General features: G+C 59.9%; 53 protein-coding genes and 1 pseudogene (1 of these 54 cut by a window edge). 29 read left to right on the plus strand and 25 right to left on the minus strand.

Annotated features, from left to right (window positions below; all coding sequences use genetic code 11):
- Positions 1-275 precede the first annotated feature (275 nt).
- Genes CLV74_RS15495 through CLV74_RS15510 form a run of 4 tightly spaced genes read right to left on the minus strand, consistent with a single transcriptional unit; the run spans position 276 to position 4,179 of the window.
- Positions 276-1,208 (minus strand): metal ABC transporter permease, encoded by a 933-nt coding sequence (locus CLV74_RS15495; RefSeq protein ID WP_106266540.1) that lies wholly within the window; start codon positions 1,206-1,208, stop codon positions 276-278.
- Complete coding sequence (locus tag CLV74_RS15500; RefSeq protein WP_106266542.1) at positions 1,205-2,410, minus strand: metal ABC transporter permease; 1,206 nt, start codon at positions 2,408-2,410, stop codon at positions 1,205-1,207. The genes CLV74_RS15495 and CLV74_RS15500 overlap by 4 nt, the downstream gene beginning before the upstream one ends.
- Positions 2,411-2,413: 3 nt before the next feature.
- Positions 2,414-3,211: a metal ABC transporter ATP-binding protein gene (locus tag CLV74_RS15505; protein ID WP_211299064.1), complete on the minus strand. Its 798-nt coding sequence runs from the start codon at positions 3,209-3,211 to the stop codon at positions 2,414-2,416.
- Between the two features lie 2 nt (positions 3,212-3,213).
- Complete coding sequence (locus CLV74_RS15510) at positions 3,214-4,179, minus strand: metal ABC transporter solute-binding protein, Zn/Mn family (protein ID WP_106266546.1); 966 nt, start codon at positions 4,177-4,179, stop codon at positions 3,214-3,216.
- A gap of 156 nt (positions 4,180-4,335) precedes the next feature.
- Here CLV74_RS15510 and CLV74_RS15515 point away from each other — a divergent pair, with 156 nt between their 5' ends.
- The 3 genes from CLV74_RS15515 (at position 4,336) to CLV74_RS15525 (ending at position 8,949) form a co-directional block, all read left to right on the plus strand.
- Positions 4,336-5,433, plus strand: a complete 1,098-nt coding sequence (locus CLV74_RS15515; protein WP_106266548.1) for a hypothetical protein — start codon at positions 4,336-4,338, stop codon at positions 5,431-5,433.
- A gap of 189 nt (positions 5,434-5,622) precedes the next feature.
- Positions 5,623-6,600 carry a deoxyribose-phosphate aldolase gene (gene deoC, locus CLV74_RS15520; protein WP_106266824.1) on the plus strand — a complete coding sequence of 326 codons (978 nt, stop codon included), beginning with the start codon at positions 5,623-5,625 and terminating at the stop codon, positions 6,598-6,600.
- Between the two features lie 3 nt (positions 6,601-6,603).
- Positions 6,604-8,949, plus strand: coding sequence for an aldehyde dehydrogenase family protein (locus tag CLV74_RS15525; protein WP_106266550.1), 2,346 nt, complete (start codon positions 6,604-6,606; stop codon positions 8,947-8,949).
- A gap of 125 nt (positions 8,950-9,074) precedes the next feature.
- Here the strand turns inward: CLV74_RS15525 and CLV74_RS15530 are convergent, their stop codons facing one another.
- Positions 9,075-9,893 (minus strand): sulfotransferase family protein, encoded by an 819-nt coding sequence (locus CLV74_RS15530; protein ID WP_106266552.1) that lies wholly within the window; start codon positions 9,891-9,893, stop codon positions 9,075-9,077.
- A 125-nt stretch (positions 9,894-10,018) separates the two neighbouring features.
- On the opposite strand from CLV74_RS15530, the gene CLV74_RS15535 reads away from it, so the two are divergent.
- The 3 genes from CLV74_RS15535 to CLV74_RS15545 all read left to right on the plus strand — a co-directional run bounded on the left by CLV74_RS15535 (position 10,019) and on the right by CLV74_RS15545 (position 12,763).
- Positions 10,019-11,596 (plus strand): DUF5928 domain-containing protein, encoded by a 1,578-nt coding sequence (locus CLV74_RS15535; RefSeq protein ID WP_106266554.1) that lies wholly within the window; start codon positions 10,019-10,021, stop codon positions 11,594-11,596.
- Positions 11,597-11,604: 8 nt separating this feature from the next.
- Positions 11,605-11,976 (plus strand): histidine triad nucleotide-binding protein, encoded by a 372-nt coding sequence (locus CLV74_RS15540; protein ID WP_106266556.1) that lies wholly within the window; start codon positions 11,605-11,607, stop codon positions 11,974-11,976.
- Positions 11,977-12,046: 70 nt separating this feature from the next.
- Complete coding sequence (locus CLV74_RS15545; RefSeq protein ID WP_106266558.1) at positions 12,047-12,763, plus strand: hypothetical protein; 717 nt, start codon at positions 12,047-12,049, stop codon at positions 12,761-12,763.
- Between the two features lie 6 nt (positions 12,764-12,769).
- Here the strand turns inward: CLV74_RS15545 and CLV74_RS15550 are convergent, their stop codons facing one another.
- Positions 12,770-13,717, minus strand: a complete 948-nt coding sequence (locus CLV74_RS15550; RefSeq protein WP_245888568.1) for an ABC transporter ATP-binding protein — start codon at positions 13,715-13,717, stop codon at positions 12,770-12,772.
- 78 nt (positions 13,718-13,795) lie between these two features.
- Between CLV74_RS15550 and CLV74_RS15555 the strand changes: the two genes are divergently transcribed.
- Together CLV74_RS15555 and CLV74_RS15560 are read left to right on the plus strand one after the other, a co-directional pair.
- Positions 13,796-13,981 carry a zinc-finger domain-containing protein gene (locus CLV74_RS15555; protein WP_106266828.1) on the plus strand — a complete coding sequence of 62 codons (186 nt, stop codon included), beginning with the start codon at positions 13,796-13,798 and terminating at the stop codon, positions 13,979-13,981.
- A gap of 169 nt (positions 13,982-14,150) precedes the next feature.
- Positions 14,151-14,834 (plus strand): DUF4336 domain-containing protein, encoded by a 684-nt coding sequence (locus tag CLV74_RS15560; RefSeq protein ID WP_106266560.1) that lies wholly within the window; start codon positions 14,151-14,153, stop codon positions 14,832-14,834.
- Positions 14,835-14,842: 8 nt separating this feature from the next.
- Here the strand turns inward: CLV74_RS15560 and CLV74_RS15565 are convergent, their stop codons facing one another.
- Positions 14,843-15,490, minus strand: coding sequence for a DUF1523 family protein (locus CLV74_RS15565; RefSeq protein WP_106266562.1), 648 nt, complete (start codon positions 15,488-15,490; stop codon positions 14,843-14,845).
- Between the two features lie 64 nt (positions 15,491-15,554).
- Positions 15,555-16,757, minus strand: a complete 1,203-nt coding sequence (locus CLV74_RS15570) for a M24 family metallopeptidase (protein WP_106266564.1) — start codon at positions 16,755-16,757, stop codon at positions 15,555-15,557.
- Between the two features lie 168 nt (positions 16,758-16,925).
- Between CLV74_RS15570 and CLV74_RS15575 the strand changes: the two genes are divergently transcribed.
- Positions 16,926-17,909, plus strand: coding sequence for a P1 family peptidase (locus tag CLV74_RS15575; RefSeq protein ID WP_106266566.1), 984 nt, complete (start codon positions 16,926-16,928; stop codon positions 17,907-17,909).
- 99 nt (positions 17,910-18,008) lie between these two features.
- On the opposite strand, the gene CLV74_RS15580 is transcribed toward CLV74_RS15575, so the two are convergent.
- Positions 18,009-19,052 (minus strand): NAD(P)/FAD-dependent oxidoreductase, encoded by a 1,044-nt coding sequence (locus CLV74_RS15580; protein ID WP_106266568.1) that lies wholly within the window; start codon positions 19,050-19,052, stop codon positions 18,009-18,011.
- Between the two features lie 55 nt (positions 19,053-19,107).
- Between CLV74_RS15580 and mnmC2 the strand changes: the two genes are divergently transcribed.
- Both mnmC2 and CLV74_RS15590 read left to right on the plus strand, forming a co-directional pair.
- Positions 19,108-19,785 (plus strand): tRNA (5-methylaminomethyl-2-thiouridine)(34)-methyltransferase MnmC2, encoded by a 678-nt coding sequence (gene mnmC2 / locus CLV74_RS15585; protein WP_106266570.1) that lies wholly within the window; start codon positions 19,108-19,110, stop codon positions 19,783-19,785.
- Positions 19,782-20,666 (plus strand): DMT family transporter, encoded by an 885-nt coding sequence (locus CLV74_RS15590; protein ID WP_106266572.1) that lies wholly within the window; start codon positions 19,782-19,784, stop codon positions 20,664-20,666. Before mnmC2 ends, CLV74_RS15590 begins: the two co-directional genes overlap by 4 nt.
- 79 nt (positions 20,667-20,745) lie before the next feature.
- Here CLV74_RS15590 and CLV74_RS15595 read toward each other — a convergent pair whose 3' ends face one another.
- Entirely contained in the window at positions 20,746-22,707 is a 1,962-nt protein-coding gene (locus CLV74_RS15595) for a lytic transglycosylase domain-containing protein (protein WP_106266574.1), read from the minus strand.
- Positions 22,708-22,855: 148 nt separating this feature from the next.
- Between CLV74_RS15595 and dapA the strand changes: the two genes are divergently transcribed.
- Entirely contained in the window at positions 22,856-23,728 is an 873-nt protein-coding gene (dapA, locus tag CLV74_RS15600; protein WP_106266577.1) for a 4-hydroxy-tetrahydrodipicolinate synthase, read from the plus strand.
- Here dapA and CLV74_RS15605 read toward each other — a convergent pair.
- Positions 23,725-24,288, minus strand: a complete 564-nt coding sequence (locus CLV74_RS15605) for a pseudouridine synthase (protein WP_106266579.1) — start codon at positions 24,286-24,288, stop codon at positions 23,725-23,727. The genes dapA and CLV74_RS15605 overlap by 4 nt on opposite strands.
- Positions 24,289-24,413: 125 nt before the next feature.
- Between CLV74_RS15605 and smpB the strand changes: the two genes are divergently transcribed.
- The 4 genes from smpB (at position 24,414) to CLV74_RS15625 (ending at position 27,664) form a co-directional block, all read left to right on the plus strand.
- Positions 24,414-24,893 (plus strand): SsrA-binding protein SmpB, encoded by a 480-nt coding sequence (smpB, locus tag CLV74_RS15610; protein WP_106266581.1) that lies wholly within the window; start codon positions 24,414-24,416, stop codon positions 24,891-24,893.
- Positions 24,894-25,068: 175 nt separating this feature from the next.
- The gene (gene sseA, locus CLV74_RS15615; protein WP_106266583.1) at positions 25,069-25,920 is read left to right on the plus strand and encodes a 3-mercaptopyruvate sulfurtransferase; all 852 of its coding nucleotides are present in this window, start codon (positions 25,069-25,071) and stop codon (positions 25,918-25,920) included.
- Positions 25,920-27,104, plus strand: a complete 1,185-nt coding sequence (locus tag CLV74_RS15620; RefSeq protein WP_106266585.1) for an amino acid aminotransferase — start codon at positions 25,920-25,922, stop codon at positions 27,102-27,104. Before sseA ends, CLV74_RS15620 begins: the two co-directional genes overlap by 1 nt.
- Positions 27,105-27,289: 185 nt before the next feature.
- Positions 27,290-27,664, plus strand: a complete 375-nt coding sequence (locus tag CLV74_RS15625; protein ID WP_106266588.1) for a rhodanese-like domain-containing protein — start codon at positions 27,290-27,292, stop codon at positions 27,662-27,664.
- 67 nt (positions 27,665-27,731) lie between these two features.
- Here the strand turns inward: CLV74_RS15625 and CLV74_RS15630 are convergent, their stop codons facing one another.
- Entirely contained in the window at positions 27,732-29,066 is a 1,335-nt protein-coding gene (locus CLV74_RS15630) for an ammonium transporter (protein WP_106266590.1), read from the minus strand.
- A 30-nt stretch (positions 29,067-29,096) separates the two neighbouring features.
- A complete protein-coding gene (locus CLV74_RS15635) occupies positions 29,097-29,435 on the minus strand; it encodes a P-II family nitrogen regulator (protein ID WP_106266592.1) in 339 nt (112 codons plus the stop codon).
- A gap of 250 nt (positions 29,436-29,685) precedes the next feature.
- Between CLV74_RS15635 and CLV74_RS15640 the strand changes: the two genes are divergently transcribed.
- Positions 29,686-31,845: a transglycosylase domain-containing protein gene (locus CLV74_RS15640; protein WP_106266594.1), complete on the plus strand. Its 2,160-nt coding sequence runs from the start codon at positions 29,686-29,688 to the stop codon at positions 31,843-31,845.
- Positions 31,846-31,886: 41 nt separating this feature from the next.
- Here the strand turns inward: CLV74_RS15640 and CLV74_RS23015 are convergent, their stop codons facing one another.
- The 3 genes from CLV74_RS23015 to CLV74_RS15655 are packed head-to-tail and all read right to left on the minus strand — an operon-like array spanning position 31,887 to position 33,825.
- Positions 31,887-32,429 (minus strand): hypothetical protein, encoded by a 543-nt coding sequence (locus CLV74_RS23015; protein WP_211299061.1) that lies wholly within the window; start codon positions 32,427-32,429, stop codon positions 31,887-31,889.
- The gene (locus tag CLV74_RS15650; protein WP_245888569.1) at positions 32,429-33,031 is read right to left on the minus strand and encodes an MlaC/ttg2D family ABC transporter substrate-binding protein; all 603 of its coding nucleotides are present in this window, start codon (positions 33,029-33,031) and stop codon (positions 32,429-32,431) included. Before CLV74_RS15650 ends, CLV74_RS23015 begins: the two co-directional genes overlap by 1 nt.
- Positions 33,032-33,039: 8 nt before the next feature.
- Positions 33,040-33,825 carry an MlaA family lipoprotein gene (locus CLV74_RS15655; protein WP_106266596.1) on the minus strand — a complete coding sequence of 262 codons (786 nt, stop codon included), beginning with the start codon at positions 33,823-33,825 and terminating at the stop codon, positions 33,040-33,042.
- A 187-nt stretch (positions 33,826-34,012) separates the two neighbouring features.
- Between CLV74_RS15655 and CLV74_RS15660 the strand changes: the two genes are divergently transcribed.
- The 6 genes from CLV74_RS15660 to CLV74_RS15685 all read left to right on the plus strand — a co-directional run bounded on the left by CLV74_RS15660 (position 34,013) and on the right by CLV74_RS15685 (position 39,839).
- On the plus strand, positions 34,013-35,746 hold the full coding sequence (locus tag CLV74_RS15660) for a type I secretion system permease/ATPase (RefSeq protein WP_106266598.1): 1,734 nt from the start codon (positions 34,013-34,015) through the stop codon (positions 35,744-35,746).
- The gene (locus CLV74_RS15665; RefSeq protein ID WP_106266600.1) at positions 35,743-37,044 is read left to right on the plus strand and encodes an HlyD family type I secretion periplasmic adaptor subunit; all 1,302 of its coding nucleotides are present in this window, start codon (positions 35,743-35,745) and stop codon (positions 37,042-37,044) included. The genes CLV74_RS15660 and CLV74_RS15665 overlap by 4 nt, the downstream gene beginning before the upstream one ends.
- 66 nt (positions 37,045-37,110) lie before the next feature.
- The gene (locus CLV74_RS15670; protein ID WP_106266602.1) at positions 37,111-37,575 is read left to right on the plus strand and encodes a RidA family protein; all 465 of its coding nucleotides are present in this window, start codon (positions 37,111-37,113) and stop codon (positions 37,573-37,575) included.
- Positions 37,572-38,324: a glycerophosphodiester phosphodiesterase family protein gene (locus CLV74_RS15675; protein ID WP_106266604.1), complete on the plus strand. Its 753-nt coding sequence runs from the start codon at positions 37,572-37,574 to the stop codon at positions 38,322-38,324. The genes CLV74_RS15670 and CLV74_RS15675 overlap by 4 nt, the downstream gene beginning before the upstream one ends.
- A gap of 43 nt (positions 38,325-38,367) precedes the next feature.
- Positions 38,368-39,552 (plus strand): GNAT family N-acetyltransferase, encoded by a 1,185-nt coding sequence (locus tag CLV74_RS15680; protein ID WP_106266606.1) that lies wholly within the window; start codon positions 38,368-38,370, stop codon positions 39,550-39,552.
- On the plus strand, positions 39,549-39,839 hold the full coding sequence (locus CLV74_RS15685) for a 4a-hydroxytetrahydrobiopterin dehydratase (RefSeq protein WP_106266608.1): 291 nt from the start codon (positions 39,549-39,551) through the stop codon (positions 39,837-39,839). The genes CLV74_RS15680 and CLV74_RS15685 overlap by 4 nt, the downstream gene beginning before the upstream one ends.
- On the opposite strand, the gene CLV74_RS15690 is transcribed toward CLV74_RS15685, so the two are convergent.
- From CLV74_RS15690 to CLV74_RS15715, 6 genes are all read right to left on the minus strand, one after another.
- Positions 39,836-40,627, minus strand: coding sequence for an alpha/beta fold hydrolase (locus CLV74_RS15690; RefSeq protein WP_106266610.1), 792 nt, complete (start codon positions 40,625-40,627; stop codon positions 39,836-39,838). The two genes, CLV74_RS15685 and CLV74_RS15690, sit on opposite strands and share 4 nt — an antisense overlap.
- Before the next feature lie 104 nt (positions 40,628-40,731).
- On the minus strand, positions 40,732-42,036 hold the full coding sequence (locus CLV74_RS15695; protein ID WP_106266612.1) for an NAD(P)/FAD-dependent oxidoreductase: 1,305 nt from the start codon (positions 42,034-42,036) through the stop codon (positions 40,732-40,734).
- Positions 42,036-42,851 (minus strand): ABC transporter permease, encoded by an 816-nt coding sequence (locus CLV74_RS15700; RefSeq protein WP_106266615.1) that lies wholly within the window; start codon positions 42,849-42,851, stop codon positions 42,036-42,038. Before CLV74_RS15700 ends, CLV74_RS15695 begins: the two co-directional genes overlap by 1 nt.
- Positions 42,848-43,738, minus strand: a complete 891-nt coding sequence (locus CLV74_RS15705) for an ABC transporter permease subunit (protein ID WP_106266617.1) — start codon at positions 43,736-43,738, stop codon at positions 42,848-42,850. Before CLV74_RS15705 ends, CLV74_RS15700 begins: the two co-directional genes overlap by 4 nt.
- Positions 43,739-43,741: 3 nt before the next feature.
- Positions 43,742-44,878: an ABC transporter ATP-binding protein gene (locus CLV74_RS15710; protein ID WP_106266619.1), complete on the minus strand. Its 1,137-nt coding sequence runs from the start codon at positions 44,876-44,878 to the stop codon at positions 43,742-43,744.
- A gap of 81 nt (positions 44,879-44,959) precedes the next feature.
- Positions 44,960-46,045, minus strand: coding sequence for a polyamine ABC transporter substrate-binding protein (locus tag CLV74_RS15715; RefSeq protein ID WP_106266621.1), 1,086 nt, complete (start codon positions 46,043-46,045; stop codon positions 44,960-44,962).
- A 193-nt stretch (positions 46,046-46,238) separates the two neighbouring features.
- Here CLV74_RS15715 and CLV74_RS15720 point away from each other — a divergent pair, with 193 nt between their 5' ends.
- A complete protein-coding gene (locus CLV74_RS15720; RefSeq protein ID WP_106266623.1) occupies positions 46,239-46,898 on the plus strand; it encodes a GntR family transcriptional regulator in 660 nt (219 codons plus the stop codon).
- Positions 46,899-46,972: 74 nt separating this feature from the next.
- On the plus strand, positions 46,973-48,364 hold the full coding sequence (locus CLV74_RS15725) for an aspartate aminotransferase family protein (RefSeq protein ID WP_106266625.1): 1,392 nt from the start codon (positions 46,973-46,975) through the stop codon (positions 48,362-48,364).
- A gap of 73 nt (positions 48,365-48,437) precedes the next feature.
- On the opposite strand, the gene argE is transcribed toward CLV74_RS15725, so the two are convergent.
- Positions 48,438-49,598, minus strand: a complete 1,161-nt coding sequence (gene argE / locus CLV74_RS15730) for an acetylornithine deacetylase (protein WP_106266627.1) — start codon at positions 49,596-49,598, stop codon at positions 48,438-48,440.
- Positions 49,486-50,781 (minus strand): M24 family metallopeptidase, encoded by a 1,296-nt coding sequence (locus CLV74_RS15735; RefSeq protein ID WP_106266629.1) that lies wholly within the window; start codon positions 50,779-50,781, stop codon positions 49,486-49,488. Before CLV74_RS15735 ends, argE begins: the two co-directional genes overlap by 113 nt.
- A 386-nt stretch (positions 50,782-51,167) precedes the next feature.
- On the opposite strand from CLV74_RS15735, the gene CLV74_RS15740 reads away from it, so the two are divergent.
- The 4 genes and pseudogenes from CLV74_RS15740 to CLV74_RS15755 all read left to right on the plus strand — a co-directional run.
- Positions 51,168-52,268: an ABC transporter ATP-binding protein gene (locus CLV74_RS15740; protein ID WP_106266631.1), complete on the plus strand. Its 1,101-nt coding sequence runs from the start codon at positions 51,168-51,170 to the stop codon at positions 52,266-52,268.
- 149 nt (positions 52,269-52,417) lie between these two features.
- The gene (locus tag CLV74_RS15745) at positions 52,418-53,518 is read left to right on the plus strand and encodes an extracellular solute-binding protein (RefSeq protein WP_106266633.1); all 1,101 of its coding nucleotides are present in this window, start codon (positions 52,418-52,420) and stop codon (positions 53,516-53,518) included.
- A gap of 154 nt (positions 53,519-53,672) precedes the next feature.
- Positions 53,673-54,947 carry an ABC transporter permease gene (locus tag CLV74_RS15750; protein ID WP_106266635.1) on the plus strand — a complete coding sequence of 425 codons (1,275 nt, stop codon included), beginning with the start codon at positions 53,673-53,675 and terminating at the stop codon, positions 54,945-54,947.
- An 18-nt stretch (positions 54,948-54,965) separates the two neighbouring features.
- Positions 54,966-55,820 (plus strand): annotated as a pseudogene (locus CLV74_RS15755) (ABC transporter permease); the annotation flags it as partial.
- 76 nt (positions 55,821-55,896) lie between these two features.
- Here CLV74_RS15755 and CLV74_RS15760 read toward each other — a convergent pair.
- Positions 55,897-56,257, minus strand: the final stretch of a protein-coding gene (locus CLV74_RS15760; RefSeq protein WP_245888570.1) for a delta-class carbonic anhydrase. Its footprint extends 503 nt past the window's final position; 361 of the gene's 864 nt are visible here — the last part of the coding sequence; its start codon lies off the right edge, out of view — the gene reads right to left on this strand; its stop codon occupies positions 55,897-55,899.

A 56,257-nucleotide genomic window follows, 5' to 3' on the forward strand; every position in this document is an offset into this window, starting at 1 on the left:
GAACCAAACAGCCTTGCGACCGTCCCGTCCGCCCCAACCGCGCCTCAGCGCCGCCGGTGAGGGGTCTTCTACGGATAGGCGAGAAGAGTCGCAAGACCTAAATCAAAGAAAATACACCGCAAACGCAGAAAAATCGTAAGTAACTGATTTTAAATGTTAAAATGGCTCAGGCAGGCGAAAACGGGTAGATTTGACCTCCAGAATGCTGCGCTGCGCCACACAAAACAGCCCATTTCACCTAAGGCGCTAACGGAAAATCGCAACAGTGAGTGCCCTTACTGGGCCGCAGCCTCGGCACCCGCGCGATGACGGCACGGGCCCCACACTGCGGCCGCAAACAGGATCAGACCCGAAACCGTCGCCACCATGCCTGCGGCGCTCACGGAATCCCGTGCGCCAAGCCAGATCGGGCCATAGCCCGCCAGGACATATCCAATGTTGGCCGACAGCACAGCGAAGAAGACAGACCACATGACCTGACGCTCAAGACGGTTGGTCATCAGACGGGCTGCCGCTGGCGGGCAGATGAACATCGCAATCACGATGATCGAGCCGACCGCATCAAAAGCCGCTACCGCAGCCATCGCAGCCACAACCACCAAGCCAAGCCCCAGCCATCCGGTCCGGACCCCAAGCACCTGTGCATAACCGGGATCGAAGGTCGCGATCCGCAGGGGACGCCAGAAGAGGCCAATGAAGGCAACAACAACTGCCAAGGTCACAGCCAAACGCCCCAGTTCGGGGGGCAGATAGGCCAACGCCTCGGGGTCAAACAGCGATCCCCACCCTGTCGCGTCCAGCCAGATGAGGGATTCAAGATTGCCCATCATCGCGTGTTCAACATCAAGATGGACGCCAGAGGTATCAGAGCGTTCAAGCAGCAGCACACCACCCGCGAACATAGAGGTAAAGACGACACCCATTGCCGCGCCGGGCTCAATGCCACCGATCCTCTTGATCAGCTCGATCAAGGCGACGGCGATCAGGGCAGCGATGCCCGCCCCCAGCATCATGGCCCACGCGCCGATGCTGCCCGTCAGGACAAAGGCCAAGACGATCCCCGGCAGGACCACATGGCTGATGGCATCCCCTACCAACGCCTGACGGCGCAGCAGCAGAAAGTTCCCCGGCAAGGCGCAGGCCACGGCGGCCAGCGTGCCAATCACCATAGGGGGCAGCGACAGAGGGACGAACTCAGCGCCAATCATAGGGTGGCCTCGCGCGGGCCGCCGATCTGGCGGTCGATCTCTGCCAGTTGGTCTTGGGTCAGCACCCGTTCAATCGGGCCGAGGCCGTCATATTGGGTCAGCGCCACCTCATATTCCGAGCGGTGACGGATGTGCTGCCAGCGTGCCTCGTCCAGCACGGCGCGGGCGGCAGCGGCGCGGCCTTTGTCAGTCAGCACGCCATCAGGACGGATCAAGTTGTTGCGCTTAAGAATGCGCAGGGTCAGGGGCTCGAACACCGGCTGTCCATTGGCCAATGCCAGAATGCCCTGCCGCAAATGCACCGCATCGCGGAATTTCATATGGGACAGCATCGCCGCCAGCACGCCCCGACGGGGCGACAGCAGGATCGAGATCACAAACAGGCCCGCAGCAACCAGCACAATCAGCGCACCAGTGGGCAAACCGGGATAGGCGGCGGACAGAGCCGCGCCCAGATACCCCGAAATCGCCCCAAAGACAGAGGCCAGCAACACCACGCGATGGCTTTGCTCGGACCAGAAGCGGGCAGTCACGGGCGGGATGATCAGCAGGGCGACGATCAGGATCAGGCCCACGACCTTCAGGCCGATCACCGTCACCGCCATCACCAGCGCCATCGCCGCCAGATCCATATGGCGGACGTTGATACCAAGCGAGGTCGCGAATTCCTCATCAAAGGCCACTAACGTCAGGGGTCGCCGCAGAATCAACAACGCCAATAGCGCCAGACCGCCGCCGATGGCGATCAAAAGGGCCTCGGACTGAAGCATCCCAGCGGTCGCGCCAAGCAAAAAGCCCTCAAGCCCTGCTTGCCCCGTGGCGGACATGGACTGGATGACCGTCAACAGCACAACACCTGCGCCGAAGAACACCGAAAGGACCGCGCCGATGGCGGCGTCCTCGGACAAGCGCGTGCGGTTGGTCAGCCATTGCACACACAATAGCCCCGCCAACGCCGACAGGGCCGAGCCCGCCAGCAGCACCGGCAGGCTGCGTCCGTCAAATCCCAGCAGAGAGGCGGCGATAAAGGCCAGCGCAACACCGGGCAGGGTGGCATGGCTGATCGCATCACTGACCAGCGCCCGTTTGCGCAGGGTCAGAAAGGTGCCGCAACCGCCCGCAGCCCCACCAAGCAAGGCCGCGCCAATAGTGACAAGTGTTGCGTTATAGCCAAGGCCAAGCCCGAGTGCCTGCCACAACATGGCTTAGACTCCGCCCGCGACCGCGCCCAGATGGCTGGTTCCCAGACGCCCGCCGTAGGCGGTTTGCAGGTTCTCTTCGGTAAAGGCCTGCGCGAGAGGGCCTTCGGCAACGCGGTGGGTGTTAATGATAAAGACACGGTCGAAATACTCGGACACCGTGCTCAGGTCATGGTGAACGGCGATCACCGTCTTGCCCCGTGCCTGAAGGTCTTTGAGAACGGTGATGATCGCCCGCTCGGTCGCCGCATCAACGCCCGCGAATGGCTCGTCCAGCAGATACAGATCTGCGTCCTGCGCCAAGGCGCGGGCTAGAAACACCCGTTGCTGCTGGCCGCCGGACAACTGACCAATCTGGCGGTCGGCAAAAGCCTCCATCCCCACGCGGCGCAAACAGTCTTCGGCAGCGGCACGGTGGCGGGCAGTTGTCCGCCCCAGAAGACCCACCTGACGGTACATGCCCATCAGCACCACATCGATGACACGGGTTGGGAAGTCCCAATCCACGCTGGCACGCTGGGGCACATAGGCCACCTTGCGGCGCACCTCATTCAAGGGTTTGCCAAACAGGGCCACCTGCCCCGACAGGGGGCGGATCACCCCGAGGATGGCCTTCAACGTGGTGGACTTACCCGCGCCGTTCGGACCGATGATCGCCATCATCGCCCCTTTCGGCACCGACATATCCACCGAGAACACCACCGGCTTGCCCCCGTAAGACACCGTCAGCCCGCGCACGGTCAGTGCGTCATCGCTGGTGTCAGGCAGCACACGGCGCCCTTCTTTACTGATCAGAGACAACATGCTCATGCGTTCGAGCCTTCCTGTTGCAATTTTCCGCGATATCCGCGGTCCGGCGCAGAGCCACCCAAAGCGCGTGCGATCTGCGTCACATTATAATCGATCATGCCCAGATAGGTTCCTTCATAGGTCCCCGCAGGCCCCATAGCGTCGGAAAACAGCTGTCCGCCGATGCGAACCTCATGTCCGCGGGCCGCAGCGCCTTCGATCAAGGCACGAACGTTCCGTTCCGAGACCGAGCTTTCGATGAACACCGCGCCCACTTGTCGCTGAACCAGCACATCAACCAACTGGCCGATGCGGTTCAAGCCAGCCTCGGATTCGGTCGAGATGCCCTGAACCCCCAGCACCTCATAGCCGAACGCCCGCCCGAAATAGCGGAACGCGTCGTGGGCCGAGACCAGAACCCGCGCCTCTTGCGGCACGGTCGACAGAACATCGTCGGCGTAGGCGCGCAGGGCAGTCAGTTCAGTGACATAATCCTCTGCCCTCTGCTGCAAGGCCTGCGCATGTTCGGGAACCAGATCACCCATCGTGCGGCCGATCTCTCGGGCCACATAGGTCCACAGGCTTGGGTCCATCCAGACATGGGGGTCAAAACGGTTCTGGTAATCCTCATGGGCCAGACGCAGCGCCACCGGCACGGCCTCGGCCACGGGGGTTACGGCCCGCTTGCGATCCAGCGCGGCAAAGAACTCTTCCATCTGGGCTTCCAGATAAAGGCCATGCCACAGGGTCAGATCGGCGCGAACCATATCCACAATATCGCTGCGGGTTTGGCGGTAGGAGTGGGGATCAATACCCGATCCCATCATGCCCGCCACCTGCACCAGATCACCGCCAATCACCTTGGCCGTGTCCGCGATCATCCCCGTCGTCGCCACCACTTGCAGAGACGCCTGCGCCCGCAGCGGTGTTCCCGCTACGGCAAATGCGCTGGCTGCGCCAAGAAACTGGCGGCGGTTGATCATCGGTCCTCCGGTGCTCGTTGCATTAGATATGAGAACGGCTCGCAACTAAGTCAACTAAATGCGAATAATTCGCATTAACATTTTTGAGATTTGACAGTTGCACGCCTAAAAGACAGACAGACCCCAAGAAAACTGACCCCAAATCCAAGGCAGACCATGCCCCAAGACGCCCTGAGCCACCTGTCGCTGCCCGCCAACGCCCCCCGCCGCGAGTCGCGGCTAAAGCCGAAGTACCAGCTTCAGGGCTACGCCGAGGGCTTTGACGATGACACGCTATGGTATGATGCGATCTGGCGGGATGGCCGCGTGCATCTGGTCTGCCCCAAGCTGAACAACCTGAAGGCCCATGTGCAAAAGGGGCAGTTCGCACTGGACGGGACGCCGGTGAAAATCGCCCGCCTGTGTCAGTATTATCGTCACGACATTATTGAGCTGAAGGCTAGCACCGCGCCTAAGCAGGTCTCGCTATCTGCCTTCGGCACGACGGTCAGTTCAGAGGTCAACGCCGCCGCGCCCCAGATGTTCGCGGGTCTGAACACCGCTCTGTGCCTGAGCAAAGACAATGATCTGCGCTGGATCGTGGACTTTGCCCGGTATCACCAGACCATGCACGGGCTTGAGGCGCTGATCCTGATGGACAACGGGTCAGAGACCTACGGCCTTCAAGACATTCGCGATGCCTTGTCGCTGACGGACCTGAAACAAGTGCTGGTGCTGTCAGTGCCGTGGAAATACGGCCCGCGCGGCAAGGCCCCCTTTGCCCGCACAGAGAAGTACCTGCAAACGGCCCTGTTCAACGTCCTGCGCCTGCGCTGGCTGGGGCAAGCCCGCGCCGTTCTAAGCTGTGACATTGACGAGTTGATCTACACCCCCGGCACCACGGTTTTCGATCTGGCGCAGCAGAGCATGGGCAAATACGTCCGCTTGCCCGGCACGTGGCGCTACCCCGACCCCGATGCGTCCGAGCCTGCCCTGCACCAGTCCCACACCTACCGCGCTACAGACGGCAAACGCTGCCCGACCAAATGGTGCATCGTGCCATCGGGGCCTTTGGGCGGATTTCAATGGGACACACACCTGCTGGAAAAGCTGCCGCTGCCGTCGCTTTTCACTTCAAAGAGGGGCGAGTTCTGGCACTGTCACGCGATCTCGACCGGTTGGAAAGCGGGCCGCTGGAACAAGGAAGAGAAGAACAAGCTGCCCGATCCAGAGGCCGCAGCTGTGCTGGCCGAGGTCTTTGGCCCACCCGCCTGACCCCATACGCAACGTCACATCTGATCCATGACAGGGCCCACACGGCGGATATACCTGTAATTTCTCTTGGAAATTACCCGCCCTTGCCCCCATTCTGCCCGTGAGGAACGGGTCAGCGCCGCGCTTGCTCCTGCTGAATGTGCGTGGCATTTTGACCAAAAAGTCAACTTTCCAGAAAAGGGTGCCTTTGTGACATCCACTTATGATTTGGCCGCTGACGCCAGCTTTGCCCGCAATCCAGGGGTTCCCCTGGATGTGGAATGGGTGGGCGCGGCCCGCGCCAACACCCCCGCGATCGAGCGCCGCTGCGCCACGCTGCCCGGACGGCGCAGCGTGAAAAAGGACTATCAGGCCGCATGGCTGTGCCGTGCGATCAGCTGTATCGACCTGACCACATTGTCCGGCGATGACACAGCGGGCCGCGTGGCCCGCCTGACCGCCAAAGCCCGCCAGCCCGTCCGCGCCGACATTCTGGAAGCGCTTGGGATGACCGGCCTGACCGTGGGCGCAGTCTGCGTTTACCATGACATGATCGCTCCGGCAGTTCAGGGGCTGAAGGGCACTGCGATCCCCGTTGCCGCGGTCTCGACCGGTTTTCCCGCGGGCCTGTCGCCCCTGCATCTACGCATCGCCGAGATCGAGGAATCCGTCAAAGCCGGCGCCCATGAGATCGACATCGTCATCTCGCGCCGCCATGTGCTGACCGGCAACTGGCAGGCGCTCTATGATGAGATGCGCGCCTTCCGCGATGCTTGCGGTCACGCCCATGTCAAAGCGATCCTTGCAACGGGCGAACTTGGCCCGCTGTCCAACGTCGCCAAGGCCAGCCTTGTGTGCATGATGGCCGGTGCGGATTTCATCAAGACCTCGACCGGGAAAGAGCCTGTGAACGCCACGCTTCCCGTCACCTTGGTCATGCTGCGGGCGATCCGCGACTATTATGCCAAGACCGGCCATGTGGTGGGCTACAAACCCGCAGGTGGCATCAGCAAGGCGAAAGACGCGATCAACTATCTGGCTCTGATCAAGGAAGAGCTTGGCGATCGTTGGCTGCGCCCCGACCTCTTCCGCTTTGGCGCCTCGTCCCTCTTGGGCGACATTGAGCGCCAGTTGGATCATCGCATCACCGGTGCATACAGCGCCGCCCACCGTCACCCGATGGGGTAAACCATGTCCGTCAAAGAGATCTTCGAGACCATGAGCTATGGCCCCGCCCCCGAATCCGCTGCTGAAGCGCTGGCATGGCTGGAAAGCCGTGGCAACGCCTTTGGTCATTTCATCGATGGCGCTTTCACCAAGCCCGGCAAGGCCAGCTTTGAAACCAGCAACCCTGCCACTGGCGCAACTCTGGCAACGCTGACCCAAGCCAGCCAGAAAGATGTGGACACCGCTGTCAAAGCCGCCCGCATTGCGCAGCCCAAATGGGCCGCCTTGGGTGGCGCAGGCCGCGCCCGCCACATGTACGCCCTAGCCCGCGCCCTGCAAAAACATGGCCGGATGCTGGCGGTGCTTGAGACGCTGGACAACGGTAAACCCATCCGCGAATCCCGCGATATCGATATCCCGCTGGTCCAGCGCCACTTTTACCACCACGCGGGCTATGCCCAATTGATGGAGAAAGAGATTGAAGGCCGCGTACCCTTGGGCGTCTGCGGTCAGGTGATCCCGTGGAACTTCCCCCTACTGATGCTGGCGTGGAAGGTCGCGCCTGCGCTGGCGATGGGCAACACCGTGGTTCTGAAACCGGCGGAATACACCAGCCTGACCGCGCTGTATTTCGCAGAGATTTGCGCGCAGATCAGACTGCCCGAAGGGGTGGTGAACATCGTCACCGGCGATGGCGCAGTGGGCGAAATGGTGGTGAACGCCAAGGTCGACAAGGTGGCCTTCACCGGCAGCACCGCCGTAGGCCGCCGCATCCGCGAAGCGACCGCAGGTTCGGGCAAGGCCCTGACGCTAGAGCTTGGCGGCAAGTCCCCCTACATCGTCTTTGAAGACGCCGATCTGGACAGCGCCGTCGAAGGCTTGGTCGATGCGATCTGGTTCAACCAAGGCCAAGTCTGCTGCGCAGGTAGCCGCCTTTTGGTGCAGGAAGGCATCGCCGAGGATTTCTACAGCCGCCTGAAAGCCCGCATGAACCAACTGCGCGTGGGCGATCCCTTGGACAAATGCATCGACGTGGGTGCCATCGTGGACCCCGTGCAGGTCGAAACCATCACCAAATTGGTGGACAGTTGCACGACCGGAGACATCTTTCGCGCCGATATCCCGATGCCCGCATCGGGCTGCTATTACCCGCCAACACTGATCACCGGCCTCTCGCCCGCTGATACGTTGATGCAAGAGGAGATCTTTGGCCCCGTTCTGGCGGCCACGACTTTCCGCTTGCCTTCGGAAGCAGCGCAGATCGCCAACAACACCCGCTATGGTCTGGCCGCAACCGTCTGGACCGAGAACATCAACCGCGCCCTGAACCTTGCCCCCCAGCTTGAGGCGGGCGTGGTCTGGATCAACGGCACCAACATGTTCGACGCGGCTGCCGGTTTCGGTGGCGTGCGGGAAAGCGGCTTTGGCCGAGAAGGCGGATGGGAGGGCCTTGCTGCCTACACCAAGTCCGACCGCGATCCCCAGCCCCTGAAGCCCGTGACCGCTAAGACCGGTGAGGGGAAACCCGCAGACGCGATCGACCGGACCGCCAAGCTCTATATCGGCGGCAAGCAAGCGCGCCCTGATGGCGGCTATTCGGCGCCTGTCTGGCAGGCCGACGGCGCAATGGCGGGCATGGTCAGCCTGGCCAACCGCAAAGACCTGCGCAACGCCGTCGAGGCCGCCCACGCTGCAAAAGGCTGGAGCAAATCCACCGGCCACCTGCGAGCCCAGATCCTTTACTATATGGCCGAAAACCTCTCGGCTCGCGCCTTCGAGTTCGCCGAGCGGATTGACGCCATCACCGGCAAAGGCGGCGGCACCGCCGAGGTCAAAGGTGCCATCGACCGCCTGTTCACCTATGCGGCATGGGCCGACAAATACGATGGCCGCGTCCATGGGGTGCCGATCAAAGGCGTCGCCATGGCGATGAACGAACCCGTTGGCGTTGTCGGTGCTTTCTGCCCCGATGAGACGCCGCTGCTGGGTCTGATCTCTGTGATGGCGCCGCTGATGGCGATGGGGAACACCTGCGTTCTGGTCGCATCCGAGGCGATGCCCCTGTCGGCCACCGATTTCATTCAGGTGCTGGAAACCTCTGACGTGCCTTCAGGCGTGGTAAACCTTCTGACCGGGTCGCACACTGAACTTGCAAAACCCATGGCACAGCATATGGATGTGGCCTCTGTCTGGTCTTTCAGCAGCAGCGATATTTCGGCGCAAATCGAGACCGCCTCTTCGACCAACCTCAAACGCACATGGGTCAACAACGGCCTCTCGCGCGATTGGAACGGGACTGAAGGCGAAGGAGCCGAGTTCCTGCGTGAAGCGACCCGCGTCAAGAACATCTGGGTGCCTTACGGCGAATAAAGCAAAGCCGCCGCTCTTCTGCGAAGAGCGGCGGCCAAAAAAGAATTTTCTGCGAAAATTCTTCACCAACGGCGAATGTGATCTTCGCAGAAGATCATCAGGATAAAATCCTTCGTCGAAGGATTTTACTCGCCCAGTTTGGCGTGAACCTCATCAAGATCAATCTCGCCGATCGGCATTTTGTTCCCCGGATTTTCGAAGTCGTATTTGAACAGATCGAAGTCCTTGTGGAAGATCTCGTAGACCAGATGCATGGACAGATCGTCGAAGTAATCTTCAACAGGATGGGCACGTTTGGGGCCGTGGCCTTCGGATTCATTGAAACGCGGGATGTTGGCCAGATCGACGCTGTGCGGCGTTTCAATCGCGTCCAGCACCTGCTGCATGCCGTCGTTGAACTGCTCGGTCCAGAAAATCTTATCGTAATGCCCGCCGTTCACAATGAAGGTGCTGACGTGACCGGACATGGCTGACCAGTGGATGTCAGGCTCCATCGGACGCCGCCAACGGATGGTGTCACGAGCGAATAGCAAAAAGCGGCGGAAGGACTGGATCTGGTCAAACTCCTGCTTGCCGTCTTCGCCGCCGACTTCGATCCCGTATTTCTGGATCAAAAGCGGCACCAGATTGCCGCGATAGCGGCGACCGTTGCGCTGTATGCCGCAGATCTTGTCGAAGAATGACGACAGGATGCGCGTGTAGGGGTTGCGCACGCAGGTGAAGGCGTAGCTCTTGTGGGCCTTCACATTCGCCTCGATCAACGGCTGGCTAACGTCCTGGGACCACTTGTGCAGACCACTGGTCGAGTCGTGGATGTCTCCATCGAAGAAACGACCATGGTCCGAATAAAACATGATCTGACCGATGGTCGAGCACGCACACTTGGGTACGACACGATAGACCACGCTTTCGCTTTCGGTCATCCAGGTTCCGGGAAAGCCCATGCAAATCTCCTACGCAAACCGCTCTTCACTCAATTTAGCTATAGAAAGCAAAGATTGACGGTTTATTCAATTCTGCTTCTCTTCTAACTAAGGATAGAACCTTAGATTTTTGGATAGTCGGATACATGTCGCGCATCGCCTTCATCCTTTTATGCCACAAGGACCCCGAAGCGATCATCGCACAGGCACAACGCCTTACGGCTGTGGGCGACTACATGGCGATCCACTTTGACGCGAGAGCGAAGCCCGAGCATTACGCGGCCATCCGAGAAGCCTTGGCCGACAATCCGAACGTCGCTTTCGCCAAAAAGCGGATCAAATGCGGCTGGGGTGAATGGAGCCTCGTCGAGGCATCGCTCTATGCAGTTGAGGCGGCGTTGGACGCCTTTCCTCGTGCAACCCATTTTTACATGTTGTCGGGCGATTGCATGTCGGTGAAATCCGCTGAATACGCCCATGACTATCTGGACCGGAACGACGCTGACTTTATTGAAAGTTTCGATTTCTTCGAGAGCGACTGGATCAAAACCGGCATCAAGGAAGAGCGTCTGATCTACCGCCATTGGTTCAATGAGCGAAACAATAAGTGGTTGTTCTACAAGTCCCTTGAAGTGCAGCAGCGCCTTGGTCTGACCCGCCCCATTCCCCATGATATACAGGTGATGATCGGGTCCCAGTGGTGGTGTCTGCGCCGCCAGACCATTGAGGCAATCGTGGCCTTCACCAAGGCCCGCAAGGACGTGATGAAGTTCTTCCGGACCTCTTGGATTCCCGATGAGACCTTCTTTCAGACCCTTGTCCGGCACTTGGTCCCCGAAGTGGAAATCCGCACCCGCACGCTGACGTTCCTGATGTTCTCGGACTACGGGATGCCAGTGAATTTCTATAACGACCACTATGATATGCTGCTCAGTCAGGACTTCCTGTTTGCCCGCAAGATCAGCCCCGAAGCGAAGGAACTGCGGGCCCGTTTGGGCGACCTGTGGGCCAGCGAAGGGGTCGAGTTCAAGATCTCGGGCGAAGGGCGGAACCTCTATCGGTTCCTAGCGGGCCGTGGCCGGATCGGGCGCCGTTTCGCCCCCCGCTTCTGGGAGGCGGAAAGCACGCTTGGCCGTCACCGCGCGCTGCTGGTGCTGGTCTGCAAGAAGTGGCACGTGGCCAAACGGGTGACGGAACAGATTCGCAACCACACCGACATTCCCGGTCCCGACTACATTTTTGACGAAGAAGGCGGCGATCTTCCCGATCTGGGCGGCATCGAAAGCTCAAAAAACAAGCGCGCACGGCATCGTCGCGCCTTGGTGCGGATGCTGTTCGACTACTATGATTCGGACAAAATGATGATGTGCATGGACCCCAGTAATCTGGACCTGCTGCTGGACTTTGTCTCGGACCGCTCATCTACCCGCATTCTGGAGATCGATTGCGAGTTCACCGACGAATACCTAATCGGTCACGCGAAACGCACAGGGCTAGCAGGGGATCACACCACGCAAGAGCAGCTGGAACGACTGGTGCCCACCCTGCGCAACGACCTGCACTTTGAGGTGGACCGCATCCGCGATGAATCTCTGGATCACTACTACACCATCAAGGAGACCGCCTCGACTGAGGAAAACGGCAACGCGCTTCTACAATTCCTTGAGGTGGACATCGACACGGCGCTAGAGATAGCCGAAACCGAACACCTGTTTGCTGATTGAGGCCCGTCATGAGCTATACCTACGACGACCAGAACATTTTCGCGAAAATCCTGCGCGGCGAGATTCCCAACAAAACCGTGCTTGAGACCGAGCATGCGCTGGCCTTTCACGACATCGCGCCCCAAGCGCCAATCCATGTGCTGGTGATCCCCAAGGGCCCCTATGTCTGCTATGACCACTTTGCTCAGGATGCCTCGGACGCCGAAATCATCGGCTTTACCCGCGCTGTGGGCGAAGTGTGCAAGATGATGGGCGTGGAAGAGAACGGCTTTCGTCTGATCGCCAACGCGGGCGAGAATGGCGTGCAAGAGGTGCCCCACCTGCATGTGCATATTCTGGGCGGTCGCAATCTGGGCCGGATGTTGTCCCGCGCGGACTAAGCGCGCTGGATTTACCGGCTGTTTACCGATCAATTTCAGGCTCTTTGCCAGCTGGCAGAGGGCCTTTTTCATGGATATCGCACGGACACTTGATGCACTGGACGGCCCTCAGGCCAAGGCGCTGCTGGATCAATTTCTGACGGCCTACTGCGCCCCCGCCTTCGGCACCCTGCCGAAACGAGAGGTCGATCTGCTGGTGTACGGGATGTTGCAAGACTGCGGCGCACTGGGGGCCGCGCCATCGCTATATGATCTGATGACCGACCTGCGGATCAGCCGGACCCGCGCACGGGCATTGCTGTTTGATCTGCAAATCCGGCAGGTCGAAAGCCACGCGCGCCTGCAAGAGCAGGTCAAAACCGTGATGCTGAACGACAGCTATTTCCGCGATCACAACTGGTTCGTCCTAGAAGTCGAAAACCCTCTGGTCCAAGCCCACCTGCGCGAAATTTGCCGCCGCGCCCATGTGGTGACCGACGCCAGCTTTAGCGCCAGTATCGTGCGGCTGCCGGTCTCTGGTCTGGCCCATGTTCTGGCCGCCATGTTGTCCGAGGACCAACAAGACGCGGTAAAGCGCGGCCTCTACCGGACAGGCAAGCTGCGGGACAAATCCCTGCCGGGTCTGTTGCGGTCAGCCCTTGGGGATCTGGCCCGCAAATTCGTGGGCAAAGCCGCCGGAGAGCTGACCGACGGCGCGGTTGGCGTGATCGGAGACTTCTTGCAGCCCCTCTTTGACGGGGATGAAGAGGCCGTCGTCGATCTATGGTCGCAGATCTATCCGGCCTAGCCCGTCTTAACCCCGCGCGTGGGCGCGGCCCGTGTTGGTCAACTCAAGGAACACGTCCTCAAGGTCTGCCTCTTCGGTCTTTACGTCGCGAATCGTGATTCCCGCCTCACGTACCGCGCCAAGGACACGATCCGCCGTGGTCGTGTTACTGCGATAGCGGATCACCAAGGCACCGTCGTCGCGGCGCGAGACATCCAGCCCCTCGCCCTGCGGCATCGTGGTCACGTCGTGATCGGGGACAATGACCATCGCTTTGGCATCCAGACGCCCCAGCATATTCGCGGTGGTATCCTGCGCGATCTTTTCGCCTTGGTTGATGATGGCGATCTGGTCGCACATCTCTTCGGCTTCTTCCAGATAATGGGTGGTCAGAATGATGGTCTTGCCTTCTTCCTGATTCAAACGGCGGACATTGTCCCACAGCATCTGACGCAGGCCGATGTCCACACCGGCGGTGGGCTCGTCCAGCACTAGAATATGGGGGTTATGAACCAGCGCCTTTCCCAGCAGCAACCGGCGGCGCATCCCGCCCGAGAGGGTCCGCGCATAGGCGTGGGCCTTATCCGCAAGTCCCAGCATTTCAAGCAGTTCATCGCTGCGGCGCTGCGCACGGGGCACGCCATAAAGACCGGCCTGCACCTCTAGCGCGGCGCGGGGCGTGAAGAACGGGTCAAGGTTCAGTTCCTGCGGCATTACCCCGATCGAGGCGCGGCTCTGGCGCGGGTTTACGTCCTGATCCCAGCCCCAGATTTTCACGCTGCCTTCGGTCTTCACCACCAGACCGGCCAAAATGTTGATCAACGTGGACTTACCCGCACCGTTCGGCCCAAGCAAACCGAAGACAGATCCACGGGGAATTGACAGATCGATACCCTTCAGCGCCTCTTTCGGGGCGGCTTTGCCAGACCCTGCGTAGGTTTTCTTCAGACCTTTGATCTCGATTGCGTCGCTCACAAGTCTTGCCCCTTGCCAATGTGTGGATAGTATCGCACCTAACGTGCAAACCGCGCTCCGACAACTGTGAGGACAGAAATGACCACCAAAGCACCCGAAACCAAGATCGTTGACAGCTACCGCGTTGCCTGTGACGGGGGCGAGGGCGCGCTTGGGCACCCCCGCGTCTACCTGCAAATCGACGAAGTCAAAGGCTACGTAGAATGCGGCTACTGCGACGCAAAGTACATCCACAAGGATTTCGCGGACAAAGCCGCCGACTGATCCCCAGCGATCCATCTGATATTTTTGCAAGACCCGCAGGCCATCGCCCGCGGGTCTTTCTATATGGGCGGAAGATTGCCGTGCCACAAAATCGGCACATTTGCTTTGTGGAAAAGGCCCAAAATAACCCTTAGGTTGTAGAATGTTATCATTTTAGGGTTTTGCATAAATGTTGCAGCAGATCGGTACGGGCATCTGGATGACCGCAGGACGGGAAGTGTCCGTCGCGGGATTTCGCTATCCAACACGGATGGCCGTCATTCAGCTGGAAAGCGGCGCGGTGTTTATCTGGTCGCCTGTGGCCCTGACCCCGGAGCTAAAAAATGCCGTTGATCGCATTGGCCCCGTGACCCATATCGCCGCTCCGAACCACCTGCATCACCTGTGGATCAAGGACTGGCAGACCGCCTACCCCTTTGCCATTCTGCATGCCGCCCCGCGTTTGCAAAAGAAACGCCGCGATCTGGAAGTGCACAAAGAACTGAACGAGACTCCCGATTCCGCGTGGGCGGAAGAGATTGATCAGGCCTTGATGAAGGGCAATCTGATCACGACAGAGGTTGTGTTCTTTCACAAACCCAGCGGCACGGTCTTGTTCACCGATCTGATTCAGAGCTTTCCGAAGGGCTGGTTTCACGGCTGGCGCGGAATTGTCGCCGATCTGGATCGGCTGACCGCCAATAGCCCGACAGTCCCGCGCAAGTTCCGCATGGCCTTCGTGAACCGCAGCGCAGCCCGTCACGGTCTGCGCAAGATCAAGGCTTGGCCCACTCAGAATTTGCTAATGGCACACGGTCCACTGGTGGCCAGAGACGCAAAAAGCGCGGTCTCCCGCGCCTTTAGCTGGCTTTAAACTAGGTTTCAGGCCTTGCCGCGCCACCACCGGCGCAAACGGTGGGTGATGCTGTCGTAATGGTCGTCGATCGCTTCCATCCGGTCTTCCACATCGTCGAAGACAGGATCGATGCGGCGGGCTTTGAACCGGCGCCAACGGGTGCGCGCCGCCAGAAACAGGACAGCCAGCACCACCAGCACGATGATCGAAGTCCAAGGGATGATCCGCACATCCGGCCCCTCGACCACCTTCAGGCTCAAGGCGTTGGGATAGGTGCTTAGCAGCTCGCTGCGCCAGCCGTAGTGGCGGATCGCGACCCAGGTGGGGTTCGCTTCATTGGATTTCGAGATCAGATCGCTGGCCCGCGCCTGCAGGTTCGCCGTGTCGAACTTGAAATAGGGCGGCCAGCCCCAGCCCGTATCCTCGTTCCGGTAGATCGAGGGTTTCCCCCCTTCTTCGAACGTCTGGATAAAGAACACGTCGCGCGATTGGCTCAGGGCCTGCTGTTCGGTTTCAGGGCTGGCCCAGAAATAGGCGCTGATGCCCGAAAAGTCCTGTCGCTTTTCATAAGTGTCCGTGATCCGCACAATGTCGGTCTGCGGCAAGGTGTAATGAAGAAAGGCTGCAATCACGCCCCAAAACAGAATGATAAACGTCCAACGCACATAGGCCATAACAAAGAGCCCCCAAATAGCTTTGGCGCCAACCTGCAAGCTGCTGGCGCCAAAGTCCAGTGCCTTAGCCCACCACGTTGGTCTCGGGGCCGTAGGGATAGCCGGTGATGTTTTCTGCGCCATCTTCGGTGATGATCAGGATGTCATGCTCGCGGTAGCCGCCAGCACCGGGCTGGCCTTCGGGAATGGTCAGCATGGGCTCCATACTGATGACCATGCCGGGCTCCAGAACCGTGTCGATATCCTCGCGCAACTCCAGCCCCGCTTCGCGGCCGTAATAGTGCGACAGCACCCCGAATGAGTGGCCGTAGCCAAAGGTCCGGTACTGCAGCAGATCCCGCTCGGCGAAGAATTCGTTGATCGCCAAAGTGACCTCGGCACAGCTATTGCCGGGCTTGAGCAAGCTCATCCCGTATTCATGGGCACCCACGTTGGCCTCCCAGATTTTCAGGCTGGCAGGATCCACCTCTTCGACGAACAGCGTGCGTTCGAGCGCGGTGTAATAGCCCGAGATCATCGGGAAGGTGTTCAACGACAGGATGTCCCCGCGCTGCAAGACCCGTCCCGTTACAGGATTATGCGCCCCGTCGGTGTTGATCCCCGATTGGAACCAGACCCACGTGTCGCGGTATTCCGCATCGGGAAAGCGCTTGGCGATCTCAAGCTCCATCGCATCACGGCCCGCCATAGCCACGTCGATCTCGCGCACTCCGGCTTTGATGGCCTCGCGGATGGCATAGCCGCCCACATCGGCAACCTGCGCCCCGTGCCGGATCAAGGCGATCTCGGCCGCCGATTTGTGCATCCGCTGACGCATCACGCGGGCGGCGATCGGCACAGTGCCCGAGGGCGCAAGGAATCCCTTCAGCTTCTCCATCTGGACAAGCGTCATGTGATCCTCTTCGAACCCCACACGGGCACCTTCACCGGTGACACTGCGGATCGCCCGCCAATAGTTGTCACGGGCCCAGTCGGTATAGGTGATGTTATCCCCGTGACAGCGCCGCCACGGCTGCGCCGCATCAATGCCTGCGCTAATCGTGACGCTTTGATCCTTGGTCACCACCAACCCATAAGGGCGACCGAACGAGCAGTAGAGAAAGCCCGAGTAATAGGCGATCGAGTGCATCGACGTGAACACAGCCACATCAACACCCTCTTGTTCCATGATCAGGCGCAGGCCTGCCAGACGAGTATCATATTCTTCAGGTGCAAACGGCAGAACCTTGTCACCCTGATGAAAGCGGTAAAATTCGGGACGGTCCAATTCAGACCTCCTTTTTGGCAAAGAAGGTCCCGGCGTACAGGACGGACTGGCGCTGTTTGAGGGGGCGACGCCATCGCCCCGCGCTGCGCCAAGCATTGTGCCAGAGCGCGCGCCAAATCAAGCAGCATTTCGATTGCCCGAAAGGATATCCCGCGCCAAGGTAAACCCATGAAACCAGGTGCCAGAAATCTTATCACCGATGTGGCAGGCCTACGGGTCGGGAACGCTTCGGATGACCACATCAAAACCGGCGTGACCGTGCTGGTGGGCGATACGCCGTTCACCGCAGGCGTCCACATCATGGGCGGCGCCCCCGGTACGCGGGAAACCGATCTTCTCGCCCCTGACAAAACGGTCGAGCAAGTGGACGCGCTGGTCCTCTCCGGCGGCTCGGCCTTCGGTCTGGATGCGGCCTCGGGCGTGACCCAAGGGCTGCGCGATATAGGGCGGGGCTTTGCCGTCGGGCCACACCGCATCCCCATCGTGCCAGCGGCTATTCTTTTTGACCTGCTGAACGGCGGCGACAAAAACTGGCCAACAAACCCTTATGCGCCGCTCGGCCAAGCGGCCCTTGCCACAGCAAACCAAAACTTTGATCTGGGCACGACAGGCGCAGGCACAGGGGCCACAACGGCAACCTTGAAAGGCGGCCTTGGTTCGGCCTCCTGCGTTCTGCCATCGGGCCATACGGTCGGCGCGCTGGTCGCCGTGAATGCGCTCGGCACAGCCACTATGCCCACTGGGCACTTCTGGGCCGCCCCCTTTGAACAAGGGGCCGAATTCGGCGGCAAAGGCATCGGCACACCGCCCAAGGACCTGCACCCGACGAAACTCTCCAGCAACAACACCACCATCGCCATTGTGGCCACCGACGCGGCGCTCACCCAAGCCCAATGTACCCGCATGGCAACCGCCGCCCATGACGGCATGGCCCGCGCCCTCATCCCTAGTCACACCCCCATGGACGGAGACCTGATCTTCGCCGCTGCCACAGGCACAAAGCCCCTCTCAAACCCGATCGAGGATACCCTCTGGATCGGCCACGCCGCAGCCACCTGCCTTGCCCGCGCCATCGCGCGAGGCGTCTATCACGCATACGCCGCGCCCAACGATCCCTATCCGACGTGGCGCACAGCTTTCGGCAGCCACTGAAACTTCCTTATTGCCCAAATACTCAATCGCGACAAAAGCCAGCGAAACGCACATCAGGCTTCTTCTTGACCCAAATACTCACCGTCACCAGCGCCTGCCTCACAGGCTATCCTCAACGCGAAAGCCCTGCGGGATGCCATCAGCGCCCTCCAGTACCAGATCAGCCATGACCCGCGCCACCTCTGGCCCCATGCCGAAACCGATCTTGAAGCCTCCATTCGCCACGAAATGACCGGCCCGCCCGGGCCAGGCCCCCAACATCGGCGCGCGGCTGCGGGCGCGAGGGCGGACGCCAGCCCAACGCAGGATCACCTCGGCCCCAGCCAGTTCAGGCAGCGCAGCCCGTGCACGGGCAATCACGTCCTCCAACTGGCCATCGACAGAATCGGGCGCATCAAACTCCCGCTCGCTGGTCGAGCCAACGGCAATGGTTCCATCTGCATGAGGCACAATATGCAGGCTGTCCGCATAAAGCTGCGGCAGGTCCCGCCGATCCAGCGCGAACAGCGCCGCCTGCCCTTTCACCCCATTGCCAACGCTGCGCCCGCCCAATTGCTCGGACAGTTCCAACAAACCGCGCCAGCCGGTGGCGTGAACCACAGCGCCCTCTAACGCCCCCTCGGCAACGACCTCGCCACCGCAGGCCGTGATGGCGGCAACCAAAGCGGCACAAGCCTGACGGGGATGCATACGGGCGCTCAGCGTGTCGTGGATCAGGTATCCTGTTGCCGACACCGGCGCCCACTCCCCCGCCTCTTCCGCCGCAATGACCCGCCATTGCGCCGCATCGCCCCATAACTCGGCAGCCGAGACCTCACGCGCCCGCGCCAACTCCAGCGCCCGCGCATCGGCGATGGGTTGCAATCGTCCCGTCCGCCCATAGCCCGCCGACTTGCCCCCTGCGGCCTCCACTTCCGCCCAAAACCCTTCAGCCCGCAGCAAACTACGTAGCTGAAAGGCCTTTTTCGGGTTCCAGTTTTCCGGCGTATGAGGTGCCAAAGCCCCGACAATCCCGCCCGAACTACCCGCGCCCGGCCCGAAAGGATCAATCACGCGCACGCGGGCTCCACGCTGGCAACAGGCCCAAGCCGTTGCCAATCCGAAGATTCCTGCCCCTAAAACGGTCACGTCTACCATTGCCAAACCTCCGATCAGCCGCCAGTGTCGCGCGTTAAGATCCCAACTAAAGGAAGTTGCCATGGGGAACCAGCACGGGGCGGACCTCGAATGGCGAGACGAACGAATTCCGGTCTCACGCAGGTTCGATGATCCATATTTCAGTCTGGACAGCGGCATGCATGAAACCGCCCATGTTTTTCTGGCAGGCAATCGCCTGCCGGAACGGTTTCGCCCCGACTTCCAGATCGCAGAGCTCGGGTTTGGCACCGGCCTGAACCTGCTGATGGCTCTGAAATGCTGGCGCGAAAGCGGCCAGACCGGCTCACTGCGCTTTACCACCTTTGAAGCCTTCCCCATGTCGCGCCCAGAGATGCTGCGCGCCTTGGCCGCCTTTCCGGAACTGGAAACGCTGGTGAGTGAACTTGACCCACATCTGGGACAAACACGCTTTTCCCTGCCGGATCTGGAATTCCGGATGCATCGGGGCGACGCCCGCGAGACTCTGCCCCTCTGGCAAGGCCGCGCGGATGCTTGGTTTCTGGACGGGTTCTCGCCTGCCAAGAACCCTGAATTGTGGGAAGCGGACCTCATGACCGAGGTCGGACGCCACACCTCCGCAAATGGCACCGCCGCCACCTATACCGCCGCAGGCTTTGTGCGGCGCAATCTGGAACAGGCAGGTTTCACCGTTGAACGCGTCCCCGGCTATGGTCGAAAAAGACATATGACCATCGCATTCAAAGGCGCAGCCGGATGACCCAGCAAAATAACCAACTCGGGATCATGCTCATGATCCTGACGACCTTCATCTTTGCGATGCAGGACGGTCTCTCGCGCCATCTGGCGGGCAACTACAGCGTCTTCATGGTGGTGATGATCCGCTATTGGTTCTTCGCGGCCTTTGTCATCGCGATTGCAGTGCGCAAAGCTGGCGGCGTAAGGGCTGCGGCGGCGACACAACACCCCTTCCTGCAAAGCTTTCGCGGGCTGCTGCTGGCCTTTGAAATCTGCGTCATGGTTACGGGCTTCGTCCTTCTGGGACTGGTCGAGAGTCACGCCGTCTTCGTCGCCTACCCCCTGCTGGTCGCTGCCCTCTCAGGCCCCATTCTGGGCGAGACGGTCGGCTGGCGCCGCTGGCTGGCCATCGGAACAGGCTTTGTGGGCGTGCTGATCATCCTAAAACCGGGGATGGGAGTGTTCTCGCCATACGCGCTTATCCCGCTACTGGCCTCGTTGATGTTCGCTCTCTACGGGCTTCTAACCCGCTACGTGGCCCGCTTTGACAGTTCGGCCACCAGCTTTTTCTGGACCGGCGTCACCGGCGCTGTTGCCATGACAGCCATCGGTGTGTGGTTCTGGGAACCCATGAGCCTGCCTGACTGGGGCTGGATGATCGCTCTGTGCTTCACCGGCGCGGCGGGACATTACACCCTGATCAAAGTCTACGAGGTCGCCGAAGCCTCGGCCGTGCAACCATTTGCCTACCTACAACTGGTTTTCGCCTCTCTGGTCGGCATCTTTGTCTTTGGCGAAAGTATCGAGGCTAACGTAGCCATCGGCGCCGCCATCGTCTTGGCCGCAGGCTTGTTCACCTTCTGGCGCGCGCATCTTGCGCAAAAACGGGCTTCTTTATTGTAAAAATACTCAATTCCACCGGTACCCACTGTGGGTCGGTTGAACATGAGTATTTGAGCAATAAGGAAGCGCTCTTTGCGCTCTACTTTGCGATCTCTTGCGAGAACGGCACTGGCAATGGTGCTTGCCCCAGACGGGCGCGGTAGATGGGCAGACTTTCGGTCACGCGCATCACATAGTTGCGGGTTTCGCGGAAGGGGATCATCTCGACCCAGTCTACGATGTCCCCTGCACCCCGACGGGGGTCGCCGAACTGTTCAATCCAGCGTTCGGGGCGGCTGGGACCGGCGTTATATCCGGCGGACATCATGATCGGGTTGCCTTGAAAATCCTCTTTCAGCTTGGCCAGATACGCGCTGCCCAAACGGGCATTGTAGATCGGGTCCCGCGTCAGAGCACCAAGATTGAAGGGCAAGGAGGTCTTTTTTGCCATCGCTTCGGCTGTGGCTGGCATCAGTTGCATCAGGCCCCTTGCACCGACGGGGCTAACTACGGACGGGTCAAATTCGCTTTCGCGGCGGGCGATTGCCAATGCGAACTCGGGTTCGATCGGAAGACCCAGTTTGGCAATCGGGTGCAGCGCATAATATGCGCGAGGCACTACCATACCGCGGCTGGCTGCGTCCTTGCCAACCATAACCGCCAGATGGGGTTCATTCATTTCGATCATCGCATCGCCCAAGGCGACGACTTCGGCTTCGGGCAGGGTTTCGGCCATCTGACGGATGAAGCGCTCGGCCAGAACCCGTTCATCTGCGGCGATCAGCAGAACTGCCGCGTGAAACAGGGTCGAGCGGACAAAGCCCGCGTGACGCCAATCCGTTGCTGGGGTGCCCCCCGCCAGCGAGATATCGAAGGGCAGGCCTGCCTTTTCGGCGGCCAGCAGGCCGTAGAAACTGGTCTGGTATAACCCGCCCGCCTCATAGGCCATCCGTGCAGCTTGGGCGTCGCCCAATGCCTCATAGGCGCGGCCGATCCAGTAGCCGGCCCTCCCCTTGGAGATGGGGCTTTCAACCTCGGCATTCAGGTTCTTGAAATGCTCTAACGCCCGTGCGGGATCGTTCAACTGGCGCAGAGCGATGTAGCCGGATAGCCATTCCAGATCGGCCCAGTCAGAGCCTGCCGTCAGCCCGTGGGTCGAGGCAATGCGGTAGGCCATGGCGGGGCTACCTTCGCGCATTTCGCGGCGGGTCAGGATACGGCGCCAGTTGGCCCAGTTCTCGGGGCGGCCAAGAAAATCAGCCGAGGCGCTGCGCTCAAGCAACAGATCGCGGGCCGAATCAGTGTAGCCCTTGTCGATCCGCCACTGATAGCGGTCATGGGCCAAACCTGCGTTGCCTTGCAGGGCGCTTGGGACCGCGTTGATCAAATCGTTCACATCGCCTGTGTCCGATTGCAGCGCGATCCGGGCAGCGGCCAAAGCCCGCCAGCCTTCGGACACATGCACCAGCATCCGGCCCGCGTCACTGCGCGCGCCTTCCCATAGCAACATGTCCAGACGCGCCTCATGCAGGTCCTTCAGTTGCACGGCGTAGCGGGCCTCATAGGCCGCTTGAAGGTCCGCCTCCATCGACATGCTGCGCCATGCGGTGCGGATCACATCATGGGCGGCTGCGCTATTGCCCGCTGCCTCATAGGCGCGGGCCAAGGCGAACGCCCCCCACGCGGTTTGCGGTGCGCCACTTTGGAAAAACCGGTTGGTTTGATCCGGCGAGGCATTCTCAGCAAAGGCTTTTTCCGATTGCTTGCGCAGATAGGCGATACCGGGCCAATCGCTGTGACGGTCCAGAAATGCCAGAACTTCGGCGGGCGAGCCCTCGCCCGCGCGCAAGCGATGCCACTCCACCAGATCGCGGGCGATCTCCCCGTTGCGTGCAGCCAGCCGGAACGCCGCCGCCCAATCTTTGGCTTCGGCGGCATCAATCGCGCTGGACAGCGCGTGCGGGGGGCGCATGCTTTGGGCGGCGGACAGCGGCCCGCTATGCATGCCAATGGCGGCGCAAACGACTGCTGCGCCGAGAAAGCGTTGGATCGGTAAGGTCATTCTGCTCTGCCTTTTTACAGCAACACAGTAACAGTGCCGCGCATCTGTGCAATTCACAAACTTGGCAATCCTGCATCCCGCTGGTATTGGGCGCTTCGATACTTAAGGGCAGCAAACGGGCTGCCATCACACAAGAGAGGAGCGTGTCATGTTCAAAGGGTCTATTCCTGCTATGGTCACGCCGTTCAAGAACGGCGAGCTGGACTTGGAGACGCTGCGCAAACTTGTGGAATGGCACATCGATCAAGGCAGCCATGGCCTTGTTCCTGTTGGCACCACTGGCGAAAGCCCCACCCTAAGCCACGAAGAGCACGAGATGGTCATCGAAGAGGTGGTCAAAGCCGCTGCGGGCCGTATTCCGGTGATCGCAGGCGCGGGCAGCAACAACACCCGCGAAGGCATCCGTCTTGTCCAGCACGCCGAATCGGTGGGCGCGGACGCGGTTCTGGTGGTAACCCCCTATTACAACAAGCCGACCCAAGCCGGTCTGATCGCCCATTACACCGCGCTGCACGAAGCCTGCGCGCTGCCGATCATGATCTACAACATCCCCGGTCGTTCGGTCATCGACATGACCCCCGCCACCATGGGCGAACTGGCAAAGCTGCCACGCATCATCGGCGTCAAAGATGCCACCGGTGACATCAGCCGCGTCAGCAAGCAGCGTGCGGCCTGTGGCGCGGACTTCTGTCAGGTCTCGGGCGAGGATGCGACGGCTCTGGGCTTTAACGCTCACGGCGGCGTCGGTGCGATCTCGGTCACTGCGAACGTTGCACCCAAACTGTGCGCGGAATTCCAAGAGGCGACTCTGGCAGGCGACTTTGCCAAGGCGCTGGAATATCAGGACCGTCTGATGCCCCTGCACGAAGCGATCTTTATCGAGCCCGGTGTGGCTGGCGCAAAATATGCCATGTCCAAGCTGGGTCTGTGCAGCGAAGAGGTGCGTCTGCCCCTGCTGCCCCTGACCGACGCCACCCGCGCCAAGATTGACGCGGCTATGGCCCACGCAGGTCTGGTCTAAAACTTCTTCGGCTTTGCCTCGCGCCACTCGCCCGGGGCAAGGCCGTGAACAGACCATTCACCAATTTGCGCTCTGATCAGCCGCAGTGTGGGATGCCCGACTGCGGCTGTCATGCGTCTGACCTGCCGGTTTTTACCCTCGGTGATGGTCAGGGCGATCCAGCAGTCAGGGACGGTTTTGCGGAACCGCACGGGCGGGTCGCGTTCCCACAGCTTGGCAGGTTCATCCATGCGCACGCAGATGGCGGGGCGGGTCATACCGTCTTTCAACTGAACCCCGTTGCGCAGGGTGTTCAAGGCGGCGTCATCAGGAATGCCTTCGACTTGCACCCAATAGGTCTTGGGCATCTTGTTGCGCGGATCAGCGATGCGGGACTGTAGCTTGCCGTTGTCGGTCAGCAGCAAAAGCCCCTCGCTGTCGCGGTCCAGCCGTCCTGCGGGATAGACACCGGGCACCTTCACGAAATCGGAAAGGGTCGGGCGCGGACTGCCAGCGGTGCCTTTGTCCGTGAATTGGGACAGCACATCGAAGGGTTTGTTCAGCAGGATCAATCGGGTCATGGCATATGGCCTACAGCGGCGGCAAAGCCTGCGCAATCTCTCTTGGAAAAGCGGGAACCCGTCCCCATATCCCGTGGTTCGTACCAGTAGACACCACGCACAGACCCCTGTAACACATCCCGACCATGGCCAAGAAACCCAAGACCGACCCGAATTACAAAGTGATCGCCGAAAACCGGCGTGCCCGTTTCGATTACGCGATCGAAAACGATATCGAGTGCGGCATCATCCTTGCCGGGTCCGAGGTGAAATCCCTGCGCAAAGGCGGCAGCAACATCGCCGAAAGCTATGCCAGCGTCGAAGAAGGCGAGTTGTGGCTGATCAATAGCTACATCGCCCCCTATGAGCAGGCCAAGACATGGGGCCACGAAGAGCGTCGCCGCCGCAAGCTGCTGGTCTCGCGCAAGGAAATGGCCGATCTGTGGAACCTGACCCAGCGCAAGGGCATGACCCTTGTGCCGCTGGTGATGTACTTCAACCACCGTGGCATCGCTAAGATCAAACTGGGCATCGCCAAGGGTAAGAAGAACGTCGACAAACGCCAGACCGAGGCCAAGCGCGACTGGAATCGCCAGAAGCAGCGACTGCTGAAACAGGCGGGCTAAACCGTCTGCGGAACGGCCAATCGGGTACAACAGGCCGTTTGGCCCACCTTAGGCGCGACTGTTAGAACATCTTCCCCGCGAAAATACCTGTGGCCCAAGCATAGGTCTTGCAGCCAAGCCCTGCCCCGCGCTAGACGAAACCGTATTTTCGTTCACTCTACGGGGGGAGATCGCCATGGATAATCCCAAGACGCTTGTCTCGACCGAATGGCTTGCCGCGCACCTGAAAGATCCTGACCTGCGGGTTCTGGATGCTTCATGGTATTTGCCCGACATGAATCGGGACGCCAAAGCCGAATATGATGCGGCCCATATCCCCGGTGCGCGGTTCTTCGATATCGATGAGAACAGCGATCACCGCTCGGATCTGCCCCATATGGCCCCCCCGATCGAGAAATTCATGTCACGCCTGCGGGCGATGGGTGTGGGCGACGGTCATCAGGTGGTGATCTATGACGGCGCGGGCATCTTCTCGGCGGCACGTGTGTGGTGGATGTTCCGCCTCATGGGCAAGACCGATGTGGCGGTGCTGGACGGCGGCCTGCCCAAGTGGCTGGCCGAGGGCCGCGAAACCGAAGACCTGCCCCCCGTTGTCCGCGACCGCCACATGACCGTGATGCGTCAGAACCAGCTGATCAAAGACGTGACCGAAGTCTCTTCGGCCTCGAAGCTTGGCGACTGGACCATCGTTGACGCCCGTGCGCCGGAGCGTTTCCGCGGCGAAGCGGCCGAGCCCCGTCCCGGTCTGCGCGCAGGCCACATCCCCAATTCGCGCAATGTGTTTTTCAAATCACTGCTGACCGAAGACGGCACCTTCAAGGATGCTGACGGGCTGCGGGCGACCTTTGCGGATGCAGGCGTAGACCTGAACAAACCTGTCATTACCAGCTGCGGGTCCGGCGTGACCGCAGCCGTGCTGAACCTTGCTCTTGAGCATCTGGGCAAGCACGACCACGCGCTGTACGACGGCTCTTGGGCCGAATGGGGCGCCTTCCCCACCCTTCCTATTGCCACCGGAGAGGCATAATGTTTTCCAACCTCAAACCCCAACCCGCAGATAAAATTCTGGCGCTGATGGCAGCGTACCGCGAAGACCCTCGCGACCAGAAGATCGACCTTGGCGTCGGCGTCTACAAAAACGCCGAGGGCGTCACCCCCGTGATGCGCGCCATTAAAGCTGCCGAAAAGCAGCTGTGGGAAGTTGAGACTACCAAAGCCTACACCGGTCTGGCGGGCGATCCCGGCTTTAACGACGCGATGATCAAGCTGGTGCTTGGCGGCGTTGTGGCCCGTGACCGTATCGCAGCCGTAGCCACCCCCGGCGGCACCGGCGCCGTGCGTCAGGGCTTTGAAGCCATCAAACTGGCCAACCCCGATGCCCGCGTTTTCGTGTCGGACCCCACTTGGCCCAACCACCTGAGCATCCTGAAGTTCATCGGCATGCCCACCGTCAGCTATCGCTACTTCGACGAGGCCACCGGCGGCGTCGATTTCGACGGCATGATGGATGACCTGAACCAGCTGAAAGCGGGCGACGTTGTGCTGCTGCACGGCTGCTGCCACAACCCGACCGGCGCGAACCTGACCATCGAGCAGTTCCAGACTGTCGTGGACAAGCTGAACGAACTCGGCGCGCTGCCCATGATCGACATCGCCTATCAGGGCTTTGGTGACGGTCTGGAAGAAGACGCCGCAGCCACCCGTCTGGTCGCACAAAGCTGCCCCGAAGTGATCATCGCGGCCAGCTGCTCGAAGAACTTCGGCATCTACCGCGAGCGTACCGGCTGCCTGTTGGCGATCTCGGAAACTGCCGCGCAGACCCCCAATACGCAGGGTACGCTGGCGTTCCTGAACCGCCAGAACTACAGCTTCCCGCCGGATCACGGCGCGCGTCTGGTCACCATGATCCTGAATGACGACGCCCTCTACAATGAGTGGAAGACCGAGCTGGAAGAGGTTCGCCTGTCCATGCTGGGTCTGCGTGAATCGCTGGCTGGTGAACTGAAGCGCCTGTCGAACTCGGACCGTTTTGACTTTGTGGCCCGTCACCGTGGCATGTTCTCGCGTCTGGGCCTGTCGCCCGAGCTGGTCGAGAAGCTGCGCGCAGACTTCGGCATCTACATGGTCGGTGATTCGCGGATCAACATCGCAGGTCTGAACAAGACCACCGTTCCCCTGCTGGCGGACGCCATCATCAAAGCGGGTGGATGAATTTTTCCCGAAAAGGGTCTTGGAAAGATCACGCATTCCATTATCTGAATGCCTGAACGGACCGGAACCTTGCTGGGACACAAAGCCTCAGAAATGCCGGCACCCTTCGGGTCGCCGGCATTTTTCATGTCGGTCCATATTTCTTTCGCCCCGCAGATCGCGGGCCCGCATACAGGATCTGACTGATGAAAACCGAAACCACCGAGACCGGCACTCTGGAAACTTGGACCGTGGACGAAGTGCAAAAGGCCTTCGACGCGGACAGCATCGTCATCATCGATGTCCGCACACCGCAGGAATACATGTTCGAACACATTGAGGGCGCGCTCTTGATGCCGCTGTCGTTCTTCAAACCCGCCAAGCTGCCCTGCCAGACGGGCAAGCGGATTGTGTTCCACTGTGGCTCGGGGATGCGGTCGGAACGGGTGGCACGCATCGCGCTTGAGGCAGGCCTTGGTCCCATCGCCCATATGGAGGGCGGCTTTGGCGCGTGGAAAGCGGCGGGCAAACCCTACATGGGCACCGACATGGCCACCGGCGCTCCCCAGCGCAAAGCCTGACCGATCCACAAAAGAAATCGGGCGCCCATGAGGCGCCCGATCTGCTTTCCGATAGTCGAAGGTCTGATTAGAGCTTCGAGAATTCGGGGTAGGCTTCCATGCCCAGTTCGGCTTTGTCCAGACCGTTGATCTCGTCTTCTTCGCTGACGCGCAGACCCATGACCATGTTCAGGATGAACCAAACCACTGCCGAAGCGACTACGGTGAAGATACCGACAACAACGATGCCGTAGATCTGTGCGCCGAAGCTTGCATCGGGGTTGGTCAGAGCGACTGCCAGAGTACCCCAGATGCCGCAGCACAGGTGAACCGGGATCGCACCAACAACATCGTCGATCTTCAGCTTGTCCAGCAGGGGAACAACGAAGACAACCAGAACACCACCGACGCCACCGATCAGGGTCGCTGCGCCCAGAGTGGGGGTCAGCGGTTCTGCGGTGATCGACACCAGACCAGCCAGCGCGCCGTTCAGAACCATGGTCAGGTCAGGCTTTTTGTACATGACTTGGGTCAGGATCAGGGCAACGATCGAACCACCAGCTGCTGCTGCGTTGGTGTTGGAGAAGATACGGCTGATGTCAGCAACGTCACCAACAGTACCCATGGCCAGCTGCGAACCGCCGTTGAAGCCGAACCAACCCAGCCACAGGATGAACGTACCCAGAGTTGCGAGGGTCAGGTTCGAACCGGGGAAGGGAACAACGCGACCGTCTTTGGTGTATTTACCGATACGGGGACCAAGGATCAGAGCGCCGGTCAGAGCCGCCCAACCACCAACCGAGTGCACAACGGTCGAGCCTGCGAAGTCCAGGAAGCCGCCAGCGTCCAGGAAGCCACCGCCCCATTTCCACGATGCCTGCAGCGGGTAGATGATGCCGGTCAGGATGATGGTGAAAATCAGGAAGGGCCACAGTTTGACGCGCTCGGCCAGAGTACCCGAAACGATCGAAGCAGTTGCCGCACAGAACATCAGCTGGAAGAAGAAGTCCGAGCCGGTTGCAGCATAGCTGTAGTCATCGGCTGCGTCGCGGGCAACGCCCACAGCTTCCAGAACGCCAACGCCCCAGACGCCGGACAGTACGCCATCAACGGCCCAGGTGCCGAGGGGGTACATCAGGTTGTAGCCGATCAGGTAGTAGAAAATCGCGGACAGCGAGAACAGCGCAACGTTCTTGGTACACTGCATCGCCACGTTCTTCGAGCGCACAAGGCCCGCTTCCAACATCGCAAAGCCGGCAGCCATAAAGAACACGAGGAAGCCGCCAACCAGGAACAGCAGCGAGTTCAGGATAAAGATGCTGTCGGTGCTGGCATCAACGCCGGGAGTGGCATCTTGCGCCAGACCCAGAGTCGGCAGGGCAGCAACGGCTGCGGCCAACGGGAGAGTCTTGATAAGTTTCATGATATCAATCGTTCCTATTGTAAGTACGCTTTACAGTGCGTCTTCGTTAGTTTCGCCGGTCCGGACACGCAGAGCCTGCTGCAGGTCCAGAACGAAAACCTTGCCGTCGCCGATCTTGTCGGTCTTGGCGGTTTTCTGGATTGTGTCGACAACCTGATCGGCCATGGATGCGCTGCATGCGATCTCAAGTTTGATCTTCGGAACGAAGTTCACGGCATACTCGGCACCACGGTAAATTTCGGTGTGACCCGACTGCGAGCCGAAGCCTTTGATCTCGGTCACCATCATGCCGCGTACGCCGATTGCGGTCAGCGCCTCGCGGACCTCCTCCAGCTTGAACGGCTTGATTGTAGCAATGATGAATTTCACCTCTGTCCCCTCTCGTTGGCAGGCATAACTGCGGGTTGCAGAGGCAGAAAACGCGTGAATCCGTCCGAAATCCAAGTTCCCGCAGCGAAATCTGAGCGAGAACTGAAGCTATATGATTAAAAAATGTGCAGTTATTAAAAAATGCATAATTTTTAATCAGCAAGCAAACGATCAAAAGTTCATGAGTGCCTCTACATTGGGGTAAGAGTTCGGTAAATTGCACGCGAAAATACAAACGAGCAGACCCGAAATGACCCAGAATGGCCGCGACTCCCGCCGACTCGTTGCAGACCGGCGCCCCGCTCCTGGTGGCACTCCTTCGAAGAAACCGCGCAAACCTGCGGTGAAAAAGCGGAAAACTTCCGCGCGACCCCCACGCAAGGGGGGGATCATTAGCAGATTCTTCGGATTTATCTTCGGGCTGATCTGGGGCTTTGGCTGGCGCGTCAGCATGATTGTCGCCCTGCTGGTCGGTGCGGGTGTGCTGTATTATTACGCATCGCTTCCCAATGTCTCGGCGCTAGTAGACGGACGCGCCAAGGGCTCGGTCACTTTGATGGACCGCGACGGCAAGGTCTTTGCGTGGCGCGGCGAGCAGTTCGGCGGCATGATTACGGCCAGCACGGTCTCTCCCTATCTGCGCGATGCGGTGATCGCGACGGAAGACCGTCGTTTTTACCTGCACCCGGGTGTGGACCCGATCGGTGTGGCCAGCGCGGTCAAGATCAACCTCAGCGAAGGGCGCGGTCCGCTGTCGGGCCATGGTGGCTCGACCATCACCCAGCAGACCGCAAAGCTGCTTTGTCTTGGCAACCCCTATGATCCGACCACCGGCCAGACCGAAGCGGATTATGAGGCCGACTGCCGCGTCAGCACCCTATGGCGCAAGATCACCGAAGCCACCTATGCGCTGGCGATGGAGGCCAAGTACTCGAAGGACGAAATTCTTACCATCTACCTGAACCGCGCGTTTCTGGGTGCAGGCACGCGGGGCTTTGAGGCCGCCGCGCAGCGGTATTTTGGTAAGTCTGCCGCACAGGTGAACCCCGCCGAGGCGGCCATGCTGGCGGGCCTTCTGAAGGCCCCCACGCGCTATGCCCCGACCAACAATCTGGAACGTTCCCAGCAGCGGGCGAACATCATCGTCGGATTGATGGAGGATCAGGGTTACCTGACACCGGCACAAGCCAACACAGCCCGCAGCAATCCCGCCCAACTGTCCGACGCGGCAGAGGCGAAGGCGGGCGGCTATTTTGCCGACTGGGTCATGTCTGACGGGCCCGACTACTTTACCCGCAACACCACCGAAGACGTCCTGATCAAGACAACCCTTGATCAACGCATCCAGACCGCGGCGGAAGATGCGATGAAGTACATCTTCGAGAACAAAGTCAAAGAAGGATCCAAAGCGCAGGCGGCGATCATCGTCATGAGCGCGGATGGTGCTGTCCGCGCCATGGTGGGCGGCCGCAAAACCAAGGTCAGCGGCGTCTTTAACCGCGCGACCACGGCGAAACGCCAGACCGGCTCGGCGTTCAAACCCTTTGTCTACGCTGCGGCGCTGGAACTGGGGCATCACTACAACTCGACCGTCGTGGACGAGCCCTACACCCTCGACATCCCCGGCTCTGGCCCGTGGAGCCCCGAGAACTACACCCGCAAGCACTACGGGCAGGTCACGCTGGAATATGCGCTAGCAAACTCGCTGAACGTGCCTGCTGTGAAGGTGTCCGAGGCCGTGGGCCGCGATAACGTGCGCCAGATTGCATCGGACTTCGGCATTCAAAGCGATCTGGCCGCAGGTCCCGCTTTGGCGCTTGGGGCCTCTGAGGCCACATTGATCGAGGTTGTCGGGGCCTATGCGGGCATCCTGAACGGTGGCAGTTCGGTGAAACCGTACGGTCTGACCGAGCTGACCTTGATGGGCGATGACACCCCGCTGATGGATGCCGACGGCGGTATTGGCGAGCGTGTGATCCGCGAAGAAGCCGCGCGTGAGCTGATCTATATGATGTCAAAAGTGGTCAGCGAAGGCAGCGGCCAGCGCGCGCGTCTTCCCGACCGCGAAGCAGCTGGCAAGACCGGCACCACCTCGGCGGCGCGGGATGCGTGGTTCGTGGGCTTTACTGCCGATTACGTGGCGGGTGTCTGGATGGGCTATGACGACAACACCCCCCTTAGCGGCGTCACCGGCGGCGGTCTGCCCGCCGAAATCTGGCACGAGGTCATGGTCCGCGTTCACGAAGGGCTGCCTCCGCGCCCGCTGCCCATGTTGCGCCCTGCCCCTGCGGCACAGGCCCCTGTCACAACCCAGCGTCAGGTGCCACGCGCCCCGCAGCAAAACAGCGATCCGCTTGGGCAGGCACTGTCTGACGTGCTGAACTCGCTGTTCGGCGGCGGACGGAACTAAGCCGATCACCAACGAAAAACGGGGCCGCTTGGCCCCGTTTCTTATCCTTCGCCTTGTTCCGTGGCGGCCACGGGAGGTTCGGGCGTCGCTTCGGCATCAATCGCTGCATCCGCGGCCCCGTCGATTTGCGCAGACGTTTCGCCAGTGCTTGCGACCTCCGTCGCGGGGGCATCATCGGGCAAAGCTGACATGACATCCGCACTGCCTGAAACCACCCCGTCAGAACTGGCTTTGGTCACATCCTCAGGACAGCGGTCATATTTGAACGCATAGCCGTCCCAAACCATGATGAGACCGCCGTCGGCGGCATGCACCAACATGGCACGGGCCGACCAAGGGCCGTTCGCCCCTTCGCACTGCATGGTATAAAGGCGCGCGTCCATTTCGTTCACGTCGACAGGCAGCGTCATCTCGCACTTATTCTCGACGCCGATAAACTGCGCGCCCTCGATCTTCAGGGCACCGCCATCCACTCCGACCAGGCTGCAATCAGCATTGGCTGACTGCTTGTACAGCCCATCAAACGCGTTCACCTGCGAGGCCGCGACCGACGCGACAAATGCAAGATAAGCCCCTGTCCGCATCAACCCGCCTTTTTCAGATCCACGATCAACTGATCCAGATTGCCACGGCGCTGATCCAGCATTGCGCCGATCTCGTCTCGTTCTGTCAGCAGCAGGTTCACCCCTTCGATGAACATGTTGAAGAACAGATCCTTGCCTGACTGATCCGACACAAGGAAGGTCACATCAAACGGGGACGAGCCGGGAATATGGGCCAACGTCCGAACTTCGTAAAAGCTTTTGACCGGCTTGGCGCTTTGCACCTCAAGGCGGCCACCCATGAATTCACGGAAACGCTTGCCGTATTTGCGGCTGATGTAGCCGGTGAAAGATTGGGTAAAGGCGCTCATCTGAGCGGCGCTGGCGCTGCGGGCATCCACCCCAAGGGCATAACGGGCAATCGTCGGAACGTCCGAATACTGGATGAAGATGCGTTCAAACTCGGCGATCATCGCCGCTTCGGATTTGCCCGAAGCAATCACGCTGTTGATCGAATCAACAACCGTTCCCACCAAGCGCGAAGCTCCGGCCTGATCCAAGGCGAAGGCAGGCAGCGCAGGCGCGATCAATGCGGCAACGGCAGACACCGTAAAACCACGGCGTGTCATGATAAATTCGGACATAGGTCGTCTCATTCTAATGCAGCGTAAGGATCCGCGTAGGGATCCAAAGTGGGGTCAGCGGCCGTGTCGGCATAGGGATCGTCGTATGCGGTCTCGTCTGCGATGGCAGACATGCCCAGTTCATAGCGACGGTTTTGAAGATAAACCGAACGAAGCTGCGCGTAACTATCCGCGCTTTCATAAAGTGTTGAACTTATCGTGTTGTCGAAGCGGTAGCGATCCCCCAGCACATCCGCGACCTTGATCCCCCGCGTCACGGGGATGGCCTCTGGCGGGAACATCAAGCCAAGCGGGTTGATCACCGCATCAACTACCTTGCCCACGGTGTCCCGCTCGGTCGAGGGGCCAAGAACGGGCAGTTGAATATAGGCCCCTTCACGGGCACCCCAGACATGCAAGGTTTCACCGAAATCAGCGGACTGCTTGGTCAGCCCCATATTAGCCGCCGGATCAAAGATGCCCGCGATCCCGACGGTCGAGTTGATGACAAAGCGAAGGGTGTTGTTCACCACCAGCTCGGCATCGGCCTGCAAGACGCCATTCACGACCGTGGAGGGTAGCGAAAGGTTGCTGGCCACATTCGCAACACCCACACGAGCAGGCTCGGGCAATGCTTTGCCGTAAGCCATCGCAGCAGGGCGCAGCACATTGGTATCCATGCGCTTGGACATCTCATGGATTTTGCGGTTGCGCTGCTCATAAGGGTCGGCAAAATTCTGGCCAGGCTCTGGCGTTGCACAGGCCGCCAATGTCGCCAGCGCCGCACCCAAAAACGCCTTTGCAAAAATCTGCATCCAAAAAGTCCCTCTTTAGCAAAATACTAAGATGTATCGCCCACATGTGTTGCGGTGAGTCCTAAGGCTTAATTCGGGAAATCCTAGAGGGTGGATGGTTTTTCTTTGGATATTGTGTTTAATCAGCGACGATTTTTCATGGTAGCGTGCGTGAAAACCACGCTCTGTATTAAGGTTATTATTTAGGATGGCGCAGGCAAAACCCCAAGCTGGCAAAGAGGAATTGCTCTCTGCTCGCAAAAGCTACCGCAGGTTGTTTTGGGCAGTGGGGATATTCAGTTTTTTCGCGAATCTTCTGATGCTGACGGGTCCGCTGTACATGTTGCTGGTCTATGATCGAGTACTTGGCAGCCGGTCCGAGGCAACGCTATTGGCACTCACGTTGCTGCTGGTTTTCCTCTTCGTTGTCATGGGTCTGCTGGATCTGGCGCGTGGCCGGATCATGGCACGGGTGGGCGCGAATCTGCAGGCCAGTCTGGAACACCGCGTCTATGACGCCAGCCTCCGCCGCGCTGCGATTGAGCCGAACGCAGTCAATGCGCAGACCGGACTGCGGGATCTGGAAAGCGTGCAGCGCATGCTGGCCTCGCCCGGCCTGATTGCCCTTTTTGATATTCCTTGGACGCCGTTCTTTCTGGGCGGCATTCTGTTGTTTCACCTCTACCTTGGCATTCTGGCTTTGGTCGGTGGCGCGATTTTGATCGCTGTTGCCCTGATCAACCAGCGCGTCTCGCGCCGTCCCTTGGTCCGCAGCGCCGAGGCGTCGCAGCGCGCCGATATGCTTGGCGACCAACTGCGCAATGAGGCCGAGACCCTGCAATCGCTCGGCATGCGCGGTGCCAGCTTCCGCCGCTGGAAGGCCCGCCGTGACGATGCCCTAGAGATGCAGCTGGCGTCCGGCGATCTGTCTGGTGGCTTCAGTTCGGTCACCAAGACCTTCCGGATGCTGCTTCAATCGCTGATGCTGGGACTTGGTGCATGGCTGGTGCTGCAAAACGAATTGACCGGCGGCGCGATGATTGCGGGCTCGATCCTGATGGGCCGCGCTCTTGCCCCGATCGAAGCGGCGATTGGCCAATGGCCCATCGTGCAGCGCGGTTTGAAAGGCTGGTCCAGCCTGACCGAACTGCTGACAACTACACCGCCCGAGCCCGAGCGCACCCCCCTACCCCGCCCCGAAGCAAAGCTACTGGTGGATCAGCTATCAATCATCCCGCCGGGCGAACAGCAGGCTGCCTTGCGTCTGGTCAGCTTTGATCTGGCCCCCGGTCAGGCGATTGGCGTGATCGGACCGTCGGGCGCGGGCAAGTCCACGCTGGCGCGGGCTCTCACGGGACTTTGGCGTCCTGTCAGCGGCAAAATCCGTCTGGATGGCGCGGCTTTGGACCAATATGATCCCGATGTTCTGGGCCAATTGATCGGCTACCTTCCCCAGCGGGTGCAGTTGTTTGATGGCACAATCACCGAAAACATCGCCCGCCTGTCGGAAAACCCCGACCCTGAACAAGTGGTGCTGGCCGCCAAACGCGCTGCCGCCCATGACATGATCCTGAAGCTGCCCAACGGTTACGACACCCGCGTCAGCCAACTGGGCGGTCGTCTGTCCGGCGGTCAGGTCCAGCGGATCGGACTGGCACGGGCGCTATACGGTGATCCTGTGCTACTGGTGCTGGATGAGCCGAACTCGAACCTCGACAACGAAGGCTCTGAGGCTGTGAATGCGGCGATCCGCCGGATGAAAGCTGAAGGCAAAGCCGCTTTGATCATGGCCCACCGTCCGGCGGCCATTCAGGAATGCGACCTGCTCTTGATGCTGGAGGGAGGCGCCCGCCGCGCCTTTGGCCCGAAGGAAGAGGTCCTGCGCAGCCTTGTGCAGAACCACGCTGAGATCAAGCAAGCCCGCCCCGGAGGTGTCGCATGAGCACTCCGCGCTTTTCGTCCCGCCTACCGCTCGTGATGGGTTTTTCAACTTTGCTTGTACTGGTCGGGGGCTTCGGCTCTTGGGCCACAATGGCCGAGCTTTCGGGCGCCGTCATTGCGGGCGGCCGCATTGAGGTGGACCAGAACCGTCAGGTCGTCCAGCACCCCGATGGCGGTGTTGTCGCTGAAATCCTCGTGAAAGAAGGGGATGTGGTCAACCAAGGGGACATGCTGATCCGGCTGGACCCGACGCTATTGACGTCAGAACTGACCATCGTTGAAGGCCAGTTGTTTGAATACATGGCCCGCCGTGGCCGGCTTGAGGCTGAACAGGACCAGTCAGACACCATCACCTTTGATCCCCTGCTGATCGAACAATCCGCCCTCAACCCGCAGGTTGCCGATCTGGCACAGGGTCAGGAACGGCTGTTCTTTGCCCGCCGCGATTCCATCGCAAAGGAAATCGAGCAGCTGACCAAGCGCCGCGACCAGACCGAGGATCAACTGGTCGGCATCGCGTCTCAGGTCAAAGCGATCGACCGCCAGTTGACCCTACTAAACGGCGAGATCGAGAGTCAGCAGCGCCTGTTCGATCAGGGTCTGACACAGGCGCAGCGTCTGCTGGCCTTGCAGCGCGAAGGTGCCTCGCTTGAAGGTGACAAAGCCGAGTTGATCGCTTTGGACGCCCAATCCAAAGGTCGCATCACCGAGTTGGACATCGAAATCCTGAAACTGGGCACCCGCCAGCGGGAAGAGGCCATCACCCAACTACGTGAAAACTGGTACGGCGAATTGCAACTGCGCGAACAACGCGCCCGCATTCTGGAACAGTTGGACCGGCTGGACATCCGTGCGCCCGTGTCGGGCGTGGTCTACGGGATGGCCGTCTTTGCGCCCCGTTCGGTCATTCGCGCGGCAGATTCCGTGCTGTATCTGATCCCGCAGGACCGCCCGTTGGTAATCACCGCGCAGGTACCGACGATCCACATCGACAAGCTGTTTCTGGGTCAGGACGTGACCTTGCGCTTCTCGGCGCTGGATCAACGGACCACGCCCGAACTGTTTGGCAAGGTGGTGAACCTCTCGGCGGATGCTTTCGACAACGAACAGACGGGTGCCAGCTTTTACCGTGCTGAGATTCAGCTGAAAGACCATGAAATTGAACGACTTCCTGAAAACACGACGCTGATCCCCGGCATGCCGGTTGAGGCGTTTATCAAGACAGCAGACCGCACCCCGATTGTCTATCTAACCAAGCCGCTCACCGACTATTTCGCCAAGGCCTTCCGCGAAGGGTAAGCAAGGGGTTTTCCAAACCCCGCTTCCCCGTTAGCGTCCACATGGAATCAAACGAAGGAAGTCTCCATGACCGGAAAGATCGAAGGCCGTCTGGCCGAGCTAGGCATCACTCTGCCCGACGCCCCTGCGCCGGCCGCCAACTATGTGCCATTTGTGCAGGTCGGCGATCTGGTGCATGTGTCGGGTCAGATCAGCTCTGATGAAAACGGGCTGATCACTGGTAAAATCGGCGCCGATCTGGACACCGCCGCCGGTGCAGCAGCAGCACGCCGCTGTGCGCTGAGCCTTCTGGCACAGGCCAAAGCGGCCTGTGGCGGCGATCTGGACCGCGTGGTTCGCGTCGTCAAACTGGTGGGCTTTGTGAACAGCACCCCCGACTACACCGAGCAGCCCAAAGTGGTGAACGGTGCCTCTGACCTGATGGTCGAGGTTCTGGGCGACGCGGGTCGTCACGCACGCTCGGCCGTGTCGGCAGGCAGCCTGCCCCTTGGTGTTGCGGTCGAAATCGAAGCGATTTTCCAGATCAAATGATCAGACTCGATCCCGGTTTTCTGGCCCGCCCCATCGCTCATCGTGCGCTCCATGGTACCGGTCGCCCCGAGAACAGCGAAGAGGCCGTACTGGCCGCCGTTGAGTCGGGCTACGGGATCGAAATTGATCTACAACCCAGTGCAGACGGGCAGGCGATGGTCTTTCACGACTATGACCTTGGCCGTCTGACGTTTGAAAAAGGCCCCATCGGCCTGCGAACCGCCGAAGAACTGGGGCGCATCCCTTTAAAGGGTGGCCCCAGCGGCATTCCCACGCTGCCCCAAATCCTTGAGATCGTGGCAGGCCGTGTACCGCTACTGATCGAGATTAAGGATCAGGACCTGCGCCTTGGCCCGAACGTCGGCCCATTGGAAGAGGCCACCGCGAAGGCGCTGCGAGGCTATGCAGGCCCCGTGGCGGTGATGTCTTTCAACCCCCATTCGGTCTATAAGATGGCGCAGCTTGCGCCTGACATTCCGCGTGGCCTGACCACCTGCGATTTCAACGCGGATGACTGGCCTTTGGTACCCGATGCGCGGCGGCTGGAACTGGCGAAAATTCCCGACATTGACGGCACGGGTGCGTGTTTTATCAGCCATGATGCCAATGATCTGTCGGCAGCCCGCGTGGCCGCCTTGAAGGCGCAAGGCATTGATATTCTGTGCTGGACCATCCGCAGCGCCGAAGCCGAAGGCACTGCGCGGGCGGTTGCGCAGAATGTGACCTTCGAAGGCTATCTGGCCGCTTGAACCCGACGCGGATCGGTCCAACTTAAGGGTCGGAGGGCCGCACGTGACCGAGACCATCGAAATCCATACCCTGTCTTCTCTGGACCAGATCACTGCGGTGGACTGGGATGCCTGTGCCTGCCCCGAGGCTGCCGATGGCGGGCGCCCCTTTGACCCCTTCACCACCCACCGGTTCCTGAAGGCGCTTGAGGATAGCGGCTCGACCGGTCCCCGCGCCGGATGGGAGCCGCACCATCTGGCTGCCTATCAGGGGGATCTACTGATCGGAGTCGCACCGCTATTCGCCAAGAACCACAGTCAGGGCGAGTACATCTTTGACCACAACTGGGCCCATGCCTATGAGCGCTCTGGCGGGCGCTATTATCCCAAGCTGCAAATCGCCGTGCCTTTCACGCCTGCTACGGGACGCCGCTTTCTGGTCCGGCCAGGATATGAACTGGCCGCCCAATCGGCGCTGATCCAAGGGGCAGTACAGATCACCGACCAGAACAACCTGTCCAGCCTGCACGTCACCTTCTGCACCGAGGACGAGGCGATCGCGGGCGAGGCGATGGGCCTTCTGCGCCGCAAGAGCCAGCAGTTCCACTGGCTGAATGACGGCTATGGGACGTTTGACGATTTCCTTGCCTCGCTATCGTCCCGCAAGCGCAAGAACATCCGGAAAGAACGGGAGCAAGCGCAGGGATTTGGCGGCACGATCCGCGCAATGACGGGCGACCAGATTGAGCCCGCGCATTGGGACGCCTTCTGGCAGTTCTATCAGGACACCGGATCGCGCAAATGGGGCAGCCCCTATCTGACCCGCAAGTTCTTTGATCTGGCACAGGAGCACCTGCGTGAAGACATGATGCTGGTTATGGCCTTTGACGGTGATCGCCCGATTGCAGGGGCGCTGAATTTCATCGGGCGCGAGACGCTTTATGGCCGTTATTGGGGCTGTATCGAAGATCACCCCTGCCTGCATTTTGAGGCCTGCTATTATCAGGCCATCGACTGGGCCATTACCCACGGACTTGCCCGCGTCGAGGCTGGCGCGCAGGGCGAACACAAGCTGGCCCGAGGGTATCTGCCCACTGTCACCCATTCGCTGCATTGGGTCCGCGATGCCGGTTTCCGCGATGCGATCACACGCTACCTTACCGCCGAGGGTGCCGCGATCGATGAAGAGGTCGAGATCCTGACCGAATACGGCCCCTTTCGCAAAACCACCACGCAGGAGCAGCAATGACCGAAATCCTGAATGACGCGGACCGCGACGCCCTACTGGCTGAACTTGGCCCCAAGGGTTGGACACTAACCGACGACGGCAAAGGCATTCAGTGCCAGTTTAAATTCGGCACTTTCCCAGAGGCGTTGGGGTGGATGGTCCGGATGGGCATCATCGCAGAAAAGATGAACCACCATCCGGAATGGACCAACGTCTACAACCGCGTGGACGTGACCCTGACCAGCCATGACGCAGGCGGGCTGACGACGCTGGATGCCAAACTGGCCCGCAAGATGTCTGCCGATTAATCGGGACTTTGCAGGGCGCTCTCCTCGGCAAAGCGGGTGATGGCCTGCGCAAAGACCAATGGCTCTTCCAGATGGGGGCTGTGGCCCGATTGATCAAAGCCCAAGGCCCGCGCCTGCGGCGCACGACCGAGCAGCCATGTGCGCAAGGCGCTGGGGTAAACGCGGCTGTGGGTGCCGTAGCAAATCAGCCAAGGCAGGGTGATCTTGCCGATCACCGACCTCTCGTCCGCCTTCATCATCGAGGCCCACATGACACGCATCGCCCGCTGGTCCTGTGACAGGACCATCTTTTTCGCCGCCTCTTTCAGGCGCGGTGTGGCATCGCCGCCAGAACAGAACATCCCCCGTGCAATCGCCTCGGCGCGGTCGGACCAAGCAAGCGGCTGGGGCTGAAGGCCAGCCCGCCGCGTACTGCGCTTCAGGCCGTACCGCCAGCGGGGGCCATTCGCTAGCTTGGGCGACATGTCCACGGTTGCCAGCGCGGCCAGACGGCTTTGACCGAATAGCTCGATATAGCGCCATGCCACCATTGCCCCCATCGACCAGCCCACCAGCGTTGCCTTCTGGTCGGGCACCCGATCCAGAACCTGCTGCAAAGCCATTGCGGCGCTGTCCAAGGTGGGCTCGATCAAGGCGCTGCGCCCGTGGCCGGGCAAGTCCGGTACGAGGCAGCGAAAGCTTGGTGACAAGCGGTTAATCTGATCTTCGAAAATGCGGCTATCCATGGTCCAGCCATGCAAAAGCACCAGAGGCGGCCCTTCGCCCGCATCCACGCAAAAAGGTTTCAAAACAATGGCCTCAAACCGAAATCACTTTGTACTCGGGCGGACCCTAGCACAACCATAGGGCGATAAAAGAGTCAGATCGCAAAGCGACGGTGCCTGTGGCGCGATTACATCCGATCGCCCAAGCCGTAAGCGAGATATGCCAAATGCATCAGCATCCGGCGCTGTTTTCCCAAGGGGAACCGACGTGATGGGCGGCCCATGAATTCGGGCCAAGGGTCGGAGACTGTGGTGCCCGCCATTTGCTGGCCCACGATCTTGCCCGCATAGCTGCCCATCGCCACACCGTTGCCGTGCCAGCCAAGCGCGGCGTAAAGGCCATTTTGCCCCGGCACCGCCCCGGCAAAGGGCACCAGATCGCCCATGATACAAACCAGTCCGGACCACATATGCGTGGCCTCAACCGCGGCCCACGCGGGGAACATGCGATTGAAATTCGCACGCAAACGGGCGCGGGTTGTCGCCTCGGCCTTGGGCGTGCTGGCCAGACCACCACGCATCCCGAACAGAAAGCGCCCCTCGGGCAGCAGGCGAAAATAGTGCAGCAGCGTGCGGCTGTCGTAGGACATCAGATCGCTGTGCCAGCCTTGCGCATGCAGTTCAACCGGCGTCAGAGCCCGCGTAACCATGATACTGGACAGCACCGGCAGGTAGCGGGCGCGCAGCCAGTCGGGCAGATCGTCGCTGGAATAGCCATTGGTGGCAACCAGCACCTGATCGGCGCTGACGCTGCCTGTGCTATGGGTCAGATACCAGCCGCTGCCGATCCGCTGCAAAGCGCCAACTGTCGTACCAAAGGCAAAACGGACACCGGCAGCGCGGCAGGCCTGCGCCAAACCATCAATGTATTTACGGGGGTTCAGGGCAAAGCCACGGGGGCCGTGTATGCCGCCTAGAAACTCGGGGCCTTTGATGCCTTGGGCGGCAAGCGCCTCGCGGTTGATGACGGTTGCCCCTGATCGCTGCATTTTCTCCAAAGCGCGAGGGGAATGGGCCAGCAGCATCTCGCCGTGACTGTGGCGATCCACATCGATACCGTAGCGCGACAATAGCCCGTCCACATAATTGATCGAGGCAGTTTGCGCCGCGTCCCAATCGGCCAATACGTTGGCGCCGTATTGGTGGCGCAGGGTGCTGACTTTGGCCTTGGCACCGCCTTCGCAGCAAAACCCGCCGTTGCGGCCAGAGGCCCCCCAACCGGCATATCCACTGTCCAGAACCACCACTTCGGCACCGGACTGGCGCAGTTCTAACGCGGCATTCAAACCGGCAAAGCCCGCGCCGATCACCGCCACATCTGCCCGCAGATCACCCTGCAAGGGCGGGTCCGTCACTGGTGTGACGGTGCTATCCCAGTAGCACCCCGCCCGCCCTTCATCAGAATAGGCGAGCGGTTCATAGATGCGTTGCATCAAGTCCGCTCGGCCGCGCGGGCGTCCGCTTCGGCACGGGCAATGTTGCGCTTGGAGATCAGCGAGAACAGGATCACCCCGCTGGCCACGATCCCGATCATGATGGTCGACAGCGCGTTGATCTCGGGGCTGACCCCCAGACGGACCGAACTGAAGATCTTGATCGGCAGGGTGGTTGCCGAAGGCCCTGCGGTAAAGCTGGCGATCACCAGATCGTCCAGCGACAGGGTAAAGGCCAACAGCCACCCCGAAATCACCGCAGGCGCGATGATCGGTAGGGTCACAAGGCGGAAGGCCTGAAACGGCGTACATCCCAGATCCAGCGCCGCCTCTTCCAGCGATTTGTCAAAGCTGACAAGGCGCGAGCTGACGACGACACTGACGTAGCACATGGCAAAGGTTGTATGGGCCAAAACCACCGTGACCACGCCGCGATCCAGACCAATCCCGATGAACAGCAGCAGTAGCGACAGACCGGTGATCACCTCTGGCATTACCAGCGGCGCATAGATCATCCCCGAAAACAGGGTCCGGCCATAGAACCGGCCCGCGCGGACCATCGTGTAGGCCGCCATCGTTCCCAGCACGGTTGCGATGGTCGAACTCATGACCGCCACGCGCAGGGTCACCCATGCAGCGTCCAGAAAGGCTTGGTTCTGGAACAGCTCGCCGTACCATTTGGTCGAGAACCCCGCCCAAACCGTCACCAGCTTACTGTCGTTGAAAGAATAGATCACAAGGATCAGCATCGGCACGTAAAGGAACGCAAACCCCAGCGTCAGCGAGGTGACGTTGAACCAGCTAAAACGTCTCATCCTTCGGCCTCCCGCTGCTTTTGCTCGTTGCGTTGGAACAGGATGATGGGGATCACAAGGATCATCAGCAGCACCACTGCCACAGCCGAGGCTACGGGCCAATCGCGGTTGTTAAAGAACTCTTCCCACAGAACCTTGCCGATCATCAGCGTGTCCGACCCGCCCAGAAGCGAGGGGATCACGAATTCCCCGATCGAGGGAATGAAGACCAGAAAACATCCCGCAATCATGCCTGCGCGCGACAGGGGGAAGGTGATCAGCCAGAAGGCTTTCAGGCGCGAACAGCCAAGATCCTCGGCCGCTTCAAGCAAGCTGTCGTCCATCTTTTCCAGCGCCGAATAGATCGGCAGGATCATGAAAGGCAGGTAGGTGTACACGATCCCGATATAGACGGCGGTGGTGGTGTTCATGATCTGAAGCGGCTCGGAGATGATGCCGGTCCAGAGCAGGAACTGGTTCAGAAAGCCCTCGTTCGACAGGATGCCCATCCACGAATAGACGCGGATCAGAAAGCTGGACCAGAACGGCAGGATCACCAGCATCATCAGGGTCGGACGCCATTCGGACGGAGCGCGTGCCATGCCATAGGCCACTGGATACCCCACCAGCAGGGTCAGGAAGGTCGCCACGACGGCGATCTTGAGACTGGAAAGATAGGCCTTCCAGTAAAGGTCATCCTCGGTCAGCCAGACAAAGTTCTCAAAGTCCAGCTCGCTGAAGAACTCCATCAGGCCAGACCAGCCAGCGCTGATATCCAGCTGCGGCATATAAGGCGGGATCGACAGGTTCAGGTCCGACAGCGAAATCTTCAGAACGATCAGGAAGGGGACCAGAAACAGCCCCAGCAGCCAAAGATATGGTAGTGCGATCAGGGTGAAGCGGCGCATGGATCAGTCCTCCAGCACCGAGCCACCGGTGCCGTTCCAACTGACCCAAACCTCTTCTTCCCAAGTGAAGGGTCGGCGGGCGATACGGCGGGTGTTGGCGCTTTGGGCCTTGATGATCTCGCCGGTTGGCATCTGCACGTGGTAGGTGGACAGGTTCCCCAGATAGGCAATGTCCAGAATGCGGCCCTTGGCCTTGTTCACCACATCTGTGGGCTCTTCTTTAGAGATGCCGACCTTCTCAGGGCGGATCGCATAGAACACCTTTTGACCTGTCGCCAGCTTGCGCTGGGTTTTGGCGCGGATGGGCTGTTGGTTTTCGGCCCAAGTGATGGTGACTTCATCCTCGCCCGATGGGGTCGCGGTGCCCTCGATCAGGTTCACGTCACCGATAAAGTCAGCCACATAGGCATTTTCAGGGAATTCATAGATGCGGTCAGGGGTGGCCACCTGCATGATGCGGCCTTCGTCCATCACCGCGATGCGGCTGGCAACGGTCATCGCCTCTTCCTGATCGTGGGTCACGATCACAAAGGTGGTGCCGGTCTTTTCCTGAATGTCCATCAGTTCGAACTGGGTGTCTTCGCGCAGCTTGGCGTCCAATGCGCCAAGGGGTTCGTCCAGCAGCAGCAGCTTTGGCTCTTTCGCCAAGGAGCGCGCCAGGGCCACACGCTGGCGCTGGCCGCCGGAAATCTGGTGCGGCTTGCGTTTCGCGAATTTCTGCAGGCGGACCATGCGCAGCATATCTTCGACGCGCGCTTCGATCTTGTCCTTGGGCTGGCCATCGCGGCGCAGGCCGAAGGCGATGTTCTCATAGACCGACAGGTGCGGGAACAGCGCGTAGCTTTGGAACATCATGTTCACAGGCCGCTGGTTCGGCGCAATCGGCCCCATGTCCTGACCGCCGATGTAGATCTTACCCTCGGTCGGGGTTTCGAAACCGGCCAGCATCCGCATCATCGTGGTCTTGCCACACCCTGACGGCCCCAGAAGAGCAAAGAATTCACGGGCGTAGATGTCCAGTGACAGATTGTCGATCGCAGTGAAATCACCAAACCGCTTGGTGACATTTTCGAACCGGATCAGAGGGGTCTGGTCGGGATCATCCCAAGGGGCAAAAACAGAAGCGCCGTTTGCGGCCATAATGAACCTCGAAGGGTCGGAAGTGCAAAAAGGAGAAGGGCGCACGGGACCACAATCCCGCACGCCCAGTTTCTTCGGAGCTTAGTTGCCCGATTTGACCTTGGTCCACATGCGGGTCACGGTCCGCTGCAGCTTGGGATCATAGGGCGAGAAGGTGTAAAGGTTCGCCACGGTCGCCTCATCGGGGTAGATCGCGGTGTCACCGATTACGTCCTCAACCAGGAACTCCTGCGAGGCTTTGTTGCCGTTCGCGTAGTACACATAGTTCGAGGCCGCGGCCATGTTCTGCGCGTCCATGATAAAGTTCAGGAACTTGTGCGCACCATCGGGGTTCGGCGCATCCACGGGGATCGCCATCTGGTCGAACCACATCAGCGCACCCTCTTTCGGCGCATTGTAGGCGATCTCAACCCCGTTTTCGGCCTCGGCGGCGCGGTCACGAGATTGCAGGATGTCACCCGACCAGCCGAAGGCCACGCAGATGTCGCCGTTTGCCAGGGCGTTAATGTATTCCGACGAATCGAATTTCTGCACGTAGGGGCGAATGGCCATCAGCACCTCTTCGGTGCCCGCGATCACATCCGCGTCTTTGCTGTCGGGGTCTTGACCCTGATACTTCAGCACGGCGGGGATAACTTCGGTCGGTGCGTCCAACATGTAAACGCCGCACGAGGCCAGCTTTTCCATGTTCGCCGGATCGAAAATCAGCGCGAGGCTGTCGATGGGGGCGTCCGCACCCAGAACCTCGGCCACTTTTCCGGTGTTTACGCCGATGCCGGTGGTGCCCCACATGTAGTTGATCGAATATTCGTTGCCGGGGTCATACTGGGCGGTACGCTCTTTGATCGCGTCCCACATGTTGCCAGCGTTCGAAAGCTTGGACTGGTCCAGTTTCTGGAACGCGCCTGCCGCGATCTGGCGCTGAAGGAAGCTGCCGGTGGGAACCACAACATCGTAGCCAGAACCGCCTGCCAGCATTTTGGTTTCCAGAACCTCGTTGCTGTCGAAGACGTCGTAGATCAGATCAATGCCGGTCTCGCTTTCGAACTTGGTTAGCAGTTCTTCGTCGATATAGTCGGACCAGTTATAGACCCGGACCTCTTCGGCCATGGCCTGAGCGGCAACCAAGGCCAGTGCTGCGGTGGTGGTCGCAAGTTTGAGTGTCATAGTTCTCTCCCGTTGGGCAATGAGCGCTTGTTGCGCCTCTGAGGAAGGATTTGATCAAGTTTTACCCGATGTGGCAACGTTTCATTATTTCCACACTCAGAGTAAACTCTTAAGGCATAGTGTGACGCAAGCGTGAGTGATGTAACGACGAGGCGATGAAAAATTGAACAAACCCAACGGGAAACAATCAGGAATGACGTCGGTTCCGGCCCATCAGATCGCATATCAGGCGTTACGTGAAAAAATCCTGTTCGGAGAGCTAGCTCCCGGTCAGGCGGTTACGATTCTCGGCTTAACCGAGCAACTGGGTGCGGGCATGACACCTGTGCGCGAGGCGATCCGACGCCTGACAGCCGCGGGTGCGCTGGACTTTCAAGGCAATCGTCGCGTGTATGTGCCGCGTTTGTCGCGAAAATCAGTGGAAGAGCTTGTGTATGCAAGGCTTGCGCTAGAACCAGAGCTGACCAGACAGGCCTGCCTGCACGCCACCCCGCCCCGTATAAAACAGCTGACAGCCATCGATACGGCGCTGGATCAGGCCATGAACAACGGCGATATCGCTGGGTATTTGATGGGCAACTACCAGTTCCATCACACGCTTTATGACATGGCCGATGCACCGATCCTTGCCACAATGGCAGACGGATTGTGGCTGCGATTCGGGCCGTCTTTGCGTGTGGTCTGCGGGCGATATGGCACCGCGAATCTGCCTGACAATCACAAACTGCTACTGACCGCACTGGCGGCTGGCGACGCGGACGGGGCCGCAACAGCCATGGAAGCGGACATCAAACAGGGCATGAAGCAGCTGGCCGAGACCCTCGGCGAAAGCGATTCGATTGACAGCGTATAATTTGATCATATTCTGCGTGTAAGGGTCGCGTGCCGTTGGTGCGCGACAGGACTCTTTTCCGACACGAGGACAGAATGGCGCAGATTTCGAACCACATGGCGACCGCCGAACTACAAGCGCTGGACGCCGATCACCACATGCACCCCTTTTCTACTCAGGCGGGGTTCAAGACCAAGGGCGCGCGGGTGATCACCCGTGCCTCGGGCACACGCCTGTGGGACTCTGAGGGGAATGAAATTCTGGACGCCATGGCGGGTCTGTGGTGCGTCAACATCGGCTATGGCCGTGACGAGCTGGCCGAGGTCGCCTACCGCCAGATGAAAGAACTGCCCTACTACAACACCTTCTTCCAGACGACCCACGTTCCGGTCATCGCCCTGTCGGCGCGTCTTGCCGAACTGGCGCCCGGCGATCTGAACCATGTTTTCTATGCGGGTTCGGGTTCGGAAGCGAATGACACCAACATCCGCATGGTGCGCTTTTACTGGGCGCAGAAGGGCAAGCCGGACAAGAACATCATCATCTCGCGCAAGAATGGCTATCACGGCTCGACCCTTGGGGCGATGTCCCTTGGCGGCATGAGCGGGATGCACGCCCAAGGCGGCGTGGTGCAGAACGTGCATCACATCGACCAGCCCAACTGGTGGGCCGAGGGCGGCGACATGACCCCCGAGGAATTCGGTCTGGAGCGTGCGCAACAGCTGGAAAAAGCGATTCTGGAACTGGGCGAAGACCGCGTTGCGGCCTTTATTGCCGAGCCCATTCAGGGCGCTGGCGGCGTGATCGTCCCCCCCGAAACCTACTGGCCCGAGATCAAGCGCATTTGCGACAAATACGAAATCCTTCTGATCGCGGACGAAGTGATCTGCGGTTTCGGTCGTACCGGCCAGTGGTTCGGCAGCCAGACTGTCGGCATCCAGCCGCATATCATGACCATCGCCAAGGGCCTCAGCTCGGGCTACGCGCCGATTGGCGGCTCGATCGTCTGTGACGAGGTGGCCGAAGTGGTCGGTTCGGGCGAATTCAACCACGGCTACACCTACGCAGGCCACCCGGTCAGCGCCGCCGTGGCCTTGGAAAACCTGCGCATTCTGGATGAAGAAAAGATCATCGAGACCGCCCGCGAACAAATCGCGCCCTACCTGAAACAGCAGTTCGAAGCGTTGGTGGACCACCCGATGGTGGGTGAGGCGAAAATCGTGGGCCACATGGGCTCGATCGCGCTGACCCCGAACAAAGAGACCCGCGCCAAGTTCGCCGCCGAGGCCGGAACCGTTGGCTACATCTGCCGCGAGCGCTGTTTCGCGAACAACCTGATCATGCGCCACGTGGGCGACCGGATGATCATCTCGCCGCCGCTGGTGTTCACCCGTGACGACGTGGACCTGTTGATTTCGCGGGCCCGCAAATCGCTGGATGAAGCCTATGCAAAGGTGAAAGCAGAAGGCCTGTTTGTGGCCGCATAGGAAAGTTTTGCGGGCCTTAGGGCCCGCAATGCCTTCGGCGAAGGTATTTTTGCCAAGATGAAAGAGCGCGCGCCTATTGCGTCAGGCGATGGGCGACGCCTTCGAGAATTTTGATACAGGCGGCGAGTTGATCTTTGGCGACGAATTCGTCCGGCTTGTGGGCTTGGGCGATGCTTCCGGGGCCACAGACGACAGCATCGATGCCGATGGACTGGAAAAGGCCAGCCTCGGTTCCGAATGACACCACATCAGCACTATTGGCGCCTGTGAGTTCTGCGAGGAGATCGCGGGCGGCGTTGATCTCCATCGGCTCAAGGCCCGCCACTTCGCCAAGGGTTTCGGTGTGGATCGCGGCCTCGGGGTGGATGGCCTGCATTTTCGGCAGGAGTTCCTGCGTCGCGTAGCGGGTGATTTCGGTTGTGACGTAATCGTAATCCGTCGCCTGTACTGGCCGGAATTCCCAGTCCACTTCGGCTTTACCCACGATCACGTTGTGGGCCACCCCGCCGTGCAGCCCGCCAATGTTGATCGTGGTCCAAGGGGGGTCGAAGCGCGAGCCTTCGGGGGCACGGGATTTCAGGCCTTCGCGTAGTTCTAGAAGTTTTGAAACATAGAGCACGGCGTATTCCACAGCGTTCACCCCTGCGTTGGGATTGCTGCCGTGGCCTTCAAGGCCGGTGAAGCGCGTGGTGTATTCGCAGCAGCCCTTGTGACCTTCGATGACCCGCATCTCTGTCGGCTCTCCGATCAGGGCGATGGCGGGTTTCACAGGGGATTTCGCCAACATTTTGACCAGTGCCTGAGCACCGAGGCAGGCGGTTTCCTCATCATAGGTGAAGGCGAAATGGATCGGGCGTTTGAGATCCAGCTTTGCGAAATCGGGGGCCAGCGCGATGCAGGCAGCGATAAAGCCTTTCATATCACAGGTGCCGCGCCCGTAAAGCAGCCCGTCTTTTTCAACCAAAGTGAAGGGATCCGTCGTCCAATCCTGATCCTCGACTGGGACCACATCGCTGTGGCCCGACAGGATGACACCGCCATCGACCTCTGGTCCTAAACTGGCCCAGAGGTTGGCTTTTTTACCGGTCGCGTCATGTTGCAGCGTGACGCGGGCGCCGACCTTAGTGAGGCTTTCCTCCAGATAGGCCATCATCTGAAGGTTCGAATCCACCGAGATCGTCGGAAAGGCGATCAGATCCGCCAATGTGGCTTGGACGCGGGATAGCTTGTTCATTGGTTTTCACAAAGAGTTTGCGCGGCTGGCTGCAGAAGCATTCAGCGGGGCCTTCAGGTTTGATCAGGATGGATTCGGTGATCTCAAGGCCCCAGTCCTGCATCCAGAGGCCGGGCATGAAGTGGAAGGTCATACCGGGTAGCAGAACAGTTTCGTCCTCGGCGCGCAAGCTGATGGTGCGTTCGCCCCAATCCGGCGGGTAGCTAAGGCCGATAGGGTAGCCACAGCGTTCGCCGCGGGTGATACCAGCGGCCTCTAGCGGTACGGCCAGGGCGTTGGCGATGTCGCAGGCGCGATTGCCGGCGCGGGCGGCATCAAGGCCGGCCTCAAGGCCCATGACCAGCGCGGCCTCGGCCCGTTTGAAGGTGTCATCAGGCTCGCCCAAGAAGATCGTGCGCGACAAGGGCGCGTGATAACGGCGGTAGCAGCCGGAGATTTCAAAGAAGGTCGCCTCGCCCCCCTGAAAAGGACGGCCGTCCCACGTCAGGTGCGGCGCGGCAGCGTCTGAACCCGAGGGCAGCAGTGGCACAATCGCGGGATAATCGCCCCAATGGCCATCAGCCCCAAGGGCAGCATCGCGCAGGATTTCGGCCACGATTTCGTTCTTCGGGACGCCAACCTCGACTCGCTCGACCAGACCGTTGATGATCTTGTCCGAGATTTTCGCGGCGCGGCGCATGAAGATCAGTTCTTCTTCGGACTTGATGCTGCGCTGCCAGTTCACGATTCCGGTGGCGTCTTCGATGGTGGCGGCGGGCAACTCTTCGATCAGAGTCAGGTGTGCCTTGGCCGAGTAGTAGTAGTTCTCCATCTCAACGCCGATACGGCCGTTTTCATAGCCCAGATCCTTCAGGATGCGGGCCAGATCTTGCATGGGATGGCGCACGCGGGACTGGACGAAGTTGTCCCGATAGCCGTGCACGTGGTCATCGGACATCCAGACCGTGCGCACCGCGCCGTTCGAATCCTGACCGCGGCCCCACCAGATCGGGTCACCGTCCAACCGCACGATCACCCCTTGATGGACGTAGAACGACCAACCGTCATAGGCGGTCAGCCAAGCCATGTTCGAGGGGTCGGTAACGAATAATGCATCCAGACCCGAGGCCTGCATGGCCGTGCGAACAAGGCGCAAGCGACGCTTGTACTCTTCCGGTGTGAAAGGGATTTGCTTGGCCGTCATCACAAGTCCTCCTCGGGGTCTTACCAGATGATGTTGCAAAATATCGGCGGGCAGAGTCGCCCTAAAAACGACAAAGATCAGCACAAAGCGCCCATTTTGACCGAAAGGAGGGCAGCTCATCTGCCCAAATGTGCAGCAAAAACCTTAGGAAATCGCTTGAAATCGTCAGGGCTGGTCATAATTTATGCAGCCCACTTCGACTGTTCAGGTCGTTTTTGCGATCCATATGGTCGGGTCAAGCGCAGAAAAATGACCGTTTGAGCCGACTTGATACATCACCATGATTTTGACCCTTAGAGGCTGTTGCAAGACTCGACTGCACAAGGTTTAGTCAATGGTGAACAAGCGCAGCACCAAAAGCTGCCAATAAACACAGGGAGCCAGTTTTGGCGCAGACATCTTCTAAAGATGCGTTCGTCGAGTTCGAACGCGTGCAAAAGAGCTATGATGGTGAAACTCTGGTCGTAAAAGACCTGAACCTCACCATGCCCAAAGGTGAGTTTCTGACCATGTTGGGGCCGTCGGGGTCCGGGAAAACCACCTGCCTGATGATGCTGGCAGGGTTTGAGACAGCCACCCATGGTGAAATCAAACTGGACGGCAAGCCCATCAACAACATCCCGCCCCACAAGCGCGGCATCGGGATGGTTTTCCAGAACTACGCGCTTTTCCCCCACATGACCGTTGCGGAAAACCTCGCGTTCCCGCTTGAGGTCCGCAAGCTTGGCAAGTCCGAGCGTGAGGCCAAGGTGAAACGTGCGCTGGACATGGTGCAGATGGGGGCCTTTGGGGGCCGTCGTCCGGCTCAGCTTTCGGGCGGTCAGCAGCAGCGTATCGCGCTGGCACGCGCTCTGGTGTTTGAACCCGAACTGGTTCTGATGGACGAACCGCTTGGCGCGCTGGACAAACAGCTGCGCGAACACATGCAGTTCGAAATCACCCGCATCGCGCACAATCTGGGGATCACCACCGTTTACGTGACCCACGACCAGACCGAGGCGCTGACCATGTCGGACCGCGTGGCCGTGTTCAACGATGGCCGCATCCAGCAGCTGGCTCCGCCGGATGAGCTGTATGAAGCGCCCCAGAACAGCTTTGTCGCCCAGTTCATCGGTGAAAATAACACCCTTGAAGGCGTGGTTCAGGAAATCCGCGACGGTTTCGCCGTTGTGCGCCTGGACAGCGGCGAAGTCATCGACTGTAAGCCCGTCAACGTCAGCAAAGCCGGTGAACGCACGCTGGTCTCGATCCGCCCCGAGCGCGTCGAGATCGACAAATCGCGTCTGCACCCCGATGCGCACACCCTGAAAGCCGAAGTGCTGGAGTTCATCTACATGGGTGACATCTTCCGCACGCGCCTGAAAGTGGCTGGCCGTGACGACTTTATCATCAAAACACGTAACGCCCCCGACCAGCGCCGCCTGCAACCGGGCGAGATGATCGACATCGGATGGCTGGCCAATGACTGTCGGGCGCTAGACGCCTGAGATTTAGGCGTTACTGTTTCTAATACCGCAGCGATTCACCTCTCTGCGGCGTCCCACGAACCAGAGGGTCTGTGAGGATTAGGGTGGCAGGCCAGTCCCGGGGCCAGAACCCGACAAGAACCAACCCGGGCGCTAACAGGGAGTATAACATGAAACTCACCAAACTGATGTTGACCACCACCGCTCTGACCATCGCCGCTGGCGCTGTATCGGCGGAAATGGCCGGCTCGATGACCGTTGTGTCGTGGGGCGGTGCTTACCAGAACAGCCAGGTTAAGGCTTACGTAGAACCCTATCAGGCCATGAACGATGGTCTGGAAGTCATCACCGACGAAAGCTCGGCCGAAGCGGTGACCAAACTGCGCGCGATGGCAGAAGCTGGCAACATCACCTGGGACGTCGTTGACGTTGTCGCAGCGGACGCAATGCGTCTTTGCGACGAAGGCCTGGCGCTGGAAATCGATCCCGACACCATGCTGGCAGATGCCCCCGACGGCACCAAAGCATCGGAAGACTTCGGCGATCTGATCGTCAGCGACTGCTTCATTCCCCAGATCGTGTACTCGACCACTTTCGGTTACCGCACCGACCTGCTGCCCGAAGCTCCCACCAGCGTCTGCGACATCTTCGACACCGAAAAGTTCCCTGGCAAGCGCGCGCTGGAAAAGCGCCCGATTGGCAACATGGAATGGGCTCTGATCTGTGACGGCGTCGCAATCGACGACGTTTACACCACTCTTGAGACCCCCGAAGGCGTCGCTCGTGCATTCGCCAAGCTGGACACCATCAAAGACAGCGTTGTCTGGTGGTCGGCAGGCGCGGAAACCCCGCAGCTGCTGGCAGACGGCGAAGTTTCGATCGGTTCGACCTACAACGGTCGTCTGTTCTCGGCGATCGCCGAGCAGGGCCAGCCGATCGGCATGCTGTGGGACTGGCAGATGTTCGACCTGGACGGCTGGATCATCCCCGCCAACCTGCCCGCAGACCGTGAAGCCCGCGCACTGGACTTCGTGAAGTTCGCAACCGACACCCAGCGTCTGGCGGATCAGGCCAAGTACATCTCGTACGGTCCCGCACGCGCATCGTCGGCACCGCTGGTTGGTCAGCACGCAGAACTGGGCATCGAAATGGCGCCCCACATGCCGACCGATCCCAACAACGCACAGAACACCTTCCTGTTCAACTACGACTGGTGGGCAAGCTACCGCGATGACCTGGACGCACAGTACCAGGCATGGCTGCTGCAGTAATCTGCACCTCGGAAGGGGGGCCACGCGCCCCCTTTCCACCCCGCTTTCTTCCCGAAACTTCAAGGTTCTTGCGCCAAGCCGATTTCAGGGCTTTGCCCAACAACCTTTTCAAATGACGCCGGACAACCGGCGCTGACCTTCAACAGGGATACACATGGCTGATACATCGACGAATGGCCCGATGATGGCTGCCGACGGCACTCCGCTAAAGCAAAGTCTCGCCCGGGCACTACGACGGCAAAAACGACGGGCGCTGCTGCTGACCGCGCCGCTGCTGCTGTTTGTACTGGTCTCGTTCATCATGCCCATCGGCTCGATGCTGATGCGTTCGATCCAGAACACAGCTGGCACCGACTATATCCCTGACATCATTCCCAACGTGGTCGTCGCTCTTGAGGACTGGGACCCCCAGTCCGGCGATTTGCCGTCCGAGGCCGCGTTCAAGGCGATGGCCATCGACTTCAAGGCCGCCTTCAAGAACAAACAGCACACCCAACTGGGTCGCCGTTTCAACTATGAAACCCCCGGCATGTCCTCGCTGTTCCGCAAATCGGGCCGCGCGATCTCTCGTCTGAAGATTGAAGAGATCACCGACTTTAAGGCCGAGATGCTGGACGTCGATAAGGACTGGGGCAAGATCGAATACTGGGCCACCATCAAGGCCAACTCGGGCTATTACACCGGCAGCTACTATATGGCCGCCTTTGACGCCGAGCGCACAATAGAAGGCGTTCAGATGAAGGACCCCGATCAGCGCATTTACCAAAAGCTGATGATCCGGACCCTCTGGCTAAGCGCCTTGATCACCTTCTGTACGCTGGTTATCGGCTATCCTGTGGCGTGGCTGCTGGCGGACCTGCCCCTGCGGACCTCGAACCTGTTGATGATCCTTGTTCTGCTGCCCTTCTGGACCTCGCTCTTAGTGCGAACCTCGGCTTGGAAAATTCTGCTGCAGGAACAGGGCGTGATTAACGACATCTGGATCGCCCTTGGCTTTACCGAGCGTCTGAGCCTGATCAACAACCAGCTTGGCGTGGTGATCGCAATGACACACATCCTGCTGCCCTTTATGATCCTGCCGCTTTACTCGGTGATGAAAACCATCCCGCCAAGCTATCTGCGTGCGGCAAAGTCGCTGGGGGCCACCAACACCACCGCCTTCCTGCGCGTTTACTTTCCGCAGACCACACCCGGTATCGGCGCGGGCGCCCTGCTGGTGTTCATTCTGGCGGTTGGCTACTTCATCACCCCCGAACTGGTGGGCGGTGCAGACGGCACCTTTATCTCGAACCGGATCTACTTCCAGTTCTCGACCCTTGGAAACTGGGGTCTGGCGGCGGCGCTGGGGACCATCATGCTGGTGATCGTTCTGCTGCTCTACTACGTCTACGACAAGCTTGTCGGCATCGATAACGTGAAGCTGGGATAAGAGATCATGGCAACCACCCTTCCCACATACGCAACCTTCGGGCAGAAAATCTGGTACTACACGTTCCGCGTCTTCTGCGGTCTGGTGTTCTTTTACCTGATCTTCCCAATCCTGATCGTGATCCCACTAAGCTTTAATGCGCAGGACTTCTTCACCTTCACCCCTGAGATGCTGCGGCTGGACCCTGAGGGGTATTCGCTAAAGCACTACCGCGACTTCCTTGGGGCGAACGGGGATTACAGCTGGCTGCAAGCGTTCAGCAACTCGCTGATCATCGCGCCGCTGGCGACCCTGCTGTCGGTTAGCCTTGGGACTCTGGCGGCCATCGGCCTGAGCCAGCCGCACGTTCCCTTCAAGCGCCAGATCATGGCGCTGCTGATCTCGCCGATGATCGTTCCGCTGATCATCACCTCGGCTGGTATGTTCTTCTTCTACTCTAGCGTCAGCCTGCAGGGCACGCTGGCGGGTGTTGTGCTGGCCCACGCGGCACTGGGGATTCCCTTCGTGATCATCACCGTGACCGCGACCCTCAGCAGCTTTGACCAGAGCTTGACCCGCGCGGCAGCGAACATGGGGGCCGATCCGGTGACCACGTTCTTCCGCATCCAGATGCCGCTGATCCTGCCCGGCGTGATTTCGGGTGGCCTGTTCGCCTTCATCACCTCGTTCGACGAAGTGGTCGTGGTGCTGCTGGTCGGCTCGGCCGGTCAGAAGACCCTGCCTTGGCAGATGTTCATCGGTCTGCGTGAACAAATCTCGCCCACCATTCTGGCGGTTGCGACGATCCTCGTGGTGATCTCGATTGCGCTACTGACCACCGTAGAACTGCTGCGCCGCCGCAGCGAGCGTTTGCGCGGCATGAGCCCCGGCTAAGCCTTGGGCACATCGACAAACAAAAAGGGGAGGATACCAACGTATCCTCCCCTTTCTTTTTAAGCGTCAGGCCGAATTACTGGTTGATCGGCGACAGCAGATCGACGTTCGTGACCAGATTGCGCACCCCGTGCGCGTGATCTTCGTCAAACATGTTATCCGCATACCAAGCGCCAACAGTGTTGATGTCCACTTTGATCACCTCGGGGCGAACCGACCAAGTGACCTGAAACGGCGAGGCCTTTTCATTGTAGCTGGGGCCAGTGGTCGAACCCAGATAGGCGATCGGCGTGCCGGTGTTTTCCGGCACATTCGGTGCCTGCCAATAACCGTTCACCTGCTGGACATCCGCCAGCGTACGGAAATCGATCGCGTTTGCATCGTTGACCAGAACCATCACCTGCGTCTCAACACGCAGCTGCGGGTTGCCGGTCGAA

The sequence above is a fragment of the Donghicola tyrosinivorans genome, from assembly GCF_003003355.1.
GTDB lineage: Bacteria > Pseudomonadota > Alphaproteobacteria > Rhodobacterales > Rhodobacteraceae > Donghicola > Donghicola tyrosinivorans.

Bases quoted from the DNA above. Each gene is read 5' to 3' on its own strand.
- CLV74_RS15495 (WP_106266540.1), bottom strand. From the start codon at position 1,208: ATGATTGGCGCTGAGTTCGTCCCTCTGTCGCTGCCCCCTATGGTGATT.
- CLV74_RS15500 (WP_106266542.1), bottom strand. From the start codon at position 2,410: ATGTTGTGGCAGGCACTCGGGCTTGGCCTTGGCTATAACGCAACACTT.
- CLV74_RS15505 (WP_211299064.1), bottom strand. From the start codon at position 3,211: ATGTTGTCTCTGATCAGTAAAGAAGGGCGCCGTGTGCTGCCTGACACC.
- CLV74_RS15510 (WP_106266546.1), bottom strand. From the start codon at position 4,179: ATGATCAACCGCCGCCAGTTTCTTGGCGCAGCCAGCGCATTTGCCGTA.
- CLV74_RS15515 (WP_106266548.1), top strand. From the start codon at position 4,336: ATGCCCCAAGACGCCCTGAGCCACCTGTCGCTGCCCGCCAACGCCCCC.
- CLV74_RS15525 (WP_106266550.1), top strand. From the start codon at position 6,604: ATGTCCGTCAAAGAGATCTTCGAGACCATGAGCTATGGCCCCGCCCCC.
- CLV74_RS15530 (WP_106266552.1), bottom strand. From the start codon at position 9,893: ATGGGCTTTCCCGGAACCTGGATGACCGAAAGCGAAAGCGTGGTCTAT.
- CLV74_RS15535 (WP_106266554.1), top strand. From the start codon at position 10,019: ATGTCGCGCATCGCCTTCATCCTTTTATGCCACAAGGACCCCGAAGCG.
- CLV74_RS15540 (WP_106266556.1), top strand. From the start codon at position 11,605: ATGAGCTATACCTACGACGACCAGAACATTTTCGCGAAAATCCTGCGC.
- CLV74_RS15545 (WP_106266558.1), top strand. From the start codon at position 12,047: ATGGATATCGCACGGACACTTGATGCACTGGACGGCCCTCAGGCCAAG.
- CLV74_RS15555 (WP_106266828.1), top strand. From the start codon at position 13,796: ATGACCACCAAAGCACCCGAAACCAAGATCGTTGACAGCTACCGCGTT.
- CLV74_RS15560 (WP_106266560.1), top strand. From the start codon at position 14,151: ATGTTGCAGCAGATCGGTACGGGCATCTGGATGACCGCAGGACGGGAA.
- CLV74_RS15565 (WP_106266562.1), bottom strand. From the start codon at position 15,490: ATGGCCTATGTGCGTTGGACGTTTATCATTCTGTTTTGGGGCGTGATT.
- CLV74_RS15575 (WP_106266566.1), top strand. From the start codon at position 16,926: ATGAAACCAGGTGCCAGAAATCTTATCACCGATGTGGCAGGCCTACGG.
- mnmC2 (WP_106266570.1), top strand. From the start codon at position 19,108: ATGGGGAACCAGCACGGGGCGGACCTCGAATGGCGAGACGAACGAATT.
- CLV74_RS15590 (WP_106266572.1), top strand. From the start codon at position 19,782: ATGACCCAGCAAAATAACCAACTCGGGATCATGCTCATGATCCTGACG.
- CLV74_RS15595 (WP_106266574.1), bottom strand. From the start codon at position 22,707: ATGACCTTACCGATCCAACGCTTTCTCGGCGCAGCAGTCGTTTGCGCC.
- dapA (WP_106266577.1), top strand. From the start codon at position 22,856: ATGTTCAAAGGGTCTATTCCTGCTATGGTCACGCCGTTCAAGAACGGC.
- CLV74_RS15605 (WP_106266579.1), bottom strand. From the start codon at position 24,288: ATGACCCGATTGATCCTGCTGAACAAACCCTTCGATGTGCTGTCCCAA.
- smpB (WP_106266581.1), top strand. From the start codon at position 24,414: ATGGCCAAGAAACCCAAGACCGACCCGAATTACAAAGTGATCGCCGAA.
- sseA (WP_106266583.1), top strand. From the start codon at position 25,069: ATGGATAATCCCAAGACGCTTGTCTCGACCGAATGGCTTGCCGCGCAC.
- CLV74_RS15620 (WP_106266585.1), top strand. From the start codon at position 25,920: ATGTTTTCCAACCTCAAACCCCAACCCGCAGATAAAATTCTGGCGCTG.
- CLV74_RS15625 (WP_106266588.1), top strand. From the start codon at position 27,290: ATGAAAACCGAAACCACCGAGACCGGCACTCTGGAAACTTGGACCGTG.
- CLV74_RS15630 (WP_106266590.1), bottom strand. From the start codon at position 29,066: ATGAAACTTATCAAGACTCTCCCGTTGGCCGCAGCCGTTGCTGCCCTG.
- CLV74_RS15640 (WP_106266594.1), top strand. From the start codon at position 29,686: ATGACCCAGAATGGCCGCGACTCCCGCCGACTCGTTGCAGACCGGCGC.
- CLV74_RS23015 (WP_211299061.1), bottom strand. From the start codon at position 32,429: ATGCGGACAGGGGCTTATCTTGCATTTGTCGCGTCGGTCGCGGCCTCG.
- CLV74_RS15650 (WP_245888569.1), bottom strand. From the start codon at position 33,031: ATGTCCGAATTTATCATGACACGCCGTGGTTTTACGGTGTCTGCCGTT.
- CLV74_RS15655 (WP_106266596.1), bottom strand. From the start codon at position 33,825: ATGCAGATTTTTGCAAAGGCGTTTTTGGGTGCGGCGCTGGCGACATTG.
- CLV74_RS15660 (WP_106266598.1), top strand. From the start codon at position 34,013: ATGGCGCAGGCAAAACCCCAAGCTGGCAAAGAGGAATTGCTCTCTGCT.
- CLV74_RS15665 (WP_106266600.1), top strand. From the start codon at position 35,743: ATGAGCACTCCGCGCTTTTCGTCCCGCCTACCGCTCGTGATGGGTTTT.
- CLV74_RS15670 (WP_106266602.1), top strand. From the start codon at position 37,111: ATGACCGGAAAGATCGAAGGCCGTCTGGCCGAGCTAGGCATCACTCTG.
- CLV74_RS15675 (WP_106266604.1), top strand. From the start codon at position 37,572: ATGATCAGACTCGATCCCGGTTTTCTGGCCCGCCCCATCGCTCATCGT.
- CLV74_RS15685 (WP_106266608.1), top strand. From the start codon at position 39,549: ATGACCGAAATCCTGAATGACGCGGACCGCGACGCCCTACTGGCTGAA.
- CLV74_RS15695 (WP_106266612.1), bottom strand. From the start codon at position 42,036: ATGCAACGCATCTATGAACCGCTCGCCTATTCTGATGAAGGGCGGGCG.
- CLV74_RS15700 (WP_106266615.1), bottom strand. From the start codon at position 42,851: ATGAGACGTTTTAGCTGGTTCAACGTCACCTCGCTGACGCTGGGGTTT.
- CLV74_RS15705 (WP_106266617.1), bottom strand. From the start codon at position 43,738: ATGCGCCGCTTCACCCTGATCGCACTACCATATCTTTGGCTGCTGGGG.
- CLV74_RS15710 (WP_106266619.1), bottom strand. From the start codon at position 44,878: ATGGCCGCAAACGGCGCTTCTGTTTTTGCCCCTTGGGATGATCCCGAC.
- CLV74_RS15715 (WP_106266621.1), bottom strand. From the start codon at position 46,045: ATGACACTCAAACTTGCGACCACCACCGCAGCACTGGCCTTGGTTGCC.
- CLV74_RS15720 (WP_106266623.1), top strand. From the start codon at position 46,239: ATGACGTCGGTTCCGGCCCATCAGATCGCATATCAGGCGTTACGTGAA.
- CLV74_RS15725 (WP_106266625.1), top strand. From the start codon at position 46,973: ATGGCGCAGATTTCGAACCACATGGCGACCGCCGAACTACAAGCGCTG.
- argE (WP_106266627.1), bottom strand. From the start codon at position 49,598: ATGAACAAGCTATCCCGCGTCCAAGCCACATTGGCGGATCTGATCGCC.
- CLV74_RS15735 (WP_106266629.1), bottom strand. From the start codon at position 50,781: ATGACGGCCAAGCAAATCCCTTTCACACCGGAAGAGTACAAGCGTCGC.
- CLV74_RS15745 (WP_106266633.1), top strand. From the start codon at position 52,418: ATGAAACTCACCAAACTGATGTTGACCACCACCGCTCTGACCATCGCC.
- CLV74_RS15750 (WP_106266635.1), top strand. From the start codon at position 53,673: ATGGCTGATACATCGACGAATGGCCCGATGATGGCTGCCGACGGCACT.